This is a genomic window from Carnobacterium mobile DSM 4848, assembly GCF_000744825.1.
Classification (GTDB): domain Bacteria; phylum Bacillota; class Bacilli; order Lactobacillales; family Carnobacteriaceae; genus Carnobacterium_A; species Carnobacterium_A mobile.
The window spans coordinates 1-57,671 of the sequence record NZ_JQMR01000001.1; the positions used below are offsets into that span (position 1 = coordinate 1).

Here is a 57,671-nt window from a genome sequence, read left to right on the forward strand (position 1 = left end):
AAAAAATACGTTTCATAATCAACCAAAAGGAAAGCAAACATAAAAGGAAAACTCTTTCTGTTCATGCTCATGAAAATTTGATATGATAAGAATGAAAAAAAACGTTTTCTACTTTTATGCAAAAGGAAAAAAGTCAGTAAGATATTGAAATGAGCTGGAGGAGATCACTATGGCATTACGTTTAGGAATTATTGGAACAAATTGGATCACGAATCAATTTGTAGATGCAGCAATTGAGACAGGTTTATATGAAATGGTAGGGGTTTATTCAAGAACGGTTGAAAAAGCTAAGGCATTTGGAGAACCGTATGGAGCAACTGTTTTTGAAATAGACTTAGATGTTTATGCGCAACATCCAGAAATAGACGTCATGTATGTTGCATCACCAAATAGTTTGCATTTTGAACAAGCTATGACTTTGATGAAAGCCGGCAAACACGTCATCGTAGAAAAGCCGATGTTCTCGAATCCAACAGAATGGGAAGCAGCAGTAAAAGTCGCGAAAGAAAATAACGTTTTTTTATTTGAAGCTGCTCGTCATATTCACGAAGAAAACTTTAACATTGTCAAAAACGAAATTAAAAATATTGAAAGCCTTCAAGGCGCTAATTTTACGTACATGAAATACTCTTCGCGTTACAGTCAAGTCTTAGCGGGACACGAACCCAATATTTTTTCTTTGACTTATTCAGGCGGAGCCTTAGCAGATTTAGGTGTTTACCCAATCTATGCAGCTCTTTCTTGGTTTGGTGTACCGGATTCAAGCCATTATTTCTGCACTAAGATTGCAACAGGTGTGGACGGAAAAGGAACTGCGATTCTGCGTTATCCTGATTTTGATGTAACGATCAATACCGGTAAAATCGCCAATTCTTATTTGCCTTCTGAGATTTATGGGTTAAACAAAACCCTTTCAATGGATGGCGTTACCGGCATCACGACGATTGAATTGATTGATCGTAAAACCGATTTAAAAGAAAATATTGCTCAAACGATTATTGCTAATCCGATGACAGAAGAAGCACAAGCTTTTGCAGAGGTATTAAATAACCCGACTGATGAAAAACAACTGAAAAACTACACCGAATGGCAAGAGTTAAGCCGTCAAGTTAACCGCGTGTTGACGGATCTTCGCCAAGATGCTGGAATTGTCTTCGAAGCGGATAAAAAAGCGTAATTGAATTAAGAAAAGGGTTAACAGAACAGAAAAAGGAGAACATCTTAAAAGGAACACTTGCTTTTAGGATTGCTTCGCTTTTCCTGTTCTTTTTTATAGAGTAGTGTATTATAAGTTTTTTGCATTCGATCTCTAGCGTTCAAGCCCTGACCTCTCGTAAAAAAGATGACTACTTCCCATTGCGCAGTATGCTCATTCAGGGGCGTATTCCCTATTTTTACGGAGGTCAAGGCGGGCTTGTCTCGCTTTTTTTATTTTGCTGTTTCGCTGCTTTAGCTTTTACAGCTTTTTTGGTATGATAGAAAGTAATGAACGGACCGATAATGGAAAATAGAGAAACGAGGACAGCATAAAATGAAAGAACAATTAGTGCCTGCCTTACAGCAGTATTGGGAGAAATTAGAGTATACGACACCTTCTGCCATTCAAAATAAAGTGTATGAACCCCTAAAAGAAGGTCGAGATGTAGTGGGAATCTCTCCAACGGGAACCGGGAAAACAGTAGCGTATACCTTGCCTTCGATTGAACAGATCCGACCAAAATCTGGTGTCCAGTTAGTGATTTTGGCTCCTTCACAGGAATTGGCAGTCCAAGTTGCAGCCGTCGTAAAAGAATGGGGCAAGCAGCTGGAATTAACAGTACAGACCATGATCGGCGGCGCAAATAAAAACCGTCAGATTGAAAAATTAAAAGAAAGACCAGAAGTGATTGTGGGAACTCCTGGCCGTATTTTGGAAATAGCAGAAACTAAAAAATTAAAACTACACCAAGTCAGAACCATTATTTTAGATGAAGCCGATCAATTATTGCAACAAGAACAATTGAATACAGTCCGGCAAGTCGTCAGTAAATTACCTGGAGAACGCCAAATGGCTTTCTTTTCAGCTACGAGCAATGAAGTTATGCAAGAGTTGCCTAAATGGTTCAATGTAGACCCTGAATGGATCGATGTGACTGATGAAGACCAATCTAAAGGAACAGTCACTCATGCATATATTGAAACACCTACTAGAAAACGCGTAGAAGTCTTGCGCCGTTTGACACGTATGGAAGATTTTCGCGGATTGGTTTTTGTTAACAACGTCGCGAATTTAACGTTAGCTTTTGAGAAGTTGCAGTATGAAGGGATTTCAGTTGCCGTGCTGCATGCTGAAAAATACAAAACAGAACGCCAGCACGCGCTGCAACAATTCCGCGATGGAAAAGTCAAGCTGTTGTTGACGACTGACGTGGCTTCGCGCGGATTAGATATCCGCGGGTTGCCGTATGTGATCCAATACGATTTGCCGCTGAATAAAGAAAGCTACATTCACCGTTCAGGCCGAACCGCCCGGATGGGACAAAAGGGAACGGTTTTAACCTTGGTTAATGAACGTGAATTACGTGAATTTAAAAAAATCATTTCTTCGTTAGAGTTAACTCTTACCCCATTATTTCTTTATGGCGGGAAGTTGGTTACTGAACGTCCGGAAGCGGAAGAAGCAATAGGTGACGAACAAATGAATAAATCAAAAGCCAAAGAAAAAAAAGCACCGACAAAATCAAAAATGGCTGAACCAAACACTCAATCAGCAGAGATGGCGAGCCCTATTAAGAAAAAGAAGAAACACCGCAAAAAGACAGATAAAAATAAAGGTGCTCGTAAAAAGAACAAATTTTAATACGGAGAATAACGGAAGAGATTCCGTTATTTTTCAACTAACCAAAGTATCCGGTTTCAGGAAGGAGTAGTCAGATCAGCATGCTGTCTCGTAAAAAAGATATTTTAGCGTATTTAGAAAACCAAATGGAACCTTTGCCGGCTAAGGAGATAGCTGAAGCATTAGCGTTGGACCGTGCAAATGTCAGCCGGTATTTGAATGAACTATACAAAGAAGAAAAAATTGAGAAAAGTAAAGGCCGCCCAGTGTTATACCAACTGAAACCTGGACAATCCATAAGAGAAGAAACAGAAGATCAAGGAGATGCGTTTGATCAATTAATTGGGCATAGTGCCTCTTTAAAAGTTATGATCCAACAAGCAAAAGCGGCAGTTTTGTATCCGCCGAGAGGCTTGCATACGATCATTTTTGGTGAAACAGGAACCGGTAAAACGCTCTTTGCCGAGTGCATGTACCAATTCGCTTTAGAAGCAAACGCCTTGCCGGCTGAGGCACCTTTTATCTCTTTTAACTGCGCAGATTATGCCCAAAACCCGCAATTATTGTTTGGTCATATTTTCGGTGTGAAAAAAGGGTCGTATACCGGAGCAACCGAAGACCGTTCAGGCTTGATCCATCAAGCGGATGGCGGAATATTATTCCTGGATGAAATTCATCGCTTGCCGCCAGAAGGACAAGAAATGCTTTTTACGTTTATTGATAAAGGCGTTTACCGTCCATTGGGTGAAAGCAGCGAAACGCATACCGCACAAGTGCAAATCATCGGAGCCACAACTGAAAACTCAGATGTTTTACTGGCTACATTCAACCGGCGAATTCCGATGACGATTACGTTGCCTCCGTTAGCTGAACGAACGATTGAAGAACGCTACGAATTGGTCGCTACTTTTCTGCAGCAAGAAGCACAACGGCTGAACCAAAAAATCGTGATCGAACGCGACGGCTTATTGGCGTATATGCTCTATCCAGCTGAAGCCAATATTGGCCAAGTACAACGTGATTTAAAGCTGGTTTGTGCCAAAGCTTTTTTGCATTACCGGACACACAAAACAGACTATTTAACGATTACGCAACAGGACTTGCCGTTAGCGGTGCAAAAAGGCTTGTTGTTAGTGAAAGAAGCCCCTGAACGGTTGGACCGATTAGTTGATCGGCATAAATCCCATTTTTCATTTGTTCCAACCAGTCAAAAAATGGCCATCAATCAAGATGTGGTTTCGGATATGACGGTTTACAATGAAATTGAAGAACGAGTAGATGAAGCGTTAAAAATGGGTGCTTTGGAAGAAGTGGATTTAGAAGGATTTATTCAAAAAAACCTGACGCATTATTTCAGCGAATACCTTGAGCAGTTGTCGTTATCTGATATTCATCAAGAATTGATTCCAGCCGATATCCGTAATTTGACCGAAAAAGTATACGATTTCGCAGAAGAACATTTAAATCGGACATACGAATCGAAATCCCGTTTCGCTTTTGCCTTGCATTTGCAAAGTACACTTGAGCGAATCAAAGAACAACGCCCAATCGTCCATCCCAATTTAAATGCCGTGCGAAAGAAGTATTCGAAAGAATTTCAAGTAGCGATTGATTTATCCGCCATCATCGAAGAACAGCTAGCCATAGACATTCCATTTGACGAAATCGGATTTATCACCATGTTTTTAACGTTAGATATTGAAGAACCGACTCAAGTTATGACGGAACAGGTGGGCGTGATGGTCTTGATGCATGGCAAATCAACAGCCAGCAGTATGTTGGAGACGGTTCAGGATCTGTTAGACACGACAGTCGGAACGGCCATCGATATGCCGTTAACGATGAAAGTGAAAGATATGTATGAAATTGTACGCCAAACCATTGCGGCTAACCGGGAAACATATCAATATGGGATCTTGGTACTGACCGATATGGGTTCTTTGAATGCTTTTGGTGATATGCTGGCTCAAGAATTAGGGCTAGAAGTGCGGACTCTTTCGATGGCCAGCACACCTGTGGTTTTGGAAGCTGTCCGAATGGCTAGTGTGGGGCGTCCATTAGAAGATATTTACCAAAGCTGCCAAATGGCGATGGGAAATACTTCGCGTCCGAGTCTAGAGACAGCGGCAGAAAAGCAACCGGCTGTGGTAGTAGCTTGTTTTACCGGCGAGGGCGTTGCTAAAAAACTGGAAGAACAGTTGAAAAAGGTGCTCAATTCAAACAGTACCAACATCATTCCTATGCAATTTTTGCAACTAGAAGATTTTATCCGGCGTATTGATCAATTAAGTGAACAGCATACGATCAAAGCCATTGTGGGAACTGTACCGGTTTATCACCGGAATATTCCTTACTTTTCCGCTTATGAAGCTTTTGATGAGGAAAAGGTAATGGAAATCAAGTACCAAGTGGAAGAACTCTCTCTTGAACAAATGAGCCAATCTTTGACCGGAACTTTAACACATGTCGGATCGGTCTACGAATTGATGGCTGCTTTGCAAAAAGTTGTACAAGAATTAGAAAAACAATTGGGTATTCAATTGCTTTCGGGTGTGAAAACAGGTATGATCCTGCATTTAGCTTTCTTGATGGAGAGTTTAAAATCAAGCAAAGCTTTGCGTCGATTCTCTAAAGCTGATCAGTATCTACAGCAATATGCTGTAGCAGCAGAGACCGTTAAGTCTGTTTTAAATCCATTAGAAGAACAGTACCAAGTTACCATTTCTCAAGATGAACGAGCTTATCTGGTTCAAATGCTGATTGAAAACCAGCTTACGAGAAGTTGATACAAGGTTAAAGCTGCAGCAAAGATTTTTTGTAGCAGCTTTAATTTACACAAAACAAATTAGTGTGTAACGTTATTTGTTTGTGTGTAAATGTAACCCTATACAGAAAACGCTGACAGATAGCGATTTCAACATTAGAAAAGTTGGCACGGAACTTGCTTTATATAAAGTGTAGGAACAAATAAAATAGATGGAGTGATTAAGAATGGCAGATAAAACAATTATGTTAGTATGTTCAGCAGGTATGAGTACAAGTTTATTGGTAACTAAAATGGAAAAAGCAGCAGAAGCAAGAGGCTTGGATGCAGATATCTTTGCAGTATCCGCAGCAGAAGCTGACCAAAACCTTTCTTCAAAAAACGTTGACGTTCTATTATTAGGACCTCAAGTTCGTTTCATGAAATCTCAATTTGAAAAGAAATTAGCAGATAAAAACATTCCGTTAGAAGTTATCAATATGCAAGATTATGGAATGATGAACGGCGAAAATGTTTTAAACCAAGCGTTAGCATTAATCAAATAAGTAAAAAGCAACAGGCGAAATGAAAGGAAGTTTTAATTTGGAAGAGCAAGAAAGTTTACAAACGATCATGGGACTGATCATCAACGGCGGAAATGCTAAAAGTGATGCAATGGAAGCCATTCAAGCTGCTAAAACAGGAGACTTTGATTTAGCTGAACAAAAATTAGCGGATTCAGATAAAGCACTTGTGGAAGCACATCATTCTCAAACAGCTATGCTGACAGCAGAAGCTTCAGGAGAAAAAATGAATCTTAGTTTATTACTTGTTCATGGGCAAGACCATTTAATGAACGCTATCACATTCCGTGATATGGCTTCAGAAGTAGTAGACGTATACAAAAAAATCGCTGGCGTACCAGCAGAATAATAAAACAGTAAAAGGTCTAAAAAGAGATGCATCCTCTTTTCAGACCTTTTTTTGTATGAGAAGTGCGCAAAGTTGACAGTGAATGCGATTTCTAAGACAATAAAGTAAAGAAAAAACTAAATAAGCGAGGATGAGCAAAATGTTGAAAAATGGGTTATTTGTCATGGCATTAGGCTTTGTAGCTCTTATTTTAGGGTTGGCTAGTACAGACGAGCACCAGTTTCTTACCTTGTTGATTGGCATTTTATTGACCATTATTGGATTTGTGATTTATAACCAAGCGGAACAAAAAGAAGATTAAAAAGGTGTTGTAAATTTTAAGCAGACTGAGTGAATCGATAGAAAGACTAAATCCTCTATTTAAATTAAAGGACGATTCAGAAAGAAAACTTATCATTTCCTTTACTTTTTGGTAACAAAAAAATCGTATTTTTCTAGTATTGTTTGGAGTGTACAAAAAGTATCTATTTTCAAGGAGATGGCCCATGATGGCAATCATAATCTATTACTTATTTTTTTCAAATTTACAACCCGTTATTGAAATTGACGAAAATAATGAACTTAAAGTTGTCTGGGAAAAGCCGAAAAACACTAGCAGAGATAAAACACTTCATGAAAAAAATTGAATCTGTCAGCATTAACAATAAAAAAACTGTCCCAAAAGGAACAGTTTTAAACGAATTGCAGATTTTTGAATCTGCCTCTTCGAGTTTGGACAAGTCTCCTATCTAAATCAGCGAGCTTGTCTATTTTCTTGTCTATTTTTTTTGTAGAGTCAGGTAAATTGCTCTAAAAAGAAGAAATTCAGCTTTAAGGCGGCAATGAAACCAGGAAAACACGAACCGTGGACGAATAGCCGCAAAGAAGCTGTGAGTTCGTCCCTAAAACAGGTTCCGTGGACGAATAGCCGCAAAGAAGCTGTGAGTTTGTCCCTAAAACAGGTTCCGCGGACGAATAGCCGCAAAGAAGCTGTGAGTTCGTCCCTAAAACAGGTTCCGTGGACGAATAGCCGCAAAAAGCTGTGAGTTTGTCCCTAAAACAGGTTTCGTGGACGAATAGTCGTAAAAAATCCGTAAGTTCGTCCTTACTACCCGGTTTCATGAACAAATAATCGCCAATCGAAGCAAGCCTACTTGTTTAACGAATGGTCCTAGGGAGATTCGAACTCCCGGCCTAACGTTTAGGAAACGTTTGCTCTATCCAGCTGAGCTATAGAACCAAATACTAACATCTTACATTTTCTCACGACTTCGAAAAATTGTCTAGTAAATTCAGCAGATGTTTTCAGGAAAAAGAATATGGAAAATAAAATAAAGAAAGTTCTTTGAAACTAATGATAATTCATTTGGGTTTCTCTAGAACACTAATCAAAAACTTAGTTAATTAATTTAACTAAGTTTTTGAGAAAATGTTATGCTTTAATTGAATCAAATGCAGCTTTAAATGGAAAAGCGAAAGAAGCGATCAAATAAAAGACCGCTTTTTATAAGAAATGTATAGAAAGCGCTTAACTTTTGTTTCTATTTCTTGCTTTCCAGGAGTGCAATTAAAGAGAAGTTTATTCTTAATCGATCCTTTTGCTTTAAACAACTGAACTGGGTTGTTTAATATGGTTTGGTAGCGTTTTCCTTGAAATGTTGGATAATCAAAAACAATTCTTAAAAAGAGTGTTTTTGATTAAAAATAGAAAAAGCAGGAGCAGTGATTGATAATGAGGAGATTGGGCATTCCAATTTATCCAAATCATAGTAAACCAGAGGAGGTAAAAAACTATATTGAGTTAGCTTCAAAATACAATTAGTATCTTTGGGATGATCAGAACGATTTTCTTTGCTTTCGGTGTAACCGATATCATCACTTCTTTCTATGATTTAGTTCAACAGCCATTTATGGGATTAGCGAATACTCTCCCATCAGCTATCTTATTAGCTTTCATTGCACCTTTCTTGTGGTTCTTCGGGCTACATGGTGCAAATATGATTGAACCTTTGATGCAGTCTATCAATGCGCCTGCAATTGAATCAAATATCGAAGCCATCAATAACGGCCTTGCAGCACCTTATATTGTAAATAAACCGTTTTTTGATTCTTTCGTTAACTTAGGCGGAACAGGTGCAACACTTGGTTTGATTATCGCTATTTTTATCTTCGGACGTCGAAATAAAGCGTACAAAGTAGTCACGAATTTAAGCTCTGCTCCAGGAATTTTTAATATCAATGAACCTATGATGTTTGGACTACCAATCGTTTTGAATCCCATCATGTTCATTCCATTTATCTTGACACCGATCGTGCTTGTAACAGTGGCTTATACTGCAACAAAATTAGGTATGGTGCCGGTAGCAACGGCTATGCCGCCATGGGTAACACCGCCAATTATTGGAGGCTTCTTAGCTACTCAAAGTATTGCGGGCGGGGTATTAGCAGCTGTTAACTTAGTTATTTCAGTTGTCATCTATGCACCATTTGTTAAGATTGCTGAAATCCAATCTTTGAAAATTGAAGAGTTAGCTGATTAATTTAAAACGATAATTAAATTAGCTGTACTTTTTGAAAAAAAGTTAAGTATTTATGAAAAAAGAAAAGGATAGGACAAAGTAGTATATCCTAAGTTTAATAAAAGAATGACGCTATTTTCCTGAAAGAATAAAGGGAATAGCGTCATTCTTTTATTTATCACTATATAAAAATAATGTCCTAAGATATGAAACGCTGATAAAGCATATTATAGGAGTATTCAAAAAATCCTAAAAAAATTTATGATTTTTCTTCATTAAGAGTCTTTGTCGAAGTACGAACAATTAACTCAGGAGTGATACTTACTTCGACAAAAGGATTATTTGGACTTTCAATTCTTTGCTCCATTAAAGTAACAGCTGTCTTGCCCATAAATTCTAAGTCAGTAGCAATACAACTGATTGGTGGCTGAGAAAGTCTAGTAAATTCAGTATCATCAAAGCACAAGACAGAAATATCATCTGGGACCAAATAGCCTTTCGATTGTAGATAAGAATTCAAAATAAAAGCTAGACCTGAATTTACACAAAACCAAGCAGTAGGCATATTGTTTAAAGCATCTAGTCGAGCATACAACTTACTTTGATCTTCTTGTATATTAGTAATAAGGTATTCGTTATTAAAAGAAATAGAGTAATCATTTAAAGCCTTCATATAACCTAACTGGCGTTCATCATAGCTAGGCGAAAAGGTTACTTCCCCAATAAACCCAATTTTTTTATGGTTTAACTGTATTAAATACTCAACAGCGGTATATGCTCCTGTAATATTTTGGCTGGTTACTGCATCAGCTTTAAAATGAGGATGATGATGATCAACAAGAACACAAGGGTATTCTAATGAAAGTATGTTTTGGATAAAGGTATTTTCAATATGAGAGAGAATAAAAATACCCGCCCAATCAGTAGATGATAATTTAGTTTGAAAATCTTTATCTTGAAAATCAAAATTCTTTATTTCTTTTACTGTAAGGTTATTACCAGAACTTTCCACATTTTTTTTTATACTTGATAATATAATTCCGAAAAAACTTGTTTGAGATAAAGCAAAAGTGGTAGCTAATAATAAAAACTCTTTAGGATGAGAACTGATACTCTCTTTTTTTTTTTCCACAAAGTTATACTGGTAACCTAGTTCTTCTGCAGCTTGTTTAACAAGTAGCTTGGTTTGTTCACTTACTCCATTTTTATTTCTTAAGGCTTGGGATACTGAATTTTTTGATATGTTCAGATAATTGGCAACATCTTGCATAGTAATTTTAGTCATTTAGATTCCTCATTTTTTCGATATTAAATAAAAATACACATTATTAATACAACTTTCATAAAACTGTACGTTAATATTCCTTTTATTAATTACAGAATACATTACTATGGACTTCTAGTCAAATTCGAGAACACAATGACACTTGATATATTAAGCCTAAACATTTTATTTAAATTACTAACATTACAGTAATTAAATTATTTTATTTAAAATAATGTTGACTTTTAATCTTTGTAATGCGATAATGTGGATGTAAAAGAAAGCGATTACCAAAAAAGACAGGAGGAAAGAAAATGAAATTGAAAAAGAGAGTTTTTGGAACAGCCATTATGGCCTTATTAGGAATAACCTTAGTAGGTTGTGGAAGTAATAGTAACTCTTCGAAAAAAGAAAACGGAAAAACAGAAGTTACATTTTGGGCAGCACCTAATCCACCTCAATTAAAGTATTGGAAAGAAATGGCTGCAGAATTTGAAAAAACAAATCCTGATATCGATGTTGTGGTAACTCAGATGAAAGAAAGCCCTTCATCTGAAGCGACAATCCAATCGGCAGTTGCTTCAAAAACAGCTCCAACAATGTCAGAAAATATTAACCGTAGTTTTGGTGCACAATTAGCAGAAAGTGAAGTTATTCTTCCATTGAATAAAATTGAAGGATTTTCAGATATTGTTTCTTCAAGAAATATGAACGCTACTGTAGATAGTTGGGAATTTTCAGATGGCAGCCAGTATATTTTACCTGTTTATTCTAATCCAATTATGTTTGCTTGGAGAACAGATGTCTTAAAAGATTTAGGTTATTCTGAACCACCAAAAACATATAGTGAATTAGTAGAAGTTGGTAAAAAGCTTAAAGAGAAATATCCAGAAAAAGTTATTTGGGCTAAAAGTGATTTGTCAGATCCTACTGGTTGGATGCGTTGGTTTGATTTCTTCCCACTTTATGATGCAGCGACTGAGGGGAACAGCTTTATTGAGGATAATAAGTTAACTGTGGATGATGAAGCAGGAGTAGAGCTTTTAACTATGATGGCTGATCTTCAAAAAGATAAATTACTACTTGCTGGTGAAGCAACGGACCCATTTGAAAACCAAGTAAGTATCATGGCAGATTTAGGACCATGGGCATTTCCAAACTGGGAAGAAAAATTCCCGGAATTAGTTTACGGTGAAAATTATACAGTTGCTTCTCCAGTAGTTCCTGACTCTATGGCAGATACTGAAAATGTTTCAACTTATGCAGATGCTAAAGGCATAGTAATGTATACTCAAGCCACAGAAGAGGAACAAAAAGCAGCAGTAGAATTTTTGAAATTTGTTTATGGTGATGTACAACATGATGTAGAACTATTAGAAACAACAAGTTTAATTCCTGCTCGTGATGATTCAACAGAAAATGAAGCATTTGCAGATTACTTTAAAGAACACCCTGAAATGAAATCTTTTGCTGAAAGTGTTAAAAATGCTGTTCCTGCTATGGACAACGCAAACTATAACGAATTGCAACAAATTATTGGTGAATCTGCATGGAATCCTATCGTGAGAGGAGAAAAAACTCCTGAAAAAGCGTGGAAAGACATGAAAGCAGCATTAGAAGGAGTGCTTAAAGAATGAAGAAAATGAACAATAAATTGGGCTGGTCTTTTTCCAGCCCTTACATTATTTTTACAGCTATTTTCTTTTTATTGCCATTAGGTTGGTCATTATGGCTTGCGGTAACGGATTGGGATATGATGTCGCCTAATGTAAATTTTGTAGGGGTAGGCAACTTTATTAAAGCATTCCACAGTCCTGCAATAAGAGCTTCTTTCTTTGTAACCTATAAGTTTTTATTTATATTTGTTCCGTTGGCTCTGATCCTTTCAATGGTGATCGCTTTATTGGTTAATAGTTTACCTAAATTTAAAGGGTTATATTTAGTAGCATTTTTCTTACCATATTTATCTAGTGGGGTAGTCACATCTTTAATTGTAAAAGGTTTATTATCCTATAATGGAGCTTTTAACACACTTTTAAGAAATAAGTTTGGTGTGGAAATTGATTGGTTAGGCAATCCTACATCGGCCTTATTAATTGTGTCGTTGATGATTGCTTGGAAGATGTCCGGTTATTATGCCTTGATCTTAAACTCAGGGTTAAGCAGTATTAATCAAGAAATTTATGAAGCAGCAGCGATTGATGGCGCAAGTAGCTTCACCTTATTTAGAAAGATAACGATTCCAATGTTATATCCTGCCTTGTTTACTGTTATTGTAATGGCAGTAGGAGTAAGCTTCGGTATTTTTACTGAAGTTTACCAATTAACCGGTGGTGGGCCGAACTATGCAACAAATACATGGCAAATGGAAATTTATAATCAAGCGTTTGTTAACTTACAATCTGGCTATGCATCTGCAATCGCATTGATAGCAGCAGTAGTTACATTTATATCAATCGGAATTATTAGAAAACTTCTCGAAAAGTGGGGTGAATCCAATGGTTGGTCATAGAAATAAAAAATTGATTATTACGACAAAATATATTGCTACTACTTTATTGCTCCTCGTTATGATTTTTCCTTTTATTTACTTGATTTTGCATTCCTTTGCAGCATGGGATCAAGTGGATCGAAATATACTACCTAGTGAGTTTTCATTGCGATCATGGATATGGTTATTCGGGGATTCTTCTACAGCAGCTAGCGCACCATGGTTAGGAGCATTTATGAATACTATTATTGTAACAACTATATCTACTTTCTTAATGCTGATTTTTGCCATAATGGTTGCTTATGCTTTAGCAAAAGTGAACTTCAGAGGAAAAAGCTTTGTTAATAATGCTCTTTTATTTCAAATGTTTTTCCCAGCGATCATTTTATTGATCCCGCAATTTTTAATGATAACGAATGTGGGCTTAACAGACACTTATGCAGGAATGATTATTCCGACAATGGTAAGTCTATGGGCCATTTTTATGTATACTAACTTTTTTAAAGCAGTTCCAGATTCCTTTATTGAAGCGGCAAAGTTAGATGGTGCATCAGAAATGACCATTCTTTTTAGAATTATGTTGCCTATGTCTAAGTCCATTACAACGGTAGTATTCTTATTTATGTACACTGACAGATGGACAAATTTATTATGGGACATGATTGTATCTAAGAGTGATTCGACAGTGACCTTAAACGTATTGATTTCGCAGATGTTTGGACCATATGCAACTTATCCAGGGCCGATGTATGCTGCTTCTGTTGTTTTGACATTGCCTTTAATTATTTTGTTTTTAATCTTTTCAAAAAAATTCCAAGAAGGAATGCAATATACAACCAAGTAGGGGAAAGTTAAATGAAAGAATGGTGGAAAGAAACAGTCTTTTATGAAATTTATATGCCTTCATTTAAAGATGGTAATGGAGATGGCTTAGGGGATTTTAAAGGAATAACAGAAAAGCTTAGTTATTTATCAGAATTGGGAATAGGCGGTATTTGGTTAACTCCATTTTATAAATCTCCCAGAATAGATAATGGCTATGACATAAGCGACTATAAAAATATTGATCCTATTTATGGAACAGAGCAAGACTTTAATATCTTTTTGCAAGAAGCGCATAATAAAGGAATAAAAGTGATAGTGGATTTAGTGATTAATCATACATCTATTGAACATGAATGGTTTAAAGAATCTGCTGCTTCTCGAACAGCATCTAAAAGAGATTGGTATATTTGGAAAGATATGCCTAATAATTGGGAATCCTTTTTTGGTGGATCTGCTTGGGAATACGATAAGCAAACAAACCAATATTATTATCATAGTTTCGCAAGAGAGCAAGCAGATTTAAATTGGAACAATCCAGAAGTACAAAAAGCTATTTTTGACGTTATTGATTATTGGTTAAAAAGAGGTATTGATGGATTTAGGCTTGATGTCATCAATAACCTTACTTTAAGAGATAGTTTCCCAGATAATCCGATTGATAAAAAGCATCATAAACAAATTCATATGTTCGATAAAAATCAAGAAGGAATCATTGAAACCATTAAAGAAATAGCAAGTTTTATTAAAAATAAAACTAACGAAGCTTTTATGGTAGGAGAAATTAGTTCGGATGAAGTTGAATTGATCGCTAGTTATTCCGAAGATGACTTATTAGACGTAACGTTTAATTTCAATTTTGGAAGTATTGAGGATCTGGACATCAATTATCTGTTTGAAGAAATGAAAAAAATGGAAGAAGTACATTCAAATGGTAACTATCCGACTCTTTTTTTTGGAAGTCATGATATGGGAAGACTTTGGTCTAGATTAGCATCCGAAAAAGTTGAAACTGCTGAGCTTTTAGCAGCACTTATGCTTACAGCAAAAGGTGTTCCTTTTATATATTTTGGAGACGAAATAGGGATGGAAGATTTTGTTGCAGAAACTACAGATGATTTAAGAGACATTCAAGGAATAATGGCCTATCGTTTAGCATTAATTGATGACCAAACCCAAGAACAAGCTTTAAAGATAGCAAATGAAAAGACTAGGGATAAAGCCAGAGCACCAATGCAATGGGAAGACGATTCTTTTTCAACAAATGCAGCGTGGATACCGAGTGCGCCTAAAGTTGGAGAAAGGCGACACCGTTTATCCTTATTTTATAAAAAGTTAATAAGGTTAAGAAAAATGCATGCTTTAAGCTATGAAACTTATGTATTTTTGAAATTGCAGAAACAGTTATTGTACTTTCAAAGAGGAAGTGTTCTTGTATTATTAAACTTTGGCTTAAATGTAGAAAAAATTAAGGGAAATTGGAAAGTAGAATCTGTGCTTCTAACTAATGCATCAGTTAAATGGAGCAACACTGAAATTGAAATTCCGGCATTATCGGTAGCAATATTGACTTTGAGGTGAAAAAATGGATTATTGTGAATTACTACTAAAAGAGTATAGACAAAAGAATACTAAAAAAGAATCAACAAAATTAATATTTAAAGATGTAGAACCTAATGACGTTTATAACATTACAGCTCCTTTTGAAACGAGAGAAGGTTTAGTTATTGCTGGTCGTGTAGAAGCCAGGGATAGTGAAGATTCAAAAGTAATGTTTTTTACTGAAACAAAAGAAAATACTTGGTGTCTTATAAAAGAAGCACCCGTATTTAAACTCCAAGACCCATTTATTACAAAAATTAAGGGGCAGCTAGTATTAGGTGGAGTTGAAGTATTTCCTAAAAAGAATCAGCCTGACTTATTGGATTGGAGAACTTGTTTTTATAAAGGCAATACGTTAAAAGAATTGGAATTGTTTTTTGAAGGTCCAATTGGAATGAAAGATATCCGATTAAAAGAATTAGAAAATGGTCAATTACTTTTATTAACCCGCCCTCAAGGTGAAAAAGGAGGACGTGGGAAAATTGGAGTTTCTATTCTAAATACTATAAGAGATCTCACGATTGAGGCAGTTGAAGCAGCGCCACTTATAGAAAATCAATTTACTGAGGGAGAATGGGGAGGCGCAAACGAAATCCACCAACTTGATGAAAATACAGTTGGGATACTTGGACATATTGCGAATTTTGATAAAGAGGGAGACCGACATTATTATTCGATGATTTTCAAATTAAATTTAAAAACTTTAGAAGCTTCACCTTTGAAAATAATTGCTGAACGTAAAGATTTTATTATTGGCGAATCAAAAAGACCAGATCTAAGAGATGTTGTTTTTAGTGGTGGGATGATTCGACGTAACGATCAAATGAGTGTGTTATATGTAGGAACAAGTGATGCTGAAGCACAGAAAATAATAATAGAAGATCCATTTCTTAACATAAACAGATGAGGAGAAAAATAATGAATATATATAGATACGAAGAAAATCCAATGATTACACCGGTAGATGTTAAACCATATCACGAAGGATTTGAAGTAATAGGTGCATTTAATGCAGGAGTAGCAAAATATAAAGATGAAGTACTTCTTTTATTAAGAGTTGCTGAAAGACCAATTAGTGAAAATCCCGATATCGTTAAGGTACCAATCTATAATACAGAAAGTAAGGAAATGATCATTAAAGAATTTGACAAAAATGACAAAAATTATATTTTTGATGATCCTAGAACTTTTCGTTCTACTGACAAAGTAGAAGGATTTTCATATTTGACTTCACTTTCATATATTCGCATTGCTCGTAGTAAAGATGGTCGTAACTTTACAGTGGATTCAGAACCGTTCTTATATCCTTTTAACGAATATCAATCTTTTGGTATTGAAGATGCAAGGGTTACACAAATGGGAGACACTTATTATATTAACTTTAGTTCGGTATCAGAAGTGGGTGTTTGTGATTCATTAGTTTCAACAAAAGATTTTGTAACATTCACAGATAAAGGCAATATTTTTGCTCCTGAAAACAAAGATGTATTGATTTTTCCCGAAAAAGTAAACGGTCTTTATTATGCGTTACATAGACCGAGCCTTAAAAGTATTGGAAACTATGATATGTGGATCGCAACTTCTCCAGATTTACAACATTGGGGAAACCACAAACACTTAGCAGGAGTTAGAGAAGGACATTGGGACAATGGACGTATTGGTGGAGGATTAGTACCTATCAAGACTGAAAAAGGATGGTTAGAAATTTACCATGGTGCTACAAGCGAAAGTCGATATTGTATGGGAGCTATGTTATTAGATTTAGAAAATCCAACTAAAGTGATTGCACGTACCAAAACGCCAATTCTTGAACCCGAAGCAGAATATGAAAAGAAAGGTTTCTTTGGAGAAGTGGTTTTTGGATGTGGAGGAATCGTAAATGAAGATATTCTTCAAATGTATTATGGGGTTTCTGATACATCCATGGCATGTTGTGAATTAAGTATTCAAGAAATTTTAAAACAGTTGGAAGAAGAGATGTAAATGGATTGGGAAAAAAAATATACAGAATGGGTTCAATTTGAACAGTTGTCGGAAAACTTAAAACAAGAATTAGATACTCTCAATGATAAAAAAGAATTAGAAGAACGCTTTTATCGTTATCTTGAATTTGGAACAGGAGGTATGAGAGGGGAACTAGGCGTCGGGACAAACAGGATAAACATTTATACTGTGCGAAGAGTAACACTTGGTTTAGCTGAATATTTATTGAAAACAGACAAAGATGCTGCTTCTAAAGGTGTGGTCATTTCATATGATAGTCGCCACTTTTCAAAGGAGTTTGCTGAGGAGACGGCATTTGTTTTAGCAGATAAAGGAATAAAAGTGTTTTTATCGGATGAGCTAAGGCCTACGCCTTTATTATCTTTCTTAGTGAGAGAATTTGGGGCAGCTGCGGGAGTAATGATAACGGCCAGCCACAATCCTTCTAGTTATAATGGGTATAAAATTTATGGAGAAGACGGCGGGCAAATTACACAGGATACTGCTAATCATATCAGTAAGTTATTAAACGAGATAGAGAATGAACTCTTTATTACAGGTGGAGAATTGGAAAGCTTTATCAAATCTGAAAAAGTCGTTATTTTTAGCAAAGAAGTTGATCAATTATACCTTGCACAAGTAACGAAGGTTCTAAAGAAACCTCAGATCATTGAGAAGAGTGCTATGGATTTCAAAATTGTTTATTCACCATTACATGGAACAGGTTTAAAGTTAGTAGAAAGTGCTTTAAGGGAGAATGGTTTTAAAAACCTAAAAATTGTTAAAGAACAAGCAATCCCAGATGGGAATTTCCCGACTGTTTACTCTCCAAACCCAGAAGAAGAAAGCTCTTTTCTCTTGGCCATGGAATTAGGAATAAAAGAAAAGGCTAATATGTTAATGGCCACTGATCCAGATGCAGATCGTCTTGGTGTAGCTGTTTTAAATGAACAAGGAAAGTATCAAATATTGAACGGAAATCAATTAGGTGTTCTATTATTAAATTACCTTTTATTGCATAGCGATGATGAACTGCTAAAAAATGCAGCAATTATCAAGACTATAGTAACATCAGATTTAGGTACTCTCATAGCTAAAAAATATGGAGTTAAAGTATTTAACACTTTAACTGGGTTTAAATATATTGGAGAAAAAATTACTGAGTTTGAAAAGCAAGAAAGTTTTCAGTTTCTATTTGGGTATGAAGAAAGTTTTGGCTACTTGATTCGTCCTTTTGTACGCGATAAAGATGCTGTTCAAGCAGCACTTCTAACCGCAGAAGTTGGAGTTTACTATAATGAACAAGGAAAGACCCTGTTAGAGGCTCTTGATGAAATTTATAAAGAATATGGTTATTATTTAGAGGCCTTAGAGACAATGGTTTTTAAAGGCGCAAAAGCAGAAGCGGAAATGCTAAAAAGTATAGAAAAATGGAGAGAGACACCTCCACAATTTATTAATGGAATAAACGTCGTACAAATTGATGACTATTTAACACAAGAATCAAGAGACTTAGTAAAGAAAGAAGAAGTTGGCATCAAGTTACCTAAGTCTAATGTTTTGAAGTTTTATTTAGCAGATGGTTCATGGATATGTATACGACCTTCAGGTACAGAACAAAAATGCAAATTATATTTTTCAGTACACGAAGATAATGAAAGTGAAGCACAGGAGAAACTCAACAGTCTCAAAACTGCCACGATGAAAATATTCAAAGATTTTAACTAATCAATTATATAAAGCATAAAACACTCCTCAAACAGCGTCAGTTGTTTGAGGAGTGTTTTATAGTATCTTTAGCACATTACGCCCAGTCGCCGTTACGGAAGATTGGAACGGTACTGCCGTCTGCTCGAACTCCATCAACATCCATGTCTTTTGAACCGATCATAAAGTCTACGTGGACGGTAGAACGGTTTAAGCCAGCTGCTTTTAATTCTTCTTCGGACATTTCTGTTCCGCCGATCAAACTAAAGGCATAAGCTGAACCTAGAGCTAAATGGTTTGAAGCATTTTCGTCAAATAACGTATTGTAGAACGTAATACCCGATTGTGAAATAGGAGAAGGGTCCGGTACTAAAGCCACTTCACCTAAGCGAGCTGCTCCTTCATCTGTTGCAATCAAGCGTTTCAAGACATCTTCGCCTTCTGCAGCAGTCACGTTTACTACTTTGCCATCTTTAAAAGTAAATTCCATATCTAAAATAGTGGTTCCAGCGTAGCTCAAAGGTTTAGTACTTCTAACCACACCGTCAACACGATTGGCATCAGGAGCTGTAAAGACTTCTTCTGTCGGCATATTGGCCATGAAACGTTCTCCGCGAACATTATCACTACCGGCGCCTTCCCAACGGTGGTTAGCTGGTAATCCAACTGTCAAGTCTGTGCCAGGGGCTGTATAGTGTAAAGCAGAAAATTGTTCTTTGTTTAATTCGTCTGCTTTTTCATTTAACGTCACATCTTTTTGTTCCCATGTAGCAATTGGATCAGCGTCGTACATATGAACTGCCTTAAAGATGGCATCCCATAATGCATCCACTTGTTCTTCTTCCGTTGCTAAATCAGGGAAGACTTTAGCTGCCCATTTTGCACCAGCAGCAGCGGCAACAACCCAGCTGACTTTGTTTGCTTGTGTAGCTTTCCGTTGTTCGCTTAAAGCTTTTCCAACAGCTGCTTGATAAGCAGCAACTTTTTCGCCATCTACACCCGCTAAAGCATCTGGATCAGAAGAACGCAAACTGATTCGGCTTGCGCCTTTAGCGATCATATCTAACGATTCGTCTATTTTGTATTGCGGAATATCAGTCAAAACGTCTTGTGGAGTCCCGATAAACTGTTCGCGGTTTACGATATCATCAGACCATTTTACAATAACTTCTTTAGCTCCTAATTCATACGCTTTCTTTGTAATCAAGCGGGCAAGCGGTGCTTGATCAACATCTGTTTGAAGAATCACTGTGTGTCCTTTTTGAACGTTGATGCCTGTCTTAACGATGGCATAAGCATATTTGTTTAAAAGCTCATCAAAATTTGGTAATACCATAGTATCATTTCCTCCAATACTCTATTTTTTACTTGCTGAAACACAAGTTAACCTAATAATCATAGCACAAGAAGAGAGCGGAAACAATTTGTTGAATTGAAAAGTTCTTAAGAACTTTCTCCTTAAAAATAAAAAGCCAAAAACTCCATTTAGTTTGTTGGTAAAATAAGAGTCCATTTGGCAAAAGGTGAATCGCTTTTTTTTTTATGACATTAGTGATAAAATACGTATAGGATTAAATGTCTAAAAAAATCCACTAAGTAACTAAACTTGTTCAACTCACCACTCACACGATTAGAGAAAATACTAGGATAACCAGACAGGCAACTGAATAATTCACAGTAGATCAACTTACTTTTCCAGCAAGAGACAATGTTCTATGGAAAGATAAGTTTGTTTTTATTAGTTTAAGTATAAGCAGATGCTGATGGAACTAATCAGAACGATAACCAAATAGAAATAAAAAGAGGTGAGCCAAATGGCTAGAAAGAAAACAATATTAAAATCTCATATTCTTGATACCGCATATGAGGTTGTAAAAACAGAAGGATTTGAGGGATTTACAGCCCGGAATATCGCAAAAACAATGAATTGTTCGACGCAGCCCATTTACTTGGAATTTAAAAATATGGACGATTTAAAAAATGAGTTATTTGCAAAAGTTAAAGATTATTTAGTAGAAACGGTGTTTCAAAAGAAACGAACAGATGATGCGGTATTAAATACCTGCCTCAATTACATTCATTTTGCAAAAGAGGAACCGGTCTTCTTCCGGGCGTTGTTTTTAGGAGATGAATTAGGAGCCGATCGGATGTACGCTCTTCCTTTTGAAGCCATGTTGGCTGCTTTTGAGCAAGAAGCTAAAACAAAAGAATTAACCAAAGCAGAAAAGAAACAAGCATTTGAAAAAATATGGATCGTGGTCTATGGAACAGCCGCTCTTGTAGCCCAAGGGTTGATAAAATTTGATGAAAAAGCTGTTACGGCCAATGTAAAAGAAACAATTGCCAAAGTTAGTTAACAGAATAAAACAAAGAACCGGTCTGACATAATCAGGTCGGTTCTTTACTTAGTACAAGATAGGAATGTCTCATTTATAGTGATGCGGCTTTTTCCACTAAAGATTTTGCAAAAGCTTGCAAGTGTTCAATGTCTTCTTCACCAGGATCTAGATCGACTTTGACACTTTCAGCGCCTTCAACAGCGCCAACTTTTTTAAATTGCTCGGTAAAGTCATCGACAGATTGACAGAATTTGTCATAAAATGTATCGCCTGAACCATAAGTACCGAATACTTTTCCGGTCAAATCAATCTCAGCCAACTCTTCATAAAAATCAACGATTTCATCTGGCAAATTGGCATCATTGCCATACGTGTAAGTTCCTACGAGACAAATATCGACATCTAAAAAGTCTTCCGGATCTGCTTGCATACAGTCAACAGTCTCCACTTCTACATCTAAACTCTCTAACGCTTCTTCAACGATATTGGTACATTCTTCAGTATTGCCAGTTAAACTTGCGAACACGATCATAGCAGTAGTCACTGATCTTCATCCTTTCTTTCTTAAAAACGGGCTTCTTCTTAGCAAAGTATACCAAAGATTACAGACTTTTCGCAACGCCAATCAAGCTGGAAAAGAGGCGTAAAAAGGGCTTCAAAAAAGCAGACAGTAACAAAAAATGAAGAATGGTTCACTTTTTAAACTTTTAAGCCTATAATAGAAAGAGTTACTGTGCAAAATGAATAGAAAAGAGGAATGAAATTGATTACACTAAAATCAACACGTGAAATTGATGCAATGGCTGAATCAGGTGCTTTATTAGCCAGCATCCATGAAGCTTTACGCGACTTTATTAAACCAGGTGTAACTGGATCAGAAATCAACACATTTTTCCAAGACCGCATTGAAGCAGGCGGCGGAATTGCTGAGCAAATTGGTTTTGAAGGGTATGAATATGCAACTTGTATTAGCGTCAATGATGAAATTTGTCATGGATTTCCACTAGACAAACCGTTAAAAGACGGCGATCTCATTAAAGTAGATACCGTTGTGAACTTACGCGGCGCCATGAGTGATTCTTGTTGGAGCTACGTGGTCGGCGAATCCACACCAGAAATAGACAAATTGATGGAAGTAACAAAACATGCACTTTACAAAGGAATTGAACAAGCACAAGTCGGAAACCGTATTGGGGATATCGGCCATGCTATTCAAACCTATGTTGAAGGAGAAGGTTTTTCAGTCGTGCGGGAATTTGTCGGTCACGGCATTGGACCGACGATGCATGAAGCCCCTTCTGTTCCGCATTATGGCGAAGCAGGCAAAGGTTTGCGTCTAAAAGAAGGAATGGTCATTACAATCGAGCCCATGGTCAATACTGGAACATGGAAATCAAAAATGGACGACAATGGCTGGACTGCTCGTACAAAAGATGGCGGATTGAGCTGCCAGTACGAACACACTTTAGCTATTACTAAAGAAGGCCCAAGAATCCTAACCCAACAAAAAGATTAAGGATGCGGAGTGACCCTGAGAGACACACAGCTCAACTAATAGGATGCGAAGTGCTTCCGATCATTCAGTTGAAAAAACAAAGTATTTTGCTTACAAATCAAGCACACATTCTATAGGATAATGATAAAACAGCTCCAAAAGTCAGATGAAAAATCTGTCTTTTGGAGCTGTTTTTGTGTATATGGCGCTCAACAGTCTTTATTCCATTAAATATGTGCTTTTTGGAAATGACCGAAAAGCACATATTAAAAAAACTCTCAAAAAATTAGTTTATGAACCGTAAATACAGAGAGTTTAACCACTTAAGGTCCTTAAAAGATCTTTATGTACCGCGAATAAAAATTTTTAACTACTTGTGGTGCCTAAAGGAGGTTTATGTACCATAGGTCAAAAAAAATTATAGTTTATAGTCCTAAAAGAAGATTAATGGGACATAACAAAGCTTTCGTTCAATCTTCGTATGGTACTCAACCGGTTTTTATCCAGTTTAATCCCATCGGACCTTTTCGGACGCAGCCGAAAAGCACTTTTTAAATATCTTGATCTATAAGCACTTGATTCATACTATTTGAAAAATTCGAAAACAACTAGCAAAAGTACAGTTGTTTTCGGATTTTTTTGTTGTTTGGTATACTGAATGAGAAAAGAAGATGAGCTGGAGGGGGAGAATAAAATGAAAAACAGAGTTTTATATGCAGATGTCCTCCGAGTAGCAGCTATCTTTTTAGTCATTGTGATCCATACTGTATCTCTTGATTTTGGTTCATATCCGGTTGCTTCTTATCAATGGCAGACGTTGAACATCTATAACGGTTTCTCTCGTATTAGTGTGCCGTTATTTTTTATGGTCAGCGGCATCTTCTTTTTAGACCCTCAAAAAGAAGTCCCTATCAAAAAACTGTACCAAAAAAATATTTTTCGTATCGTACTCGCTTTTATTTTTTGGTCCGCGTTGTATGCGCTTATTTTTACAATATATGAATACCGTACAGTCAATGGCCATGTAGTAAAACTGATGTATCAAGCATTTATTGAAGGTCATTTCCATTTGTGGTTTTTATTCCGTTTAATTGAAGTCTATGTAATGATCCCGTTTTTAAGAAAAATTGCTGAAGACAAGCGATTAATAGAATATTTTTTGTTTTTCTGTTTTGTTGTTGGTTTCCTCAACCCGACTTATCATGCATTCCCGCTTAAATCAACCACCACGATTGTTGAAAGAGGCCTTAATTTAGACATTACATTTGGTTACCTCGGTTATTTTTTTGCTGGCTATTATTTATCGCGTTATTCCTTGTCAAAAATCGCAAAACTATTTATTTACAGTTTAGGCATAGCTGGAGTAGTTGGCACGATTTTCGTAGCGAATGTTCACTCGTTGAAGACGGGGAAACCCTACAGTCTTTCATATGAATACCTAACACCTAACGTCTTTTTTACGAGTACAGCGGCTTTTTTATTCGTTAAAGAAAGTTTGCAACAGCATGAATTATCTGAAAAGACAAGCAAATGGATAATTGAACTTTCTCGTTATTCATTTGGAATTTATTTAGTTCATGTACTGATTCGTTTTATTTTTACAAAATTTGGACTAACAACTTTCATCTTCACACCGATCCTGTCTATTCCGCTACTAGCCGTTTTGTTGTTCTTAGTCAGTTATCTCTGTGTTAAGCTGTTATCAAAGATTCCTTTTCTAAAACGATTTATTTTATAAGCTGAATCTGATTAGGAAAAGAAAGTTTCATTGATCGAAATTTTTCCTGTCTAAGGAATTCGCTAGTTTTTTTGCGAGAGAATCAGTATAATGAAGAACAGTAATGAAAAAAGGAGTATCAAAATGGCTCAATTAACGAATAAAAAGCAATCGATTAAAGTGTTTAGTCAAATTTTAAAAGTAAAATACAAAGAAGCTGAAGTAAGCAATTCAGGAGCCGTAATTGCTTATTATTTTTTATTGTCCTTATTTCCTTTATTGATCGTGATTGGGAACTTATTGCCATTATTAAATTTATCTCCTGAATTTTTTTATCCTTACTTGGAAAATGCTATACCCAGTTACTTAGTAGAAAGTTTAAAACCGATCATGAATCAGATTTTAACCTCAGGCAACGGAGGAGTATTGTCAATTGCAGCTATCGGAACATTATGGTCAGCAAGCCGGGGCATGAATGCTATGCAAATGAGTATGAATAAAGCTTATGGAGTAAACCCGCGAAAAAATATCATTTTTGTTCGGTTGGCTTCTGTTACCTTCACAGTCATTTTATTGTTGGGCCTTGTGTTGTTGGTCGTTGTCTTCAGTTTTGGTCAGTTGATTTTAGAACACCTCACACCATTATTGCACTTATCTGCCGGTTTCATGGATACATTTCTTAGTATTCGGTGGCCAGTCACCATGTTTACCTTGTTTTTTGCCTTTTCTTTGTTGTATTATTTTGTGCCAAATGCCAATTTAAAATTAAAACATGTACTGCCAGGTTCTGTTTTTTCAACCATTGGCTGGATGCTGATTACTCAAGCTTTCACAATCTATGTTAGTTACTTTGCCAAAGGCACATTGAGTTATGGAGCTATCGGTACGTTGATCGTATTTATGTTGTGGCTGAACGTATTAGGTGCTTTATTGACATCAGGAGCAATTGTGAATGCTGCTATCACCGAATACAAAGACGGTGAGATTGAACAAGCCAATAGCCGGATTGGTAATTATGTCGATCGGAAGCTGAGAAGACGCTAGAAGAGACTTGAAAATAGTCTCTTTTTTGTTAGGAAAAACTTAAACAGAATGAAGCTGAGAACACTTTATATTTATGTTACAATAAAAGGGCTGTTTAACTGTAAATGAATTAAAAAGTACGTGAATGAAGGGGTTAAATAAATGGCTGTTGTATCTATCATTATGCCAATATTCAATGTTGAAAAATATTTAAAAAAATCGATAGAAAGCGTCTTGAACCAAACACATCAAAACATAGAATTAATTTTAGTTAATGATGGTTCTCCTGATGATTCAGTTAAAATATGTAAATATTATGAAAAACTGGACCAGCGAGTGAGGGTAATCGACCAAGAAAATGCTGGAGTTGGCTATGCCCGCAATGCTGGCTTGGCTATAGCAAGTGGAGACTACATCTATTTTGCAGATTCAGATGACTATATCGAACCTAATTTGATTGAAGATAATGTAAAGATTGCTGAAGAAGCAACTGCTGATTTAGTGGTATTTGGATTTTTTGAAGAAACTCTAAAAGCGGATGGAAATCATACTTATAGTGTGAAAGTTCCAAATTTGGAAAATACGAAAACTAAAGAACAATTTAGAAATGCTTTTAATTCTTTCTATTATTTCACGCCTTACGCTTTATGGAACAAGTTATATAAGCGAGAGTATTTAAAGAAAGCTGAAATTCACTTTTCGAAACAAAAAATTGGTGAAGATGCGTTGTTCAATCAGTCGGTCTATCTTAACTTAGAAAAGTCAGCTTTTAATAAAAAAGCTTATTACCATTATGTTTATAGAGAAGGTTCTGCAGTCAATCATTACTTAAAAAATCGTTTTGAACAAGAATACAATGTAGCTCAACATTTTGAAAGCTTAATGAATAAGTGGGATAAAAAAAATGAAAATCAAGACTTGATCAACAGAGAGTATTGGAATGCTATTTACTTGGAAATAAAAAACCTAACTTCTGGTGAATGCCTTATGAGCCAAAAAGAAAAAGTAAAACGATTAAAACAAATAATGGAAAAACAAAAGTTAAAAGAAGTGATAGCAGTTTTAGATAGTGAAGATGAACAGAATAAATTCGTAAAGCTGCTCATTATGTTAGTAAAAAATGAGAAATATGATTTTGCACTAAAGTTGATGAAAGTAAGAGTGACTATAGGAAGAAAGAATCAATCGACTTTAGCTGCTTTAAAAAGATATTTTATAAAAAATGATAAAGGAAGTTGAATCAGTATGAACCTAGTCGATGAATTTAAAAAGGGAGTATTTTTTAGTGCTATTGGAAAATATTCAAATATTATCGTTCAACTCCTTGTCCAAGCAATTCTTTCAAGGTTATTGACTCCAAAAGAATATGGTGTAGTTGCTGTAGTGAATGTGTTTTTAGTTTTTTTCCAGATGTTAGCTGATTTTGGAATTGGTCCAGCTATTATTCAGAATAAAAAGCTAGCTAAAAAAGAAATCAACAGTATTTTTATTTTTTCTTGTTACTTAGCTATTGTTTTAGGAATCGTTTTTATGTTGTTAGGCTATCCTATCAGCTTGTTCTATAACGATGCTATCTACATACCTATCAGCTTAGTGTTGGGAGTGTGCGTGTTTTTTTATGGAGTTTTAGTAGTACCTCAAAATATGTTGTTAAGAGAAAAAAACTTTATGACGGTTAATATGGTAACCGTTATTGCCAATGTACTTTCCGGAGTTATTTCAGTCGTATTAGCTGTTCTTGGGTTTAGCTATTATTCGCTGATTATCAGCAATACGTTGAAAGCAGCATTTTTATTCTTTGTTTTTTATTTTAAAACACAGTTAAAAATCGGTTTTAAATTAGAGATGACACCGATAAAGAAAATATTTTCTTTTTCTAAAAATCAATTTGTTTTTAATTTCATCAATTATTTCTCAGGAAATTTAGATAAAATTTTAATTGGCAAGTATTTTTCAACCAGTTCTTTAGCATATTACGATAAGTCTTATCAATTATCCTTATATCCTAATCAAATACTGACAAATGTGATTTATCCGGTCATTCAGCCAATCATGTCAGACTTTGAAACCCGAATGGATAAAATCAAACAAGTTTATTTATTGTTGACTCGCTTTTTAGGCACAATTGGGTTATCTCTATCCGTATTTTTAATCTTTTCTTCAAAAGAAATCATTTTTTTCTTATTCGGTGATCAGTGGGGCGGAAGTGTCCCATCATTTCAAATTTTGGCTTTCTCTGTATGGATTCAATTGATATTAACCATTACAGGAGCAATCTTTCAATCTGCTAATCGAACAGATTTATTATTGGTTTCAGGAGTTTTGACAGCAGTAACCAATATCACAGCAATGATTATCGGAATTGGCACAGGAAAGATTGAGTTTGTGGCTTTATTACTCGTCGTCGCATTTACAATTAATTTTATGCAGACCAACTATCTTTTAATGTATCGAATGTTTGATTCAAATTATTTGGAGTTTTTTAAGATTTTATTTAAGCCAACATTAATGGCTCTCTCTCAAATAATCGTATTTGCTATGCTCCCTGTGTTGCCATTTTCGAATTTCATTGATTTAATTGTAAAAGGATTGATTTTTGTCCTAGTATTTGGAGCAGGATTGATAGCAACAGGTGAAATGAAAGTAATTAGAAGTATCATTATAAAGAAATAAAGAAAAATGAGAATGTATTTTCTAAAGGAGAATGAAATGGATAACAACCCAGTCGTTTCAATTATTGTTCCAGTTTATAATGTTGAAGCGTATATCGAAGAATGCTTGGAATCGATTATAAACCAAACCTATCAGCAACTTGAAATCATTGTAGTAGATGATGGCAGTACAGATAAAAGCAATGAACTTGTAAAAACTTATTTATCAGATAAAAGAATTCGTTTTATTGAACAAGAAAACAAAGGATTATCCGGAGCACGAAACAGCGGCTTAAAAGTAGCTACAGGGAAATATGTACTGTTTGTTGATTCAGACGATTATATTAGAGTGAACATGCTGACTGAGCTGGTTTCAAGAATAGAAGAAGGCCAGGCTGACTTGGTACGCTTTAACGGATCAGCTTTTGTAGATGGAATGGAAAAAGTAGTGGATCATGATTATTATGATTTTAGTCATCGTTTAGAAGAAAAACATATCTACCGTGAAGATAGTTTTCAAGCTAATCGCAGAACCTTCGTTTCACCTGTCTACTTGTACCTCGTAAAACGTAGTGTTTTGACTGAACATAATCTATTGTTTAGAGAAGATATCATCCATGAAGATGAATTATTTACTCCTCAATTGTTTCTTGCTATTCAAACGATGATTTATGTGAATGCTGCTTATTATTATCGCCGATATCGGGAAAACTCTATTATGACGATTCAAAGCACTGCACAACTGCAACGTTCATTTGATTCCTATCTAAAAATATTTAAGGAATTAGAGTTAGTGTATCAAAGTGAGGCCTATAATAAAGAACAAAAAAAATTGATTAAACGTCAAATGCTGTCGATTTATAATGGTATGAAAGAGAACAAATTAGATAAAGAAGAAAAAAGAACAGCATTAAATCATTTGAAATCTATTAAATTGAAAGACAAAGTTTATTTGGTACTACAAAAATTAAGATATAAAATGAAAATTGTTTGAACTGTTTGGAATTTAAGTTGAAACGAATAAGATTTTCATGTAGAGTTGCCACTTAGAATGCCTTTCTTTACAAGCCAAATATGAATAAATCACTATCTAATATAACAAATAACTATTTACGATATAAGGAGAGATAATAATGAAAGAACCAATTAGAGTTTTACATTTTCAAGGAAGATTAGGATCTGGTGGAATGGAAACATTTATGATGAACGCTTATCGTAGTTTAGATCGAACTAAAATTCAATTTGACTTTCTCATTTATGATGATTATGAAGATGTTAAACCTTATAATAAAGAAATTCAAAAAATGGGAGGACATATTTATGTCGTTCCTAATCCAAAACGTAATATTATTGCATATATTAAAGCAGTTCGTGAACTATTACGAGATAAGAAGTTTGAAGTAGTCCATAATCAAGTTTTTTTTGGCGGAGGAATCAATTTAAAACTAGCTAAAGAAGCTGGAATAAAAAAAAGAATAGCTCACAGTCATTTTACTTCTGATGGAAAAGGTAATAGTATTCCTATTATAGTACTACGAAAAGTTTTTCATAGATTACTATTGAAAAACGCCACAGTTTTCTTAGCTTGTTCTATGGAAGCTGGGTATGGTCTATATGGCAAAAAACAGCCCTTTACTCTAATTCCTAATGGAATTGACCTTAATATGTATCAATCAGTTCCGGAAAGCAAAGAACAGGTTAGAGCAGATTTATCAATCCCTGAAGACTCATTAGTTGTTGGGCATGTAGGGAGATTCGACGAACAAAAAAATCACAAATTTTTAGTTGAAATATTCAAAGAAATTGTAAACAAAAAAGAAAATAGTCACCTTCTTTTAATAGGCGTAGGTAAGTTGCAAGATGAAGTAAAAGAACAAGTGAAAAAAATGGGCATTGAAGAAAAAGTTACTTTTCTTGGCTTACGAAAAGATATACCTTATGTGCTTAAATCAATGGACGTTTTTTTAATGCCGTCTTTATATGAAGGACTTCCGGTTTCAGCAGTTGAAGCACAAGCTGCTAATCTAAAACTAGTACTTTCTACAGAAGTAACTCGTGAAACCCAATTATCAGAGAATGTTCAGTTTTTATCTCTAGAAGATACTCCTCAAAAATGGGCGTTTGCTGTAATAAGCGAACCAATGATGAATTCACCTTTTATAGAATTGGACAATTACGATATGAAGCATACAGCAAATTTGTTAGAGAACATTTATTTAAGTTAAACAAGAAGGAGAGAAATAGAAAAAATGAATGAAAGAATTGAAACATTTCCAGAGTTCAGTGTTTTAATGTCAGTATATATAAAAGAAACTCCAACAAGGTTAGAAGAATGTCTTAAAAGTATAACAGAACAAACAATTCCACCAAACGAAATCGTTATAGTTGAGGACGGAAAATTAACAAATGAGTTGTATACTGTATTAGAAAACATTGAGAAAGAGTTTCCAAAAATTTTAAAAAGAATTCCGTTAAAAGAGAATGTCGGGTTAGGGCAGGCTTTATCAATTGGCGTTCAATCGTGTTCTTATCCTTTAATTGCAAGAATGGACACAGATGACGTGGCAGCCCCGCAAAGATTTGAAAAACAATTATTAGTATTTAAAAATAATCCTGAGATTGGGCTTTTAGGATCTGCTATTGCAGAATTTGAAGGAGACGTATCGAATGTAGTGGCATTAAGAACAGTTCCTTTAGATCATGAGGATATAGTTAAGCATGCAAAAAGAAGGAATCCATTTAATCATATGACTGTAATGTATAAAAAAGAAGAGGTCATTCAAGCTGGAAATTATCAACACCTAAATGGATTTGAAGATTATTATTTATGGGTTCGAATGCTGAAAAATGGCACTCAAACAAAAAACTTAAATGAAATACTAGTTTATGCTAGAGCAGGAAATGAAATGTTTTATAGACGAGGAGGAATTCAGTACTTAAAAAGTTCTAAGTTAGCTAGAAAAAAAATATACGAAGTTGGATTTAACTCTTATTCTGATTACCTAATAAGTATGATTGGTCAAGTTGTTGTGAGCATTGTCCCTAATGAAACACGAGCTTACATCTATAAAAAATTACTAAGAAGCAATAACTCAAAAAAATAAATTACTAATTTTCCTCGAAATATATATAGCTTGGATTTAAACAATATACCTATAGAGGCATCTGGGGAAGTGAAGGAACAATTATATTAAAATAGTTAAAAAAAATATTTTAAAAATTACGAAGTAGTAATTTAAATAATCTGATTTTCGACTTAGAAAGAGGTAACATATGAGTTTATATTTTTTTGTTTTAATAATATTAACTATTCTTGCGTTAACAGAAGTGTTGTTAAGAGAAAAAAAAATTTCGTTTATAACAATAAGTGTAATGAGTTTAATGGCAGGCCTTAGGTTTTTTACAGGATATGATTTTATATCCTATAAAAATTTTTTTGAAAAGATAGATAATGTAAGTGATGTGTTCAATGGAAGTATAGACGCAGAAAAAGGTTATCTTTTTTTGAATTTTATTTTTTCTAAATTAGAGCTAAACTTTTACTTCTTTATATTGGTCTTTTCGCTTTTAAGTATCGGTCTTCTTGGTTACTTTGTATACAAACATACACCGTTTCCCTCATTATTTTTAATGTATTACTACGCTCGCTTTTTTTTAGTACGTGACATGGGGCAAATAAGATCATCATTAGCTTGCATTATACTATTATATGCAATTCCTTTTATGATAAAAAAGAAGCCTGCCCCATTTTTACTAATTGTTTTTTTAGCATCTTTATTCCATATAACTGCGTGGTTTTTTATTGTTGTATATTTGTTCAATATAATCTTTGAAAAGCTTACTACTAAAACTGTAATAGGATTACTGATTTTGAGCACAATTATTGGTCTGGTTATACAAATACCACAATTATACACTTGGGCAATCCCAGATCGTTACATTGCCTACTTTACTTCACCTTCTTATACGGATGGAAGTTGGATAATGAATCCAGTTCTTTGGATGCAAGTTGGCATTTTTTTTGGAGTATTTTACTTGTGCATCCAATCCAATCTTGAGGAACAAAAATTTATTGAAGGAATGTTGAAAGTATATCTTTTGTCGTCTCTAATTCTAATTTCAGCCGGGACTCTTGGTACAGTAGGTGGAAGAATTAGTACATTATTTTCAACAAGCGAAGTATTTTTGGTGCCATACTTGTTTATGAATCTTACAAGAAATAAATTAAGTAATTTATTGTTATATTTTGCCTTTACATTTTTTATTTTATGCTTAATATTTGTCGTTTCAGGCACATATACAGAGTATATCCCTTATCAAACAATATTTAGTTTTTAAAAAAAATTTAAACTTTTAAGTATTTAAATATATCAGTCCATATGGTTTTGAATTGTTTTTTGTAAGAGTTAATGTAAATCTTAAAAATAGGTACAAAAAATTTTTTTGTTAAAATCTAAGTTTTTCAATTTTATAAATATACTGTAGAATTAGTCGTTTGGCGTCTACAGTTTTTTTATGTTAAATCAACTTAAGGTTAAACTTTTAACTATTTTTTTGGTATAATATGAAAAGTTGTAATCAGAATAATATGGTACAATGATATTGTTTCAAAATTTTCTAATAAATGAAAGGCGGGGAAGAATTGGAAAAAGCTTCCTTAATGAATAAATGGCTGCAACTAAATGAAAAAAATCATCAAAAATGGAGTACAGTTATTTTATTCCTTTTGAGCATTTCATTTGCAGTGACAGATTGGATGTTTGGTATATTTACTTTTACTGAGTTTTTTTTAATGTTTATTGGGATATGCTTACTGATTAGTGGAAATTACTATATTAAAAATAAACAAATGAAATGGATAATGCTTATATTAGGTGTTATCATAGCCAATATTTTACTGAATTACTTTAACAATGAGCAATTCGAATTAAAAGTAGGAATAGCTGGTTTAATTAAAGTAACTTTTTATGTTTTGATTGCTATGGAATTATACAATTACGTGGAAAAATACACATTAGAAGAAAAACTACTTAAATTAATTAATATTATAGCAATAGTTGTTTGTATTATCGGACTCTATATAACCTTTTCATTATATTCGGGTGATATTTTACCTTATGAATTTTTTTGGAAATTTACCCGATTAGATGCATCAAGCTATAGGTTTAATGAAAATGAAAGTTTGATTCGAACAAGAAGTCTTTTTTCAGAGCCTTCTTACTTAGGTTACTACTTAAATATAATTCTCGGAATGAATTTCTTTAATAAATTGGAAATAAAAATTCCAACAATAATAAATGCAATTTTGACGTTGACTGTTATTCTAACTTTTTCTTATAGTTCAATAGCAGTATTATTCATTATTTACGTGCTGCAGTTTTTAAACATAAAACAAATAAAAACATTTAAATGGACAAAAATAATGTGGGTCTATTTAGGTATATTTTTAGGTATCATTTTTTTATTTAAGAATTTGATTTATGAAACTGTGATACGTAGAACAATCGATATACTAAATGGGCAGGATTTTTCAACAATATTTAGAATAATTAGAAGTTGGAGTTATGTGAATAAAGAACATATTTTTATGGGAAATGGGATAGGACATACACCGAATATATGGAATATTTATGCTTATATATTATCTGATTTGGGATTAATAGCATTTGTTTTATGTTGTTTATTTAGTACTTATTTGCTTTTAAAAAATTTCAAAATGGCTATTTTGTTTATCATTTTAAATTTTCAAAAAGGTGGTTATTTATCATCTGCTTTCTGGATATATCTCTTATTATTGTTCATTTATATTAGCTCTAATAGAGAAAAAACACACTTTTTTAAAAAAATTCAATAAAGAAAATAAGTAAATGAGAATAGTCTTAATCATTTAGATAAACTTAATATTTATTTGTTTTACTGTGCTTAATGGAAAAATTTGGCAAGCTTAAATAAAAAATACTATAGTTAAAAAGGTTTATTTTAAAGAAGAATTATTTTTTGACAAATTGAACGGAGGAAATGAATTATGTCTCAAGGAGAAACATTTAGCAAAACAAAAAAAGTATTGATAGGTGCAGTAGATATTCTATTATTTCATCTCTCCATTCTCCTTTCTTTTTATTTTCAGTTTAAAGAGAACATTCCTGACTATAATTTTGTTGCATACACAAACGCAATTGTATATATAATGGCTGTATTTGTTTTCTTGAATATTTTGTTTGGAGTATATGTCTTATATAATAAGTCTATAAGTGACTTTTTATACATTACAATCATTATCCAAGTTATCATGACTGTAGCTATAATGGCTGTTACATTTGCCGGTCGCTGGTTTACTTTCCCCAGATCAGTACTGCTGTATAATTTGATCTTCAGTATAGTCATCTTGTTTATTTGGCGGGCAATAGTATATAAACTATATCTAAAATTTAATGGAACAAAAAAAGTAATGCTTGTGGGAACAAAAGAAAAAGTTCGTTCAGCATTTCAGAATTTCGATGAAGCAAAAAATGAAAGACATAAAGTTGAACTGGTTGTAGTTGGACATTATTACGAAAATATTAAAGCTCATATAAACGAAATAGATATAGTCTATCTGGCAAGTCAGATAGACGAAGAAGAACGAATCAAGATTTATGATTTAGTGATTAGAAACGAAAAAAGGATATTTTTAAACACTAGTTTTGAAAATATTATAATGGTTAATCCTAATATAATGAACATAGAAGATGAGAGTATTATTGAAATTTCTGATTTTAGAATTCCGGCTGAAGATGGACTTATTAAACGAGTGGTTGATATTATCTTTTCATTGACGCTTATTTTGATTACTTCACCGATTATGTTGATTACAGCAATATTAGTAAAATTAACTTCAAAAGGACCTGCATTCTATAGCCAAGTTCGGATTACTCATGATGGTAAAGAATTTAACATACTAAAGTTTAGATCAATGGCAACTACAGCTGAAAAAGACTCCGGTCCTGTATTAGCTTCTTCTAGTGATACAAGAGTCACCACAATAGGTAAGTATTTAAGGGCATTGCGTATTGACGAGTTGCCACAGTTATTTAATGTTTTGAAAGGCGAAATGTCTGTAGTTGGCCCTAGACCAGAGCGTCCATTTTTTGTTGATCAATTTCAAAAACAAAATCCTGCTTATTATTTGAGACATAATGTTCGCGCGGGAATCACAGGATATGCACAGGTTTATGGGAAGTACGCTTCTGATTTTAATAGTAAGTTGAATTTTGATTTAATTTATATTAAGAAATACAGTTTCTTTTTAGATGCTAAGATTATGTTACAAACTATTAAAATTCTTTTTGACAAAGTTTCTTCAAAAGGCTTAGAAGAAGATGAAGTTCCAAAAGAAATTTCTAAAGAAATTACAATTTTGGATTAAATAATAAATTAAGAAAAATAAAAAATCTATTTTTGCTAAAATTTATAGTACTTTATGGTTCATAAATAGTTAAGAGACATAGTTTTTTGTTTCTGATTATCTAATGTTTAATTAAAGTATTATATATAGCTAAGGCATATCAATTTTATTGAAATTTAAAGAAAGAATATTCAAGTCTGACTTTAAATTATGAAATCTATAGTAAAGCGATTAGAAATATTTTTTATTAGGGAGATTATGGAATGAAAAATTTACCAGTTTGGGAAGATGTTAGGTCTTTTTTTAAAGATCACATCAAAATTATCATTAGTACAATTGCTGTTTGTATAGTGGTTTATAGTATAGGAGTCGGTTATTCTTTTTTTAGTAATACAAAACTAGAAAACTCTAACGAAATTGATTTGCAACAGGGAAGTATAAATGGTAACGAAGAAACTATACTGACAAAAAAAGAATTAGAGGAATTGCAAAAAAACATCGTTTCTTTTGATTTCTATGTAGAGAATGACGAAGCTGTTCAATTTACTAACTATAATTTATTGAAAAAATTATTGATTGCTCCGGATACTATTAAAATGATTGAAGAAAAAGCGAACAGCTCTCTTAAACCATCTCCAAAAATTGCTGTGAATGTAAGCTTAGACCATGAAACTTATTTATTAACACTCTCAATCGGAACGGGTGATTATAAACTTAATAAATCAATTTCAACTGCTTATTATGAAAGCTTTCAAGATGGGTCTATTCCATTCTTTAAAAATAAATTCATTTACATGACATCAACACCAAAACTCCATAAAGAAAGTGTAGAAGAAAAAGAAGAAAAACAACAAGGTACATTAGTCGAAGGTAACACTGCTCCGTCATTAACTAAAATTGCTTTATATAGCGTAATAGTTCTTGTCGGTTCAGCAATACTAGGCGTAATAATTTCACTTATATATGCTATATTTAGGAAAGAAATAATAGATTCTTTTAGTTATGCTGTAAAAGAGGATGACATTGTCTTAAACTTCACTAATTTAAAAAATATTTCGAATGAAGAGTTAGGTATTAAACTAGGCCATGCAATTAACCATCCATTTAAAAGGGTTAAAGTTATATTATCTGAACAACCTTTAGAAAAAGAGTTAGTTCATCATTTAATGCAAAATGAAAAAAAACAAAATAATGATGCTGAGGTCAATACTACAAAAATGGTGATAGCAAGTGACTTATCTGAAATTGATCCTTTGCTCCCAGTTGAAGAAGTAGTTCTAATTATTAAAAAGAAAACAACCACTAAAAATTGGTACAAAATACAACGTGTTCAATTGGAAAATTACAATGCATCTGTGAAGGTCATTCAAATTCAATAGTAAATAAGTTGTTACTTTGTTTATACTTTCAATAGAATAAATAAGTTTTAAAAAAATTAAAGTGATGTACTTAATAAGGTAATATTACTTTTAACTATAAAAACTGAATAGAGTAATTACTTTTTATTTATATATATACTGTTCATTGTTCGTTACTATTATTAGTTTAGGGGCGTGACACTGCTAGAAATAAAAAATATAAATTATGCACAAGGAGAGATTGTTTTGGACCTACCCTTAGTTAGTGTCGTTATTCCAACTTTCGAAAGAATTTTTTTCTTAAGAAGAGCTATAATGAGCGTACTTAAACAAGATTATAAAGCGTTAGAAATTATTATAGTTGTTGATGGATTATCCAAAAAAACAGCTATGCTGGTAGATGAATTAAATGCATTTTCATCTATCCCAATTTGCTTAATTCAGACTGAAGAAAAAGTAGGCGGAAGTGAAGCGAGAAATATTGGTGTACGACAAGCAAAAGGCGATTATGTAGCATTACTTGATGATGATGATGAGTGGTTTTCTGATAAAATAAATTGTCAAATAGAATTGATTAAGCAAAACAAATTAACTATAGAAGATGATTTTTTATGTTTTACTTCTTTAGAAAGATACCGCGATATTAACCAAAAAGTCTATGACAAATTGCCAAATATTGATTATCAATATAGTAAGAAAAAAAAAATAGCAGATTACTTATTTGAAACAAAAGGACTAAGGAATATTGGTTTTATTCAAACTTCTACAATATTGGTTCCAAAGCGTCTTTTACTTGAATCTCCTTTTACAAAAGGATTAATAAAACATCAAGATTGGGATTGGCTTTTAAAATTAGATAAAGAACATAAATTGACTATTATTCAAGTTATAGAACCGAAAATTATTTACCATTCTGATGTTCCAGTTTCATCACGTGTAGGTAATATCAATCGTTGGCGTTTTACTGAGGAATGGCTGACATCGCATCAGAGTGAGTTTAGTCAACAAGGTTATGAAAGTTTTATATTAAATTATATTTTATTAGGAATTGCTTCAGATCAAAGTTTAAGTAAAAAGGAAAGAAAACGAGAAATACAAAAGCGGTTCGGCAAGCTGTCCTCAAAAACAAAATTACGTCCTTATGCTTGGAAGATGATTGTTTATATGCTTCTTGGAAAATAAAAAGCCGTAAATTCATTGTTTTGTCTTACTTTTTAATAAAGGAGCTTACACAAAGGTGAAAAAAATAGGAATAGTGATCTTAAATTATTTAAACTATCAGGATACAATTGAATGTATTGAATCTTTAAAACAGCAGACTAATCAATGTTTTGAAATCATTATTGTAGATAATGATTCTCAAAATGGTTCATTTGAAAAACTTTGTGAACGATATGGAAAAAAAAATGGCATAAGTATTATTGAAACGGGAAAGAACCTAGGATACGCTAAAGGAAACAATGCAGGTATTAAATTTGCAAAGCAAAATTTAGGACTCAAAAATATACTTATTGTCAATAATGATGTTATTTTTACTGATGTAAATTATATTAATTTTTTAATTAACTTTGATATTGGAAAAAAAGTGGGGGCCGTTGGTACAAAAATCATAGGAGCAGATGGCTTAAATCAAAACCCTGTATATACACCGATTACTAGAAAACGTCTTTTGAAAGATGCTATTTACTTTACTTTAGAAAAATGGAATATCCTAAGATTTTATACAGGTTTAAAAAGTAAAATCAAGCCAGCAGCCGTTATACAATCTAATGAAAATTCGACTAAAAATATGGAAAATAAGAGTTACTTTCTGCATGGATCAGCTATACTTTTAACTGAAAACTTTCTTAATGAAATAGAGGGTTTTTTTCCTGAAACTTTTTTATATTATGAAGAAAATATTTTAGCAATCATGATGGAAAAATTAAACTTGAAAATGGTATATGCAAATGGAGCAGAAATTTATCATAAAGAAGATCAATCTTCAGCATTAAGTTTTGGAAACAGCCACAAAGTTTTTAACAAATACTTAGTTCAAAGTATTTGGATAGCATTGAAGGTAAAATTATCCAGTTTGCAACAGATAAAAAAAACAGTAAATAAATCATAAAAGGGGCTTATAAGATGAGCGTTGCAAATGAATTTAAAAAAGGAATCCTATATAGCGCCTTAGGAAAATATTCAAACGTAATCATTCAATTGTTAGTAACTGGGATTTTATCAAGACTGCTAACTCCGGCAGATTATGGAGTAGTAGCAGTAGTCAATGTATTCCTAGTATTTTTCCAAATGCTTGCAGACTTTGGTATTGGACCAGCAATTATTCAATACAAAGATCTGAATGAAAAAGATATTGGAAGTATTTTTGCTTTTTCAATATATTTAGCTGTGACATTGGGATTGATTTTCATGTCATTAGGTATTCCAATCAGTAATTTTTATAGCAATGCAGTCTATCAACAAATATGTTTAATTTTGGGAGTTTGTGTTATTTTCTATGCCTTATTAGTTGTGCCACAATCTATCCTTTTACGAGAGAAGAAGTTTTTTAATGTGAATATGGTAACCATTGCAGCTAACCTAGCCTCAGGTGTGTTGTCTATTGTTTTAGCGTTTGCTGGCTTTAGTTACTATGCATTGATTATTGGAAATATTGCAAAAGCTTTTGTTATGTTTATTATCTTTTTTTATCAAGCTAAGTTGAAGGTAACATTTAAAATGTCTGGAGCACCTTTGAAGAAAATTTACAAATTTTCAAAAAATCAATTTGCATTTAATTTCATCAATTACTTTTCTAGAAATTTAGATAAAATTTTAATTGGACGTTTTTTCAGTGAAAATGCTTTGGCTTTTTATGATAAAGCTTACCAGGTATCTCTTTATCCAAATCAAATTTTAACTAGTGTTATTACACCGGTAATTCAACCAATATTATCGGATTACGAAACAGAGAAATCTGTTATAAAAAAAGTATATTTAAAAATTACTTTAGTACTAGGTACTTTAGGAGTTCCGATATCCGTTTTTCTATTCTTTTCTTCAACAGAAGTAGTGACTTTTTTATTTGGAAATCAATGGGGTGGAAGCATTATAACTTTCCAAATATTAGCAGTCTCCGTTTGGGTACAAATGATATCAAGCAGTACAGGAGCTATTTTTCAGTCAGCTAATCGGACAGATCTACTGTTATTATCAGGTATTTTATCAACTGCATTAAACATTATAAGCATAGCGATCGGGATATTTCTTGGAAAAATCGAATATGTAGCAGCTATGATTGTGTTATCATTTACATTAAACTTCTTTATGAATAATTATTTGTTAATGTATCGTTTATTTAATGCAACGTTTAAAGAATATTTTAAGATTCTTATTAAACCTATGATCATGGGATTACTTCAAATTATTTTCTTTTTGTTATTACCAGAATTACCTTTTTCCAATTTCTTTAACTTAGTGGTTAAAGGTATAGGTTTTATGGTTATCTTTTTAATGGGGATTTTGGTAACAGGTCAAGGAAAGTTGCTGAAAGAATTTCTCGGTAGACGTAATAAAAATAAATAAAGCTATAAAAAGATTTGCTCACTATAATCAGTGTTCAAATCTTTTTATGTTTTCTAAGATAAAGTAGTATCGACAGAGGTTAGAGTCTGTAGTACTATGAGATAGTACATAATTGAATTAGTAGCAAGGTAATGATAAATGAAAACAGGTAATTATATAAAAAATTCTTTCAAAGGACTGCCCAGTTGTCAATATAGATGTGAACGCTTTACTTAGAATAAATTATAATTTAGTGAGTTGGATCAGCAATTTGCCTATAAAGGAATTTGAGAAAATTCACATTAAAATTTCTGAATAGTTGAAAAAATTAAAGGTAATAAAGTATTTTATTATTTAGACCTAGATATTGTTCAACCTAAATAAAAATTATAGTTGTTTTGTTATTGTTGGTATTATAGCCCAGTTAACAATGGAAATAAATAAAAAGGAGATAAAGTCAAAAGTGAATAATAAAAAAGAATACTTGATAAAATGTATAACGGTTGCAATGACTATAACCTTGCTTTCGCCAATCGTTTTACCTACTGCAGTTATAGCTGCCGGCCCACCTGCTGCTTATTCAACTTCCGAAGTTTTAACAGAACAAAAAAACAAGAAGTCTGATAATAGCAATAAACAAGAAATCATTTCTGACGAACCATCACAAGAGAATGCAGTGTCTGAGTCACCAGAAGAAACTACTATTGATAGCACTTCTGAAAATCCTCCAGAAGAGGCAGAATCACAATCGGAAAACACGTCTGAAACTATCGGCTCTACTGAAGTGAAGACCGAAACAAATGAAAAAATAAAAGCAGCTTCTGAACAACCTGTTCCAGAGGAAAAGAGCATGGCAGTACTTGCATATGACACAATTGTTTCTGATAAAAAAGTACATTATGATGCAATCGTTATTGCAGGGAGACATGATTTATATACTAAACCAGGATTTACAGAAGGTGCAACGCAACTTGGAAAATCTGAACCTTATTTGAATCAGAAAATACAAATCATTCAAGAAGCAGTGACAGATCGCGCAACATGGATTCAGTTTTCTATTAACGGACAAGACATCGGCTGGATGAATAAAATAGGGGCAGAAATTCAATATGATACGGTTACTGCTGCAGCCAAAACATCATATGAGGTCATTGTTTCTCAAGGACACCACGATATCTACACGTTGCCCGGCTATACAAAAGGGAACGAAATCATTACTAAGTCTTCAACTTACTTAAATCAATCTCTTCAAGTTCTTGAAGAGAAAAAGACCAATCGTGCGACATGGTTATTAATTGCACAAAATGGCAGTGAGATTGGTTGGATGAATAAAAACGGTGTGAAGATTCAAACGACTGAAATTACGAGCAGCAAAAAGACACATCTAGATGCTATTGTAAATAATGAGAACAAACAAATCTTTTCAGCACCAGGCTACACCAACAATGCTGAAGTCGTTGCTCAATCTTCTAGTTACTCAGGGAAAAAAGTCCAAATTACCGAACAGAAACAAACTGCTGTAGGAACAACATGGTTTTTAATTGTTCAAAACGGTAAAACAATTGGTTGGATTGAAAAAGACGGTGTGACGATTCAATACGATACAATCATCGAAACGCGAAATGTTCATTATGATGCTTTAGTGTCCCAAGGAAGACACGATGTTTATTCAGCACCAGGCTACACACCTGATAATGAAATCTTGACGAAATCTAGTAGTTATTTAAATAAAAAAGTACAAATCATTAAAGAAGTTGAAACCGATCGTGCAACGTGGGTACAGATATCAGTTGACGGAATAGCTGTTTGGATGAATAAAATAGGACTGAGAATAAAATATGATACCGTTCTATCTACTAAAGCAGTTGATTATTACGCACTGGTTCTCCATGATCGTCATGATATATACACTGTTCCTGGTTACACAAAAGGCAATCAACTTATAGAGAAATCAGCTGCATACTTAAATCAAGAAGTAAAAGTCATACAGGAAAAAGTAACCAATCGTGCGACTTGGGCTCAAATCGAAGTGAATGGAAAGACAGTAGGTTGGATGAATAAAGTTGGTTTAAAACCGATAGAAGATACAATTTTATCTAGTCAATCTGTCCATTACGAAGCGGTTCTCTCATCCGTAAAAGCAACAATTTTCACAGCACCTGGATACACTAAAAATGCAAAAGTTACTGGAGACACTTCTAAATATGTGAATCAAAAAGTCAAAATAACAGAACAAAAAGTAACGAATCGAACCACTTGGTTTCTAGTATCTCTAATGAATGGAACATCCTTAGGCTGGATCGACAAAAATAAGTTAACTTTGCAATATGATAAAGTGACTGAAAGCCGAGCTGTTCATTATGATGCTACAGTAGCAGAGGGTCGTCATGATATTTATACGATTCCGGGCTATACAGAAGGAAACCAACTGATTACAAAGTCAGCAAGTTATTTAAATAAAGAAATACGTATTGTTCAAGAAAAAGTAACAGATCGAGCAATTTGGACGCAAATCTCTCTTAATGGGAAAGTCATCGGCTGGATGAATAAAAAAGGCTTAACGGTGCATTATGATACGATTTTATCCACTAAAACTGTTGATATAGACGCTAAAGTTGTTCAAGGGCAACACGATATTTATACAGTTCCGGGATATACGAAAGATAATCGGGTAATTGATCGTTCTTCTACTTTTTTAAACCAAGAAGTTAAAATTGTTCAAGAAAAAGTAGCGAAAAATCGAGCTACTTGGGCTTTGATAACGATTAATGGGAAAACAATTGGCTGGATGAATAAAAATGGATTGGAAATTTTAAAAATAAATTATTCTGATATTGTTACATCCAGTCGTTTAGTTCACTATGATGCAACGGTCAGCAAAAGCAATCAACCCATCTACTCAGCACCTGGTTTTACCTCAGGTGCAGATGAAGTGGGCAAGACTACTGACTATCTGAATAAATTAGTTCGTGTGACACAAGAAAAAGTAACAGATCGTGCTATATGGATGGAAATTTCTATTGATGGCAAAGCAATCGGCTGGATAGATAAAGCAGATCTGACATTGCAGTATGATGCTATTTTAAGAAGTAAAATGATTCACTATGATGCAATCATTACGGCAGGACACCATGATGTTTACAGCGTGCCAGGTTATACGCAAAATAATGAAATTTTAACTAAATTAGCTCCATATGTAAATGAAAAGGTACAAATTATTGAAGAAAAAATTACGAACCGTGCCACTTGGTTAAGATTTTCAGTAAATGGTAAAGTTATTGGTTGGATGAATAAAAATGGTGTAGCACTTCAACCGGATAAAATAAACAGTACAAATTCAGTTCACTTTGATGCAGTTATTACAGCTGGACACCATGATGTTTATACAGTACCGGGTTATACAATGGGAAATCAACTAATTGCAAAATCTTCTGCTTATATGAATAAGACAATTCAAGTCCTCAAACTGGCTCAAACAAATCGAGCAACATTTGCGCAGTTTGCTGTTGATGGAAAAACAATTGGCTGGATGAATACAAATGGTATTAACTTTAAATACGATGCTGTAACTTCAACTAAAATAACAAATTATAATGCTAAAGTTATCCAAGGGCAACATGATGTTTATACCGCTCCTGGATATACTCAAGGAAATACGATTATTGGAAAATCCAGTAGTTATCTAAACCAGTCAGTGAAGGTTTTACAAGAAAAAGTAACAAATCGCGCTACATGGGCGTTGATTGCAGTTAATGGCAAAACGATCGGCTGGATGAATAAAAAAGGATTAGACAGCATGTTGGTTTATTTGGACCCAGGACATGGCGGAGATGAGCCGGGTGCTATTTCAGGCGGAATCAAAGAAAAAGACATCAACTTAAAAGTGGCTTTAAAAATAGAAAAATTATTGGTTGCACATGGATACGATGTAGTCATGTCTAGAAAGACAGATACTTTTGTCAGCTTATCTAATCGGGCACAAGAAGCCAACAAAATAAAAGCTGATATATTTGTCAGTGTGCATCACAATTCATTTGTTGGAACTTCTTACGGTATTGAAACCTATTCGTATAATCGACTTGGCAATTCGACTAATCCTATGTCAAACAATACTAAACGTTCATTAGAAAGCGGCAAACTTTCCAGTGCTGTTCATAAATCCTTATTAAGTCGTTCAGGAGCTGTAGATCGTGGAACTAGAACAGCTAACTTTCATGTTATCCGGGAAACCAATATGCCCGCGATTTTAATGGAACTTGGTTATCTCGATAATGCGTCTGAACGCGCTAAATTAATAACTGATAGTTATCAAAATAAATTAGCACAAGGAGCTTACGAAGGGATCGTTCAATACTTTAAATAAATACTCTAAGAAAATAGGAAAAAGGTGTCCGGCATAAAAAAACTGGATGCCTTTTCTATATAATCAATAAATAAAAATAAAATAAATGTGAAAGTAGTTAATTTATTGAAAACTATTTGCTAAACGTTCCATTTGTGAAGTATACTTTAAAGGATGAACTAACAACTATGAACAAAAAACGTACTTAGAGATAGTCAATTTTTAGTAGTTCAAAGGAAGAATAAAAAAGTTAGTAAAAGGAGATTTTTCTATATGAAAGGTATTATTTTAGCAGGAGGAAGCGGCACACGCTTATATCCTTTAACTAAAGCGGTATCGAAACAATTGATGCCGATCTATGATAAACCCATGATTTACTATCCAATGTCTATTTTAATGTTAGCAGGCATTAAAGATATTTTAATCATCTCAACACCAGAGGATACACCGCGATTTGAACAATTATTCGGTGATGGTTCAGAACTAGGTTTGAATCTAGAATATAAAGTTCAGAAAAGTCCAGATGGATTAGCACAAGCGTTTATTATCGGAGAAGATTTCATTGGAAAAGATTCCGTTTGTCTGATTTTAGGTGATAATATTTATTATGGTGGTGGATTATCTAAAATGCTGCAAAGAGCTGCTCAAAAAGAGATTGGGGCAACCGTTTTCGGATACCATGTTAATGACCCTGAACGCTTTGGAGTCGTTGAATTTGATGAAGAGATGAAAGCATTATCGATAGAAGAAAAACCTGAAGTGCCAAAAAGCAATTACGCTGTTACAGGATTGTATTTTTACGATAACGACGTTATTGAAATTGCTAAAAATATCGAGCCTTCTCCTCGCGGTGAATTAGAAATTACAGACGTGAATAAAGCATATTTAAAAGCTGGCAAATTAGACGTCGAAGTGATGGGTCGCGGATATGCTTGGTTAGATACTGGAACCCATGAATCACTTTTAGAAGCCGGTACATTTATTGAAACGATTGAAAAGAGACAAAATCTTAAAGTAGCTTGTTTAGAAGAAATCGCCTATCGTATGGGATATATTTCACGGGCGCAGTTGATTAAGCTGGCGCAGCCATTGAAAAAAAATGAGTATGGTCAATATATGTTAAGATTAGCCACAACAGAATGGTAAGGAGTAGATAGAAATGAATGTATTTGATACGCAATTACAGGACGTAAAAATTATCGAAATGGATGTTTTTGGCGATCATCGCGGTTTTTTTACTGAGAGCTACACAAAAGAAAAATTCTTAGAAGCTGGTATCGCTATTGATTTTATCCAAGACAACCATTCATTATCAGTAGAGCCGGGAGTTCTGAGAGGTATGCATTTTCAAACACCTGGAAAAGCTCAAACAAAATTAGTTCGTGTAACGACTGGGGTTATTTATGATGTATTGGTCGATATTCGTGTCGGTTCTCCAACATATGGCAAGTGGGAAGGCTACCTTTTAAGTGAATATAATCATCGACAATTATTAGTACCCCAAGGGTTTGCACATGGGTTCGTAACGTTAACTCCGAACTGTAATGTTCAATATAAAGTTGATGAATATTATTCGAAAGAACATGATGGCGGGATTGCTTTTGATGATCCAGCAATTGGAATTGTGTGGCCGATGCCTATCAGTAAACTCGTGTTATCTGAAAAAGATCAACAACATCCGACATTAGCTGATTTTAACAGTCCATTTATCTGGGAGGAAAAATAACCATGAATGTATTAGTAACAGGCGGAGCCGGCTTCATTGGCAGCAACTTTGTGCATTATATTTTAAAAAATTATCCAGAGTACAAAGTAATCAATTTAGACTTATTGACTTATGCTGGAAACATCCATAATTTGGATGACATAATGGATAATCCAAATCATGTGTTCGTACAAGGTAATATCACCAATAAAGAGTTGGTACGTCATTTAGTAAACGAACACGAAATTACTCATTTTGTAAATTTTGCGGCAGAATCTCACGTAGACCGCAGTATTTTAAATCCAGAAATTTTTGTGGAAACTAATATCCAAGGAACATTAGCTTTATTAAACGTGGCCAAAGAAATGAAGATTGAGAAATACCTGCAAGTCTCAACAGATGAAGTCTATGGCTCATTAGGAGAAGAAGGGTACTTTACTGAAGAAACTCCGTTAGCGCCGAATAGTCCCTATTCTGCCAGTAAAACAGGAGCAGATTTGTTGGTTCGTTCTTACTATGAAACATATGGGATGAATGTGAATATTACCCGATGTTCAAACAATTACGGGCCATATCATTTTCCAGAAAAATTGATTCCGCTAATGATCACTAATGGAATGGATAATAAAGAATTACCGATTTATGGGGATGGCTTAAATGTGCGTGACTGGCTGCATGTACAAGATCATTGCCAAGCCATTGATTTAGTTTTGCATAAAGGATTAAAAGGCGAAGTATATAACGTTGGTGGACACAATGAACGAACTAATAATGAAATTGTGGATATCATTGTAGAAGAATTGGGATTATCACATGACCTAATCAAATATGTTGACGACCGGCTGGGTCATGATAAACGGTATGCCATTGATCCGACAAAATTAGAAACTGAATTGGGCTGGAAACCAAAATACACTTTTGATACAGGAATTATGGAAACTATCAAATGGTACCAAGAAAACGAAAACTGGTGGCGTCCATTGAAAGAACGTGCTGGTTTAAACTAGATGATGGATTAAAAGATTTGTTTGAAAGCTAAGCAAGTCTTTTATCTTTACCAAAAATGGAGGTTTAAATATGACGGCACTCATTACCGGAGGAACAGGACAATTGGGTTCTGAATTAAGAAAGTTATTAGACGAAAAACATGTAGACTATGTTTCAGTGGGCTCAAAAAATTTGGATATAACAAACAGTACAGCCGTAGACCAACTTATTCTTGAACTTAAGCCAGAAGTTATTTATCATTGCGCAGCTTACACAGCTGTAGATGCAGCAGAAGATGAAGGTAAAGACATGAATCAGTTAGTAAATGTAACAGGAACAGAAAATGTTGCAAAAGCTGCCGAGTCTATAGGAGCGACACTTATTTATATTAGTACAGATTATGTATTCGACGGAACAAGTCTAGGAGAGTACAAAGAAACCGATCAAACTAATCCAAAAAGCGAGTATGGAAGAGCAAAGCTAGCAGGTGAACAAATCGTTCAGAGTTTAGTTACGAAGTATTATATTGTTCGGACGTCGTGGGTATTTGGCGAATTTGGAAATAACTTTGTGTTTACGATGCAAAGATTAGCTGACTCTCATTCCACATTAACTGTCGTAGCAGATCAAGTTGGCAGACCAACATGGACACGAACACTAGCTGAATTCGTAAGCTATCTCGTTGAAAGAAAAGCAGATTATGGAATCTACCATTTGTCTAATGAAGATAGTTGTTCATGGTATGAGTTTGCAAAAGAAATTTTGAAAGATAAAGTTGTAAATGTTACTCCTGTTACATCAGAAGATTATCCGCAAAAAGCGGATAGACCGAAATGTTCTATAATGGATTTGAGCAAGGCAGAAAAAACCGGGTTTGAAATACCTACATGGAAAGAAGCTCTTTTGTTATTTGAAGCATCCTTAAAATTGTAGATAAAAAGATTGTTAGGTAAACAGATATGCGACAACAAAACTAAAAAAACGCGAGAGTGTCTCTAACTCTTTTATAAAATAAATCAACTAATTTAAATGATCCAATTAATCAGCACAAAGCATTCCTCTAGTTTGTTTAGAGGAATGCTTTGTGCTTTATTAGTTATAAACAGAACAAGTCACAAAAGTGTCATTAAATAACTAAATAGGTGTGTTATGATAATAAAGTATATTTTTTAAAAGGGAGAGGTAAAGAGTTGGAATTTTTTTTTAATAAAGGAAGCAAAGTTTTAACAAGTATAGTTGTCACAACATTGCTGATACCAGTTGGTGCACCAACAACAGTTCTTGCAACAGACATAGACAATCAGGACAGAAAAGTTCCAGATACTCAGATTGAAACATATAGCTCAGAGACAGACAACACTGAAAGTTCAAATACATATAATACAGATGCAATTGAAGAAACACAAGAGTCAGAATTACAATCCGATGAAATAATGGATAGTAGCATAGAAGCAGACAATGATAGCAGCACAGAAACAGACAAAGTGAGCGAAGAAACAAATGAATCTTCCAAAGATAGCTCTGAAAGTGAGAGCATAGTAGAAAGCGAAGAAGTCATAGGAGAAACTGAAAAGGAAGTTTCTATAGATGCGGAAGATGAAGTAGAAGACAATACAGTGACAGAACCTGAAACAAGCTCTGAAAATCCGGCTTACGATGATAATACGATTTTTTCACTTGAAAAAAATCGAGAAACTGCATTGGAAATTATGGAAAGTGAGATAAATGGTGTTTCGTTTTTCAGATCAAGAGCAGTTTCTTCTACAACTGCATTTATTAATAGTATTTCTTCATATGCCGTTTCACTCGGTCAAGAGTATAACATTTACACGTCAGTAATGATTGCTCAAGCTATTTTAGAAAGTGCATCGGGTAACAGCGCTCTTGCTTCAGCGCCAAATTATAATTTATTTGGAATCAAAGGAAGTTACAAAGGAAACAGTGTAGCTTATAAAACATCAGAGTGGAGCGAGAGCAAAGGCTGGTATACTGTTACTGCGAATTTCAGAAAGTATCCTTCTTACCGTGAGTCATTAGAAGATAATGCAAAGTTATTGAGAAATGGTTTAACTTGGAATAAAGAAAATTACTCAGGCACGTGGAGAGAAAACGCGTCGAACTATAAAGAAGCGACAGCAGGATTAGTAAAAGGTGGATACGCAACTGATCCGAGCTATGCTGCAAGTTTAAATAACATTATTGCAAACTATAATTTAACTCAATACGACAATGTACCAACAGTATCCTATTCTACTCACATTCAATCGAAAGGTTGGTTGCCTGTTGTCAAAGATGGAAAAGGCAGTGGTACGACAAAACAAAATAAACGTATGGAAGCTATTAAGTTATCAATTCAAAATATTGATCATTTAGGCATTCAATACAGTACCCATGTTCAATCAAAAGGTTGGACAAGTTGGAAATCAGATGGCGAAGTATCTGGGACCACTAGAGAAAATAAACGTCTTGAAGCCATTAAAATTCAATTAACGGATACTCAAGCAAGTAATTTTGATGTTTACTACCGTGTTCATGCACAAAGTTATGGCTGGTTAGGATGGGCAAAAAATGGAACACCTGCTGGAACTGAAGGTCTTTCTAAACGTTTAGAGGCTATTGAAGTAGTTGTTGTCAAAAAAGGATCATCAGCTCCATCTGGAACAAGTCAAGCTGCTTTTATTGAAAAAACGCCAAGTATTAATTACACAACTCATGTTCAAACAAATGGCTGGCAAAGTAAAGTATCTAATGGTAAAGGTAGTGGAACAACAAAACAGAACAAAAGACTTGAAGGAATAAAAATTGATTTAAGTGACTTGTCTTGTGCCGGAGGAATACAGTATCGGACACATGTGCAAAGTTTAGGTTGGCAAAATTGGGCAGCTAATGGAGCTTTAAGCGGAACTATGGGTATGGCAAAACGTTTAGAAGCTATCCAAATTCAATTAACTGGCGAAATAACTAATAAATACGATGTCTATTATCGTGTTCATGCTCAAAGTTACGGTTGGTTAGGATGGGCAAAAAATGGTGAATCTGCCGGAACAGAAGGTAAAGCTAAACGCTTAGAAGCAATTGAAATTAAATTAGTTAAAAAAGGCGGAGCTGCGCCAGGAAGTACAAATAAAGCTCTCGTGAGATAGGTTTCTATAAAAGGACGCTAAGTAATTAAAAAAAGATACTAACCATTTCTTGGAATTAGAAGAAATGATTAGTATCTTTCTTATTTTTTTCTGTTAATAAAAATCTGAAGTTAACTTCCTTATTTCTAATTAAAAACTATTATTGGATAATATTCTTAATGTAAATTATAACTTTTTCTATTACAATAGATTAGAGGGTTTCATAAAATATTGAAAAATAGGTGTTTGAATGAAAAATGAAAAAGTAAAAGTTTTAAATGTGACGTTCGATAATCTGTCTCATAAAAAATTCATGTTTCAATTAATGAAGTGCATTAAGGAAGAAAAAAAGACTTTTATAGTCACTGCTAACCCAGAAATCGTAATGTATGCCAATACAAATCAGGAGTATATGCGAATATTAAAACAAGTCGACTATATTACTGCCGATGGAATTGGTATTGTTAAAGGATCGCGAATGCTTGGTACGCCTATTATTGAACGAGTAACGGGATATGATTTAATGCTTGATTTATTTAAAGAAGCGAATCAAATGAAAAAAAAGGTATACTTATTGGGCGCTAAACAAGAAGTCATTGAAGCAGTAGCAAAAAAGCTTGAAAAAGAATATCCTGGTATTGATCTAGCAGGTTATCATAACGGTTATTTTGATTTAACTGATAAAGCTATTATGAATAAAGTATTAGGTGCAGAACCTGATTTATTGTTTGTAGGGATAGGTTTCCCTAGACAAGAAAAATGGATACAACAATACTTAGAACAAGCTGATAAGGGACTAGCTATGGGGGTAGGTGGAGCTTTCGATGCCTATACAGGAGTAGTTAAGAGAGCACCAGCCATCTTTATTAAACTAAACCTTGAATGGTTTTACCGTTTGATGAAACAACCTTCCAGGTTTAAACGGATGTTAGTATTGCCAAAATTTTTGATTGCTGTTCGGAAAGAAAAGAAAAAAGGCTAAGTTGAATGAGGGAATAAGTTATGAAAGTTTTACATGTGAATGCAGGTTTGGAAGAAGGCGGAGCGAAGACACATATTTTGTCTCTTTTGTCGCAGTTTGATGTTCAATCAGCAGAATTACTGGTATTAGAAGAGGGAATCGTTGCGAAAGAAGCGCGAGATTTTGGGATAACAGTTCATACTCTTGGTCAAGGATCTCGTTATGATCTATCAGTTCTAAAAAAACTGGTAACTTTTATTAATACTGGTCATTTTGATGTTGTACATACTCATGGAGCAAGGTCGAACTTAATTCTATCTCTTATTAAAAGAAAAATCAAAGCAGCATGGATCATCACAGTTCACAGTGATCCTAAACTTGATTTTGTAGGAAAAGGCATAAAAGGAAAAGTGTTTGCTTATTTGAATGTAAGAAGTATAAAAAAAGCTGACGGTTTAATTGCAGTAACTGAAGCATTCAAAAAAGAGCTAGTGGAGATGGGAATTTCTAAAAACCGTATCTTTGTGATTTACAACGGTATCGTTTTTGACGGGCAGAGAAGTGATCAAAAAAAATATTCTACTTTTACAATCAGTTATATCGCTCGATTAACTCCTATTAAAGGTCATGAATTTTTATTTGAAAGTCTAAAAGTTAGTTCTTTAAAAAACTTTCATTTGAATATTATAGGAGATGGAGAATTAAGGAAAACACTAGAACAAAAAGCTGAAGGGTTAAATCTATCAAAAAATATCCAGTTTCATGGTTTTTTAGATAAGTCAGCTATTGAAAAAATATTGCACCAAACCGATCTTTCTGTTTTAGCTTCTTATAGCGAAGGATTCCCATTAGTTTTACTAGAATCTGCTAATCAACGAGTTCCTTTTGTTAGTACGGATGTCGGAGATGTTGCAAAGTTGGTGCCAAATGAAAGTTATGGCTGGCTGGTTCCTGTAGGAGATCAATCAGCTTTTGCAAAAGCGCTGAATGAAGCATACAACGATTGGCATTTGGGTGAGTTAGCAGAGAAAGGTGAGAAACTATTTCAGTTAGCCTCTAAGGAGTTCTCTCAAGAACGTTTCTATCAAGAAACAATAGTCGTCTATCAAAAGTATGTAAAATAGACACAACACCTTTAAAACATGTAACAATGAATTGCATAGACTACATGCATTTTCACAGCTTAAGTAAAATTTAAATTGCAAAAAGTAAAACGACTGGTACAATAAAAGGGCAATGTGAAAAAATAACAGGTATACATAAAGATTCGGAAGAGGGGAAAGAAATGGCTAAATCACGTTCAGAAATGAGAAACAGCTCCCATAAACGACCTAAGAAAAGAAAAGGTCTGAAAATTTTCTTAGGAGTTGTTATTGTATTGTTGGCTGTATTCGGTTTGTTTATTTGGAAGGTATATAGCGATGTGACCGGTACGACTGATAAAATTTATAAAGATGTTGCGGATAAAGAAGAAGTGAGAAATAAGCCAGTCAATGTGGATAAGAGTGAAGCTTTTTCTATTTTGATGTTGGGTGTGGACACAGGTGACTTAGGACGGACAGAACAAGGTCGGTCAGATACCATCATGGTGATGACAATTAATCCTAAAACGAACGAATCTAAAATTGTCAGTATCCCGCGTGATACATACACTGAAATTGTCGGTAAAGGTACAATGGACAAAATCAACCATGCTTATGCTTTTGGCGGTACATCGATGTCAATGAATACTGTTCAAAAATTACTGAATATTCCAATTGACTATTATGTAGAAGTGAATATGCAAGGAATCAAAGACATTGTGGATGCAGTTGGTGGTATTCAAGTGACTAGTCCGTTAACGTTCACTTATGAAGACTACACCTTTACGGAAGGAAAAATTGAAGCACTTGATGGAGCAAAGGCCTTAGCTTATTCTAGAATGCGCTATGATGATCCTAATGGAGATTATGGCCGCCAAGAAAGACAGCGCCAAGTTCTTGAAGAAATCGTTAAAAAAGCTGCTACTTTCTCTACGATTGCCAAATACCAAAGTGTCCTTGGAACAATGGAAAACAATATGCAAACCAATTTATCTTTTGCTGATATGGTAGATATTTTCAGCAAGTACCGTTCTGCGGCTGGCAATATTGAACAAGTTCAATTAGAAGGCGAAGGCGTGATGATGAACGGAGTGTCTTACCAACAAATCGCGCCTGAAGAACTTAGCAGAGTATCTACTTTGTTAAGACAACAACTTGAATTAGAATAATCAACAATAAAAAAGAAAGCATTACAAAATAATTTGTAGTGTTTCTTTTTTTAAAAAATTCTGCTATTCAGTATTAAAACAATGTATGGTAAAATAAAAACGTATTGTATTGTTAATAACATAGTAAACACAAAGCAAATAATTATTTTATTCATTTTTCTAAAAAAACGATCAGCAATGATAGTGAAAAACAATAGAATAATATTTCCTTTTTGATTTAGATAGAACTATTGATAAGGGAGCAGGAGAAATGAAGATAACAGTAGTAGGTACAGGATACGTGGGATTGTCTAATGCAGTCTTATTAGCTCAACACAATGAAGTAACAGCGTTAGAAATTGTTGAAGAAAAAGTAGAGTTGATCAACCAAAAAAAATCCCCGATTGCAGATAAAGAGATTGAAGAGTACTTAGCAACTAAAGAATTAACTTTAACAGCTACAACAGATAAAAATACTGCCTATAAAGATGCCGATTTTGTCATCATTTCAACACCAACCAACTATGATGATAAAAAGAATTATTTTGATACATCGACCGTAGAAGGTGTGATTGAAGATGTCTTAAAATACAATCCGTCAGCAACGATGATCATAAAATCGACAGTGCCTGTTGGCTATACAAAAGAAACGAAAGAGAAATATGGTGTGGAAAACATTATTTTTGCTCCTGAATTTTTAAGAGAAGGCAAAGCATTATACGATAATCTCTATCCTTCACGAATTATAGTAGGAGAAGAATCAGAAAAAGCTGCCATTTTTGCTGAACTATTAGTTGAAGGAGCAGTTAAAGAAGACATACCTGTTCTATTTATGAATTCTACTGAAGCTGAAGCAGTAAAACTATTTTCAAATACTTATTTAGCTTTAAGGGTAGCATACTTTAATGAGTTAGATACTTATGCAGAAGTAAGAGGATTAGACACAAAATCAATTATTGATGGAGTAAGTTTAGATCCTAGAATTGGTTCTCACTATAACAACCCATCATTCGGCTATGGCGGCTATTGCTTACCAAAAGATACAAAACAATTATTAGCTAATTATGAAGACGTACCAAACAATATTATTGGAGCAATCGTTGATGCGAATCGGACACGTAAAGATTTCGTTGCTAGTCAAATAGTCGAAAAACATCCAAAAGTTGTGGGCATTTACCGTTTGACGATGAAAAAGGATTCCGATAATTTCAGAGCTTCTTCTATTCAAGGCATCATGAAACGAATCAAAGCCAAAGGAATTGAAGTTGTAGTCTATGAACCAGTCTTAAAAGAAGCTACTTTTTACAATTCAAAAGTAGTAAATGATTTTGAACAATTTAAACAACTATCAGATATCATTGTTTCTAATCGTTTAGAAGAAGAATTAGTCGATGTAAAAGAAAAAGTCTATACTAGAGACTTGTTCAATAAAGATTAAGAACAGTCTAAGATATAAAGAATCACTGTGAAATGAGATTGCGGTGGTTTTTTATTAGTTGATCAGTAGACAACGGTACCAAAACGAGTCTTACGATTGTTATTTCAGTGGTTGTATATTATGATTGTAAGGCAAAGTATTTCAATGAGAGTTAAATAAATTCAAAGGAGCGTTTAGATGGCTATTCTCGTTACGGGTGGTGCTGGTTATATCGGCAGCCACACAACAGTTGAATTATTAAATGCAGGCTATGAAGTAGTAATCGTTGATGATTATTCAAACAGCAAACCAGAAGTATTAAGTCGTATTAAAGAAATCACTGGGAAAGACTTTAGTTTTCATGAAGTGAATATTTTAGATAAAGCGGTTCTTGAAGAAGTCTTTCAAGCGCATAAATTGGATGCAGTGATTCATTTTGCAGGCTATAAAGCGGTGGGGGAATCTGTTGCTGAACCGTTGAAGTATTACCATAATAATCTAACCGGTACATTTGTCTTAGCAGAATTAATGGAAAAGTATAATGTAAAAAAAATGGTCTTTAGTTCTTCGGCAACCGTATACGGCATGAATAATGTATCACCACTGACAGAAGATTTACCATTGAGTACCACAAATCCATATGGTACAACTAAAATGATGATTGAACAAATTCTGCAGGATGTTTACAAAGCAGACAATACTTGGAGTATCGCATTACTCCGTTACTTCAATCCAATTGGAGCACATGAAAGTGGTCGAATCGGTGAAGATCCAAATGGCATCCCTAATAACTTGATGCCATATATTACGCAAGTAGCAGTCGGCAAGCGCAAGGAATTGAGTGTTTTTGGCAATGACTATAGTACTCCAGATGGAACAGGAGTCCGCGACTATATTCATGTCGTTGACTTAGCCAAAGGACATCTAAAGGCTGTTGAAAAAGTTCTCAAGTCGGAACAAATTGAAGCCTACAACTTGGGTACAGGAAAAGGTTACAGCGTATTAGATGTAGTAACGAACTTTGAAAAAGCAACTGAACAAAAAGTACCATATGTTATTGTTGACAGACGTCCTGGAGATATTGGAACGTGTTATTCAGATGCTTCGAAAGCAGCAACTGAATTAGGCTGGAAGGCTTCATATAATTTGGAAGAAATGTGCCGTGATTCTTGGAGATGGCAAGAAAACAATCCGAATGGATACGAGTAAGTAAACCAAAATGAATTAATAAAAGTATCGTAATTACTTTTTAGATCATGTTAATGGAGGAAGTCAAATGCAAAAAGTTAGAAAAGCGGTTATTCCCGCAGCAGGTTTAGGAACACGTTTTTTACCAGCGACAAAAGCAATGGCCAAAGAAATGCTGCCAATTGTAGATAAACCTACGATTCAATTTATTATTGAAGAAGCAATCGAGTCAGGAATAGAAGAAATCTTGATTGTTACAGGGAGAAGCAAACGATCAATTGAAGATCACTTTGATTCAAACTTTGAATTAGAACAAAATTTAAAAAGCAAAGAAAAATGGGATTTATTGAAATTGGTTGAAAGTACTACTAAGATCAAATTGCATTTTGTACGTCAATCTTATCCAAAAGGTTTGGGCGATGCTGTCCTACATGCGAAAAGCTTTGTTGGAAATGAACCGTTCATTGTTTTATTAGGTGATGACATGATGAAAGATGAGGTGCCTTTAACGAAACAATTAATTAACCAACATGATAAAACCGGTTTATCAGTTTTAGCTACTATGCGAGTGCCTGATAAAGATACATCAAAATATGGAATCGTAGACCCAGCAGAAAAATTAGAAGAAGGACTATATGAGGTCAACCAATTTGTTGAAAAACCCAAAGCTGAAGAAGCACCAAGCAATTTAGCTATCATTGGACGGTACTTATTAAATCCTGAAATCTTTGAAATGCTGGAAAAACAAGCACCTGGAGCAGGAAATGAAGTTCAATTAACGGATGCCATCGAGCAGTTAAATAAAACTCAAAAAGTATTGGCTCATGAATTTAAAGGAACACGCTACGATGTGGGAGATAAATTCGGCTTTATGACTACGAGTATTGAATATGGCTTAGGTCATCCAGAAGTAAAAGATGACTTAAAAGAATATTTAATCCAACTGAGTAAAGAATTACGTACAAAAGAGTAAGCAAAATGAAAGCATAGTCTAAAGCAAAATTGGCTGTGCTTTCTTTGTCTTTTTAAAGCCGTTGCGGTTTATGGATGAAGAAAGGAGTTAAAAGAAATGGCGGAAAGAGTAGCTGTTTATGGTCAAGGGGGTCATAGCAAAGTTATTCAAATGATGCTCAATGACAGTGTTGATCAACAAATCGGTTTGATAGCAGATGATGATCAAGCAAAAGTAAATGAACAAGCAACCGTAAAAATAGTTCTTGCTGACAAGTTACCAGATTACCAAAAAGAGTTTGACAGCCTGATCATAGCAATTGGAAACAATGAGATTAGAAGAAAAATTGCTGGAAAATATCAAAGCATGCAATTTGCCACTGTAATTGCAACAACT

General features: G+C 34.1%; 46 protein-coding genes, 1 tRNA gene and 1 pseudogene (1 of these 48 running past the window's edge). 44 read left to right on the plus strand and 4 right to left on the minus strand.

Going from position 1 to position 57,671, the window contains the following annotated elements; all coding sequences use genetic code 11:
- Window positions 1-169 precede the first annotated feature (169 nt).
- The 7 genes from BR87_RS00005 (at window position 170) to BR87_RS12970 (ending at window position 7,120) form a co-directional block, all read left to right on the plus strand.
- Window positions 170-1,177, plus strand: a complete 1,008-nt coding sequence (locus BR87_RS00005; RefSeq protein WP_035027234.1) for a Gfo/Idh/MocA family protein — start codon at window positions 170-172, stop codon at window positions 1,175-1,177.
- A 354-nt stretch (window positions 1,178-1,531) separates the two neighbouring features.
- Window positions 1,532-2,839: a DEAD/DEAH box helicase gene (locus BR87_RS00010; RefSeq protein ID WP_035027236.1), complete on the plus strand. Its 1,308-nt coding sequence runs from the start codon at window positions 1,532-1,534 to the stop codon at window positions 2,837-2,839.
- A gap of 80 nt (window positions 2,840-2,919) precedes the next feature.
- Window positions 2,920-5,604, plus strand: a complete 2,685-nt coding sequence (locus BR87_RS00015; RefSeq protein WP_035027238.1) for a sigma-54-dependent transcriptional regulator — start codon at window positions 2,920-2,922, stop codon at window positions 5,602-5,604.
- A gap of 205 nt (window positions 5,605-5,809) precedes the next feature.
- Complete coding sequence (locus tag BR87_RS00020; protein ID WP_035027240.1) at window positions 5,810-6,127, plus strand: PTS sugar transporter subunit IIB; 318 nt, start codon at window positions 5,810-5,812, stop codon at window positions 6,125-6,127.
- Window positions 6,128-6,146: 19 nt separating this feature from the next.
- Entirely contained in the window at window positions 6,147-6,494 is a 348-nt protein-coding gene (locus tag BR87_RS00025; RefSeq protein WP_211249956.1) for a PTS lactose/cellobiose transporter subunit IIA, read from the plus strand.
- 139 nt (window positions 6,495-6,633) lie between these two features.
- Window positions 6,634-6,795, plus strand: a complete 162-nt coding sequence (locus tag BR87_RS13145) for a hypothetical protein (protein ID WP_169741122.1) — start codon at window positions 6,634-6,636, stop codon at window positions 6,793-6,795.
- Window positions 6,796-6,979: 184 nt separating this feature from the next.
- A complete protein-coding gene (locus BR87_RS12970; RefSeq protein ID WP_156959055.1) occupies window positions 6,980-7,120 on the plus strand; it encodes a hypothetical protein in 141 nt (46 codons plus the stop codon).
- 519 nt (window positions 7,121-7,639) lie between these two features.
- Here BR87_RS12970 and BR87_RS00030 read toward each other — a convergent pair.
- Window positions 7,640-7,713 (minus strand) — tRNA-Arg (locus tag BR87_RS00030).
- A 574-nt stretch (window positions 7,714-8,287) separates the two neighbouring features.
- Between BR87_RS00030 and BR87_RS00035 the strand changes: the two are divergent.
- Window positions 8,288-9,013, plus strand: a pseudogene (locus BR87_RS00035) (PTS sugar transporter subunit IIC); the annotation flags it as partial.
- 238 nt (window positions 9,014-9,251) lie between these two features.
- Here the strand turns inward: BR87_RS00035 and BR87_RS00040 are convergent.
- On the minus strand, window positions 9,252-10,277 hold the full coding sequence (locus BR87_RS00040; RefSeq protein WP_035027244.1) for a LacI family DNA-binding transcriptional regulator: 1,026 nt from the start codon (window positions 10,275-10,277) through the stop codon (window positions 9,252-9,254).
- 293 nt (window positions 10,278-10,570) lie between these two features.
- On the opposite strand from BR87_RS00040, the gene BR87_RS00045 reads away from it, so the two are divergent.
- Genes BR87_RS00045 through BR87_RS00075 form a run of 7 tightly spaced genes read left to right on the plus strand, consistent with a single transcriptional unit; the run spans window position 10,571 to window position 18,882 of the window.
- Window positions 10,571-11,893: an ABC transporter substrate-binding protein gene (locus BR87_RS00045; protein WP_035027247.1), complete on the plus strand. Its 1,323-nt coding sequence runs from the start codon at window positions 10,571-10,573 to the stop codon at window positions 11,891-11,893.
- Window positions 11,890-12,768 (plus strand): carbohydrate ABC transporter permease, encoded by an 879-nt coding sequence (locus BR87_RS00050; RefSeq protein WP_035027248.1) that lies wholly within the window; start codon window positions 11,890-11,892, stop codon window positions 12,766-12,768. The genes BR87_RS00045 and BR87_RS00050 overlap by 4 nt, the downstream gene beginning before the upstream one ends.
- Window positions 12,755-13,591: a carbohydrate ABC transporter permease gene (locus BR87_RS00055; RefSeq protein ID WP_035027249.1), complete on the plus strand. Its 837-nt coding sequence runs from the start codon at window positions 12,755-12,757 to the stop codon at window positions 13,589-13,591. The genes BR87_RS00050 and BR87_RS00055 overlap by 14 nt, the downstream gene beginning before the upstream one ends.
- 11 nt (window positions 13,592-13,602) lie before the next feature.
- Window positions 13,603-15,150, plus strand: coding sequence for an alpha-amylase family glycosyl hydrolase (locus tag BR87_RS00060; protein ID WP_035027250.1), 1,548 nt, complete (start codon window positions 13,603-13,605; stop codon window positions 15,148-15,150).
- Window positions 15,151-15,154: 4 nt separating this feature from the next.
- Window positions 15,155-16,078, plus strand: a complete 924-nt coding sequence (locus BR87_RS00065) for a DUF1861 family protein (protein WP_035027251.1) — start codon at window positions 15,155-15,157, stop codon at window positions 16,076-16,078.
- An 11-nt stretch (window positions 16,079-16,089) separates the two neighbouring features.
- Window positions 16,090-17,154: a BtaManbiosPhlase gene (locus tag BR87_RS00070; protein WP_035027252.1), complete on the plus strand. Its 1,065-nt coding sequence runs from the start codon at window positions 16,090-16,092 to the stop codon at window positions 17,152-17,154.
- The gene (locus BR87_RS00075) at window positions 17,155-18,882 is read left to right on the plus strand and encodes a phospho-sugar mutase (protein WP_035027253.1); all 1,728 of its coding nucleotides are present in this window, start codon (window positions 17,155-17,157) and stop codon (window positions 18,880-18,882) included. It abuts the gene before it with no gap.
- 76 nt (window positions 18,883-18,958) lie between these two features.
- On the opposite strand, the gene BR87_RS00080 is transcribed toward BR87_RS00075, so the two are convergent.
- Complete coding sequence (locus tag BR87_RS00080; protein ID WP_035027254.1) at window positions 18,959-20,197, minus strand: aminopeptidase; 1,239 nt, start codon at window positions 20,195-20,197, stop codon at window positions 18,959-18,961.
- Window positions 20,198-20,675: 478 nt separating this feature from the next.
- On the opposite strand from BR87_RS00080, the gene BR87_RS00085 reads away from it, so the two are divergent.
- Window positions 20,676-21,218, plus strand: a complete 543-nt coding sequence (locus BR87_RS00085; RefSeq protein WP_035027257.1) for a TetR/AcrR family transcriptional regulator — start codon at window positions 20,676-20,678, stop codon at window positions 21,216-21,218.
- A 73-nt stretch (window positions 21,219-21,291) separates the two neighbouring features.
- On the opposite strand, the gene BR87_RS00090 is transcribed toward BR87_RS00085, so the two are convergent.
- Window positions 21,292-21,744, minus strand: coding sequence for a flavodoxin (locus BR87_RS00090; RefSeq protein ID WP_035027260.1), 453 nt, complete (start codon window positions 21,742-21,744; stop codon window positions 21,292-21,294).
- A gap of 219 nt (window positions 21,745-21,963) precedes the next feature.
- On the opposite strand from BR87_RS00090, the gene map reads away from it, so the two are divergent.
- The 28 genes from map to BR87_RS00230 all read left to right on the plus strand — a co-directional run.
- Window positions 21,964-22,716: a type I methionyl aminopeptidase gene (map, locus tag BR87_RS00095; protein WP_035027264.1), complete on the plus strand. Its 753-nt coding sequence runs from the start codon at window positions 21,964-21,966 to the stop codon at window positions 22,714-22,716.
- 673 nt (window positions 22,717-23,389) lie between these two features.
- Window positions 23,390-24,433, plus strand: a complete 1,044-nt coding sequence (locus tag BR87_RS00100; protein WP_035027266.1) for an acyltransferase — start codon at window positions 23,390-23,392, stop codon at window positions 24,431-24,433.
- 123 nt (window positions 24,434-24,556) lie between these two features.
- Window positions 24,557-25,456: a YihY/virulence factor BrkB family protein gene (locus BR87_RS00105; protein ID WP_035027269.1), complete on the plus strand. Its 900-nt coding sequence runs from the start codon at window positions 24,557-24,559 to the stop codon at window positions 25,454-25,456.
- 141 nt (window positions 25,457-25,597) lie between these two features.
- Window positions 25,598-26,674, plus strand: coding sequence for a glycosyltransferase family 2 protein (locus tag BR87_RS00110; protein ID WP_035027271.1), 1,077 nt, complete (start codon window positions 25,598-25,600; stop codon window positions 26,672-26,674).
- A 6-nt stretch (window positions 26,675-26,680) separates the two neighbouring features.
- Window positions 26,681-28,108, plus strand: a complete 1,428-nt coding sequence (locus tag BR87_RS00115) for a lipopolysaccharide biosynthesis protein (protein WP_035027273.1) — start codon at window positions 26,681-26,683, stop codon at window positions 28,106-28,108.
- A gap of 36 nt (window positions 28,109-28,144) precedes the next feature.
- The gene (locus BR87_RS00120) at window positions 28,145-29,080 is read left to right on the plus strand and encodes a glycosyltransferase family 2 protein (RefSeq protein WP_035027275.1); all 936 of its coding nucleotides are present in this window, start codon (window positions 28,145-28,147) and stop codon (window positions 29,078-29,080) included.
- A gap of 139 nt (window positions 29,081-29,219) precedes the next feature.
- On the plus strand, window positions 29,220-30,311 hold the full coding sequence (locus BR87_RS00125; RefSeq protein ID WP_035027277.1) for a glycosyltransferase family 1 protein: 1,092 nt from the start codon (window positions 29,220-29,222) through the stop codon (window positions 30,309-30,311).
- A gap of 24 nt (window positions 30,312-30,335) precedes the next feature.
- On the plus strand, window positions 30,336-31,190 hold the full coding sequence (locus BR87_RS00130) for a glycosyltransferase (RefSeq protein WP_035027279.1): 855 nt from the start codon (window positions 30,336-30,338) through the stop codon (window positions 31,188-31,190).
- Window positions 31,191-31,359: 169 nt separating this feature from the next.
- A complete protein-coding gene (locus BR87_RS00135; RefSeq protein ID WP_035027281.1) occupies window positions 31,360-32,424 on the plus strand; it encodes an EpsG family protein in 1,065 nt (354 codons plus the stop codon).
- A gap of 304 nt (window positions 32,425-32,728) precedes the next feature.
- On the plus strand, window positions 32,729-33,940 hold the full coding sequence (locus BR87_RS00140) for a hypothetical protein (protein ID WP_244877011.1): 1,212 nt from the start codon (window positions 32,729-32,731) through the stop codon (window positions 33,938-33,940).
- A 171-nt stretch (window positions 33,941-34,111) separates the two neighbouring features.
- On the plus strand, window positions 34,112-35,491 hold the full coding sequence (locus tag BR87_RS00145) for a sugar transferase (protein ID WP_035027284.1): 1,380 nt from the start codon (window positions 34,112-34,114) through the stop codon (window positions 35,489-35,491).
- Between the two features lie 242 nt (window positions 35,492-35,733).
- A complete protein-coding gene (locus BR87_RS00150) occupies window positions 35,734-36,849 on the plus strand; it encodes a hypothetical protein (protein ID WP_035027286.1) in 1,116 nt (371 codons plus the stop codon).
- 225 nt (window positions 36,850-37,074) lie between these two features.
- Window positions 37,075-38,010, plus strand: coding sequence for a glycosyltransferase family 2 protein (locus tag BR87_RS00155; RefSeq protein WP_035027288.1), 936 nt, complete (start codon window positions 37,075-37,077; stop codon window positions 38,008-38,010).
- Between the two features lie 55 nt (window positions 38,011-38,065).
- The gene (locus tag BR87_RS00160) at window positions 38,066-38,938 is read left to right on the plus strand and encodes a glycosyltransferase (RefSeq protein WP_035027289.1); all 873 of its coding nucleotides are present in this window, start codon (window positions 38,066-38,068) and stop codon (window positions 38,936-38,938) included.
- A gap of 14 nt (window positions 38,939-38,952) precedes the next feature.
- On the plus strand, window positions 38,953-40,392 hold the full coding sequence (locus BR87_RS00165) for a lipopolysaccharide biosynthesis protein (RefSeq protein ID WP_035027291.1): 1,440 nt from the start codon (window positions 38,953-38,955) through the stop codon (window positions 40,390-40,392).
- Window positions 40,393-40,834: 442 nt separating this feature from the next.
- Window positions 40,835-44,734 carry a GW dipeptide domain-containing protein gene (locus BR87_RS00170; protein WP_035027293.1) on the plus strand — a complete coding sequence of 1,300 codons (3,900 nt, stop codon included), beginning with the start codon at window positions 40,835-40,837 and terminating at the stop codon, window positions 44,732-44,734.
- Between the two features lie 252 nt (window positions 44,735-44,986).
- Window positions 44,987-45,859 (plus strand): glucose-1-phosphate thymidylyltransferase RfbA, encoded by an 873-nt coding sequence (gene rfbA / locus BR87_RS00175; protein ID WP_035027295.1) that lies wholly within the window; start codon window positions 44,987-44,989, stop codon window positions 45,857-45,859.
- A 13-nt stretch (window positions 45,860-45,872) separates the two neighbouring features.
- Window positions 45,873-46,439, plus strand: coding sequence for a dTDP-4-dehydrorhamnose 3,5-epimerase (gene rfbC, locus BR87_RS00180; protein WP_035027297.1), 567 nt, complete (start codon window positions 45,873-45,875; stop codon window positions 46,437-46,439).
- A gap of 2 nt (window positions 46,440-46,441) precedes the next feature.
- Window positions 46,442-47,425, plus strand: coding sequence for a dTDP-glucose 4,6-dehydratase (gene rfbB / locus BR87_RS00185; protein WP_035027299.1), 984 nt, complete (start codon window positions 46,442-46,444; stop codon window positions 47,423-47,425).
- A gap of 70 nt (window positions 47,426-47,495) precedes the next feature.
- On the plus strand, window positions 47,496-48,338 hold the full coding sequence (rfbD, locus tag BR87_RS00190) for a dTDP-4-dehydrorhamnose reductase (RefSeq protein WP_035027301.1): 843 nt from the start codon (window positions 47,496-47,498) through the stop codon (window positions 48,336-48,338).
- A 257-nt stretch (window positions 48,339-48,595) separates the two neighbouring features.
- Complete coding sequence (locus BR87_RS12515) at window positions 48,596-50,548, plus strand: glucosaminidase domain-containing protein (protein WP_051929572.1); 1,953 nt, start codon at window positions 48,596-48,598, stop codon at window positions 50,546-50,548.
- A gap of 229 nt (window positions 50,549-50,777) precedes the next feature.
- Window positions 50,778-51,509: a WecB/TagA/CpsF family glycosyltransferase gene (locus BR87_RS00200; RefSeq protein ID WP_035027302.1), complete on the plus strand. Its 732-nt coding sequence runs from the start codon at window positions 50,778-50,780 to the stop codon at window positions 51,507-51,509.
- 20 nt (window positions 51,510-51,529) lie between these two features.
- Window positions 51,530-52,612 (plus strand): glycosyltransferase family 4 protein, encoded by a 1,083-nt coding sequence (locus BR87_RS00205; RefSeq protein WP_035027304.1) that lies wholly within the window; start codon window positions 51,530-51,532, stop codon window positions 52,610-52,612.
- A 161-nt stretch (window positions 52,613-52,773) separates the two neighbouring features.
- The gene (locus tag BR87_RS00210) at window positions 52,774-53,739 is read left to right on the plus strand and encodes an LCP family glycopolymer transferase (RefSeq protein ID WP_084683532.1); all 966 of its coding nucleotides are present in this window, start codon (window positions 52,774-52,776) and stop codon (window positions 53,737-53,739) included.
- 250 nt (window positions 53,740-53,989) lie between these two features.
- Complete coding sequence (locus BR87_RS00215) at window positions 53,990-55,156, plus strand: nucleotide sugar dehydrogenase (protein ID WP_035027306.1); 1,167 nt, start codon at window positions 53,990-53,992, stop codon at window positions 55,154-55,156.
- Between the two features lie 177 nt (window positions 55,157-55,333).
- Window positions 55,334-56,344 carry a UDP-glucose 4-epimerase GalE gene (gene galE, locus BR87_RS00220; protein ID WP_035027308.1) on the plus strand — a complete coding sequence of 337 codons (1,011 nt, stop codon included), beginning with the start codon at window positions 55,334-55,336 and terminating at the stop codon, window positions 56,342-56,344.
- Between the two features lie 67 nt (window positions 56,345-56,411).
- Window positions 56,412-57,296 carry a UTP--glucose-1-phosphate uridylyltransferase GalU gene (galU, locus tag BR87_RS00225; RefSeq protein ID WP_035027310.1) on the plus strand — a complete coding sequence of 295 codons (885 nt, stop codon included), beginning with the start codon at window positions 56,412-56,414 and terminating at the stop codon, window positions 57,294-57,296.
- 96 nt (window positions 57,297-57,392) lie between these two features.
- Window positions 57,393-57,671, plus strand: the 5' portion of a protein-coding gene (locus tag BR87_RS00230; RefSeq protein WP_035027312.1) for an acetyltransferase. Its footprint extends 339 nt past the window's final position; only the first 279 of its 618 coding nucleotides appear in the window; it begins with the start codon at window positions 57,393-57,395; its stop codon lies beyond the right edge, outside the window.

Bases quoted from the DNA above. Each gene is read 5' to 3' on its own strand.
- BR87_RS00125 (WP_035027277.1), top strand. From the start codon at position 29,220: ATGAAAGAACCAATTAGAGTTTTACATTTTCAAGGAAGATTAGGATCT.
- BR87_RS00145 (WP_035027284.1), top strand. From the start codon at position 34,112: ATGTCTCAAGGAGAAACATTTAGCAAAACAAAAAAAGTATTGATAGGT.
- galE (WP_035027308.1), top strand. From the start codon at position 55,334: ATGGCTATTCTCGTTACGGGTGGTGCTGGTTATATCGGCAGCCACACA.
- BR87_RS00025 (WP_211249956.1), top strand. From the start codon at position 6,147: ATGAAAGGAAGTTTTAATTTGGAAGAGCAAGAAAGTTTACAAACGATC.
- rfbB (WP_035027299.1), top strand. From the start codon at position 46,442: ATGAATGTATTAGTAACAGGCGGAGCCGGCTTCATTGGCAGCAACTTT.
- BR87_RS00060 (WP_035027250.1), top strand. From the start codon at position 13,603: ATGAAAGAATGGTGGAAAGAAACAGTCTTTTATGAAATTTATATGCCT.
- BR87_RS00010 (WP_035027236.1), top strand. From the start codon at position 1,532: ATGAAAGAACAATTAGTGCCTGCCTTACAGCAGTATTGGGAGAAATTA.
- BR87_RS00100 (WP_035027266.1), top strand. From the start codon at position 23,390: ATGAAAAACAGAGTTTTATATGCAGATGTCCTCCGAGTAGCAGCTATC.
- BR87_RS00210 (WP_084683532.1), top strand. From the start codon at position 52,774: ATGGCTAAATCACGTTCAGAAATGAGAAACAGCTCCCATAAACGACCT.
- BR87_RS00200 (WP_035027302.1), top strand. From the start codon at position 50,778: ATGAAAAATGAAAAAGTAAAAGTTTTAAATGTGACGTTCGATAATCTG.
- BR87_RS00110 (WP_035027271.1), top strand. From the start codon at position 25,598: ATGGCTGTTGTATCTATCATTATGCCAATATTCAATGTTGAAAAATAT.
- BR87_RS00150 (WP_035027286.1), top strand. From the start codon at position 35,734: ATGAAAAATTTACCAGTTTGGGAAGATGTTAGGTCTTTTTTTAAAGAT.
- BR87_RS13145 (WP_169741122.1), top strand. From the start codon at position 6,634: ATGTTGAAAAATGGGTTATTTGTCATGGCATTAGGCTTTGTAGCTCTT.
- BR87_RS00040 (WP_035027244.1), bottom strand. From the start codon at position 10,277: ATGACTAAAATTACTATGCAAGATGTTGCCAATTATCTGAACATATCA.
- BR87_RS00085 (WP_035027257.1), top strand. From the start codon at position 20,676: ATGGCTAGAAAGAAAACAATATTAAAATCTCATATTCTTGATACCGCA.
- rfbC (WP_035027297.1), top strand. From the start codon at position 45,873: ATGAATGTATTTGATACGCAATTACAGGACGTAAAAATTATCGAAATG.
- rfbD (WP_035027301.1), top strand. From the start codon at position 47,496: ATGACGGCACTCATTACCGGAGGAACAGGACAATTGGGTTCTGAATTA.
- BR87_RS00015 (WP_035027238.1), top strand. From the start codon at position 2,920: ATGCTGTCTCGTAAAAAAGATATTTTAGCGTATTTAGAAAACCAAATG.
- rfbA (WP_035027295.1), top strand. From the start codon at position 44,987: ATGAAAGGTATTATTTTAGCAGGAGGAAGCGGCACACGCTTATATCCT.
- BR87_RS00135 (WP_035027281.1), top strand. From the start codon at position 31,360: ATGAGTTTATATTTTTTTGTTTTAATAATATTAACTATTCTTGCGTTA.
- BR87_RS00065 (WP_035027251.1), top strand. From the start codon at position 15,155: ATGGATTATTGTGAATTACTACTAAAAGAGTATAGACAAAAGAATACT.
- BR87_RS00020 (WP_035027240.1), top strand. From the start codon at position 5,810: ATGGCAGATAAAACAATTATGTTAGTATGTTCAGCAGGTATGAGTACA.
- BR87_RS00070 (WP_035027252.1), top strand. From the start codon at position 16,090: ATGAATATATATAGATACGAAGAAAATCCAATGATTACACCGGTAGAT.
- galU (WP_035027310.1), top strand. From the start codon at position 56,412: ATGCAAAAAGTTAGAAAAGCGGTTATTCCCGCAGCAGGTTTAGGAACA.
- BR87_RS00165 (WP_035027291.1), top strand. From the start codon at position 38,953: ATGAGCGTTGCAAATGAATTTAAAAAAGGAATCCTATATAGCGCCTTA.
- BR87_RS00045 (WP_035027247.1), top strand. From the start codon at position 10,571: ATGAAATTGAAAAAGAGAGTTTTTGGAACAGCCATTATGGCCTTATTA.
- BR87_RS00005 (WP_035027234.1), top strand. From the start codon at position 170: ATGGCATTACGTTTAGGAATTATTGGAACAAATTGGATCACGAATCAA.
- BR87_RS00205 (WP_035027304.1), top strand. From the start codon at position 51,530: ATGAAAGTTTTACATGTGAATGCAGGTTTGGAAGAAGGCGGAGCGAAG.
- BR87_RS00075 (WP_035027253.1), top strand. From the start codon at position 17,155: ATGGATTGGGAAAAAAAATATACAGAATGGGTTCAATTTGAACAGTTG.
- BR87_RS00215 (WP_035027306.1), top strand. From the start codon at position 53,990: ATGAAGATAACAGTAGTAGGTACAGGATACGTGGGATTGTCTAATGCA.
- BR87_RS12970 (WP_156959055.1), top strand. From the start codon at position 6,980: ATGATGGCAATCATAATCTATTACTTATTTTTTTCAAATTTACAACCC.
- BR87_RS00120 (WP_035027275.1), top strand. From the start codon at position 28,145: ATGGATAACAACCCAGTCGTTTCAATTATTGTTCCAGTTTATAATGTT.
- BR87_RS00115 (WP_035027273.1), top strand. From the start codon at position 26,681: ATGAACCTAGTCGATGAATTTAAAAAGGGAGTATTTTTTAGTGCTATT.
- BR87_RS00080 (WP_035027254.1), bottom strand. From the start codon at position 20,197: ATGGTATTACCAAATTTTGATGAGCTTTTAAACAAATATGCTTATGCC.
- BR87_RS00050 (WP_035027248.1), top strand. From the start codon at position 11,890: ATGAAGAAAATGAACAATAAATTGGGCTGGTCTTTTTCCAGCCCTTAC.
- BR87_RS00130 (WP_035027279.1), top strand. From the start codon at position 30,336: ATGAATGAAAGAATTGAAACATTTCCAGAGTTCAGTGTTTTAATGTCA.
- BR87_RS00105 (WP_035027269.1), top strand. From the start codon at position 24,557: ATGGCTCAATTAACGAATAAAAAGCAATCGATTAAAGTGTTTAGTCAA.
- BR87_RS00055 (WP_035027249.1), top strand. From the start codon at position 12,755: ATGGTTGGTCATAGAAATAAAAAATTGATTATTACGACAAAATATATT.